This is a genomic window from Paracoccus rhizosphaerae (assembly GCF_026162645.1).
GTDB lineage: Bacteria > Pseudomonadota > Alphaproteobacteria > Rhodobacterales > Rhodobacteraceae > Paracoccus > Paracoccus rhizosphaerae.
The window spans coordinates 56,292-111,725 of record NZ_JAOTBE010000004.1 but is presented as its reverse complement, the minus strand read 5'-3'; the positions used below and the strand labels follow the sequence as shown (position 1 = coordinate 111,725).

The window sequence follows — 55,434 nt, the reverse complement described above, 5'->3', positions numbered from 1 at the left end:
AGGGCAAGCCGCTGTCGCTGGTGCCGCTGGAAAATGTCGGCCCGGGCCACGCGGTGGGCCTGATCGCACCATGGAGAGAGCCGCACACCCCGGTGCTGGAGGCGCTGCTGACCGAAGCGCGGCGCATGGTTCGATAGAGTTTTTCTATCGAACAACGGAACTGCGATATTGATTTGCGGATGGATTGGCTGTTGTGTGCGGAACCAGACTTTGAAAGGCCAGCCATGCACCATCACGCGCCAGCCCCGTCGGCGGAGGAAATCCGAGATGTCGTCCTGCCCCTGACAGGGCTGGAGGGGCCGCTTCTGCCGATGCTCCATGCCATCCAGGAGGTGTGGGGTCATGTGCCGCAGGCCGCCGTGCCGGTGCTGGCCGATGTGCTGAACCTGGGCCGGGCCGAGGTGCATGGCGTGATCAGCTTCTATCACGATTTCCGCGACCATCCCGCCGGGCGGCGCGTGCTGAAGATCTGCCGGGCCGAGGCCTGCCAGTCGGTCGGCGGTGCGGGCGTGGCGGCGGAGACGCTGGCGCGGCTGGGGGTGGACTGGCACGGCACGACGCCCGACGGCGGCGTGACGGTCGAGCCGGTCTATTGTCTGGGTCTCTGCGCCTGCGGGCCGGCGGCGATGCTGGACGGGCGGGTGATCGGCCGTGTCGATGCCGACCGCCTGACCGCCGAACTGGAGGCTGCGCGATGAAGATCTGGGTTCCCATGGACAGCGCCGCCAAGGCGCTTGGCGCCGATCAGGTGGCCGATGCGCTGGCGCGAGAGGCAAAGGCGCGGGGCTTGGACGTGCAGATCGTCCGCAATGGCACCCGCGGGATGATCTGGCTGGAGCCTCTGGTCGAGGTCGAGACGCCCGAGGGGCGGATGGCGTACGGCCCCCTGTCGCCCGCCGACGTCCCGGCGCTGCTGGATGGCCAGTTGAATGGGCTGGGGCCGGTCGAGGAACTGGACTGGATGCGCCGTCAGACGCGGCTGACATTCGCGCGCTGCGGCGTGATCGATCCGCTGGACCTTGACGACTATGCCGCTCATGGCGGCCTGGCCGGCCTGCGCCGCGCCATCGGCATGAGCCAGGCCGACATTGTGGCCGAGGTGACCGCCAGCGGGTTGCGCGGTCGCGGCGGCGCGGGCTTTCCGACCGGCATCAAGTGGAAGACCGTCAGCGATGCGGTCGCCGACCAGAAGTACATCGTCTGCAACGCCGATGAAGGCGACAGCGGCACCTTCGCGGACCGGATGATCATGGAGGGCGATCCCTTCACCCTGATCGAGGGCATGGCGATTGCCGGCCTGGGGGTCGGCGCGACGCGCGGCTATGTCTACCTGCGCAGCGAATACCCTGACGCGATCCGCGTGATGCAGGCCGCCGTCGTCATCGCCCGCCAGCGTGGCGTGCTGGGACATGACGTCCTGGGCAGCGGTCGCGCCTTCGACATGGAGATCCGCACGGGCGCCGGCGCCTATGTCTGCGGCGAGGAAACCAGTCTTCTGAACAGCCTGGAGGGCAAGCGCGGCACGGTCCGCGCCAAGCCGCCGCTGCCTGCGCTGGAGGGGTTCCTGGGCAAGCCCACGGTGGTCAACAACGTCATCAGCTTGGCGACCGTGCCGGTGATCTTCGAAAAGGGCGCGCAGCATTACGCGGACTTCGGCCTCGGCCGGTCGCGCGGGACGGTGACCCTGCAGATTGCCGGGAACGTGCGACACGGCGGGCTGTTCGAGACGGCCTTCGGCATGACCCTGGGAGAGGTCGTGAACGATATCGGCGGCGGCACGCTGTCCGGGCGTCCGGTCAAGGCGGTGCAGGTGGGCGGTCCGCTTGGGGCCTATATGCCTGTCAGCAAGTTCGACACCCCGATGGGATACGAGGAATTCGACCAGAAGGGCGGCCTTATCGGCCATGCCGGCCTTGTGGTTTTCGACGACACTGCCGATATGCTGCAGATGGCACGCTTCGCGATGGAGTTCTGCGCGGTGGAAAGCTGCGGCAAGTGCACGCCCTGCCGCATCGGCGCCGTGCGGGGGGTTGAGACCATCGACCGCATCGCGGCGGGTGACGCCGCCGCCGCCGATCTGCTGACGGACCTGTGCGAGACGATGAAGGACGGATCGCTCTGCGCGCTTGGCGGGTTCACGCCCTATCCGGTCATGTCCGCCCTGACGCAATTCCCAGATGATTTTGCCACCCATAAGGAGGCAGCGGAATGAAAGACTTCATCATCCCCCAGTTCGCGCCCGGCGCCGAACCCTTCGACGACCGCGACATGGGCACTCCCGCCCGCAGCGGCGCCCCGGTCAGCCTGACCATCGACGGGTTCGAGGTGACGGTGCCCGAAGGCACCTCGGTCATGCGCGCCGCCTTCGAGGCAGGCATCGAGGTTCCGAAGCTGTGCGCCAGCGACAACATGGAGGCCTTCGGCTCCTGTCGGCTGTGCGTGGTCGAGATCGAGGGCCGGCGCGGCACGCCCGCCAGTTGCACCACCCCGGTCACCGAAGGCATGGTGGTCCACACCCAGTCGTCCAAGGTGCGCAAGATCCGCAAGGGCGTGATGGAGCTGTATATCAGCGACCACCCGCTGGACTGCCTGACCTGCGCAGCCAACGGCGACTGTGAACTGCAGGACGCGGCGGGGCAGGTGGGCCTGCGCGATGTCCGCTATACCCCCGGCGACAACCATTTCGACCCCAAGGGCATCGGTGCGCGGTCCCAGTCCGAGGCGCGTCTGCGCGAGGGGCCGGGCAATCCGCAATACCTGCCCAAGGACGACAGCAACCCCTATTTCACTTATGATCCCAGCAAGTGCATCGTCTGTTCGCGCTGCGTGCGCGCCTGCGAGGAGGTGCAGGGGACATTCGCGCTCACCATCGAGGGGCGCGGCTTCGACAGCCGCGTCAGCGCCGGGGCCGGGTTCGACGACTTCCTGTCCAGCGACTGCGTCAGCTGCGGCGCCTGCGTGCAGGCCTGCCCGACGGCGACGCTGCAGGAAAAGTCGGTGGCCGAACTGGGCACACCCACGCGGTGCGTCATCACCACCTGCGCCTATTGCGGCGTCGGGTGCAGCTTCAAGGCCGAGATGAACGGCGACCAGCTGGTCCGCATGGTGCCCTGGAGGCACGGAAAGGCCAATCGCGGCCACAGCTGCGTCAAGGGCCGCTTCGCCTATGGCTATGCGTCCCACAAGGACCGCATCCTGAACCCGATGATCCGCGACACCATCGACGAGCCCTGGCGCGAGGTCAGCTGGGACGAGGCGCTGTCGTTTGCCGCCACGCGGATGAAGGCCATCCAGCAGAAGCATGGGCGGCGGTCGGTGGGCGTCATCACCTCCAGCCGCTGCACGAACGAGGAGACCTATCTGGTCCAGAAGCTGACCCGCGCGGTCTTCGGCAACAACAACACCGACACCTGCGCGCGCGTCTGCCATTCGCCCACCGGCTATGGCCTGGGCAAGACCTTCGGCACCTCGGCGGGCACTCAGGACTTCGATAGCGTCGAACATACCGATGTCGTCCTGATCATCGGCGCGAACCCCACGGACGGGCACCCGGTCTTCGCCAGCCGCCTGAAGAAGCGGCTGCGCCAGGGCGCAAAGCTGATCGTCGTCGATCCGCGCCGGACCGACATCGTCAGATCGGCCCATGTCGAGGCCGCCCATCACCTGCCGCTGCGTCCCGGCACGAATGTCGCCGTGGTCAGCGCGCTGGCCCATGTCATCGTGACCGAGGGCCTGATGGACGAGGCCTATATCCGCGAGGCCTGCGACTGGGACGAGTTCCAGCACTATGCCGAGTTCATCGGCGATCCCCGTCATTCGCCAGAGGCCGTCGAGGGCGTGACCGGCGTTCCGGCAGCCGAGCTGCGCGCGGCGGCGCGGCTGTTCGCGACGGGCGGCAATGGCGCGATCTATTACGGCCTGGGCGTGACCGAGCACAGCCAGGGATCTACCACCGTCATGGCCATCGCAAACCTTGCGATGCTCACCGGCAACATCGGCCGTCCCGGCGTGGGCGTGAACCCGCTGCGCGGCCAGAACAACGTGCAGGGCGCCTGCGACATGGGGTCCTTCCCGCACGAGCTTCCGGGATACCGCCACGTCAAGCTGCCTGATGTCCGCGCGATCTTCGAGAAGGCCTGGGGCGTCGAGATCGACCCCGAGCCGGGCCTGCGCATCCCGAACATGCTGGACGCCGCCGTGGAGGGCACGTTCAAGGGGCTCTACTGCCAGGGCGAAGACATCCTGCAGTCGGACCCCGACACGCATCACGTGGCGGCGGGTCTGAAGGCGATGGAATGCGTCATCGTCCACGACCTGTTCCTGAACGAGACCGCGAACTATGCCCACGTCTTCCTGCCGGGATCGTCCTTCCTTGAAAAGGACGGCACCTTCACCAACGCCGAACGTCGCATCAACCGCGTCCGCAAGGTGATGCAGCCCCGCAACGGATACGAGGACTGGGAGATCACGCAGATGCTGGCCAACGCGATGGGGGCCGGCTGGCGCTATACTCATCCCGCCCAGATCATGGAGGAGATCTCCTCGACCACGCCAAGCTTTACCGGCGTCAGCTATGAGCGGCTGGAAGAGCTGGGAAGCGTGCAGTGGCCCTGCGACGAGAATGCGCCGGAGGGTACGCCCATCATGCACGTGAACGGGTTCCAGGCCGGCCGTGGCCGCTTCATCATCACCGAGTACGTGGCGACCGAGGAACGGACCGGCCCGCGCTTCCCGCTGCTGCTGACGACCGGGCGCATCCTGTCGCAGTACAACGTGGGCGCGCAGACCCGTCGGACCGAGAACACCGTCTGGCACGAGGAGGACGTCCTCGAGATCCATCCTCACGACGCCGAGGTTCGGGGCGTGACGGAGGGCGACTGGGTGCGGCTGGCCAGCCGGACCGGAGAGACGACGCTGCGGGCGGTGCTTACCGACCGGGTGTCGCCGGGCGTGGTCTATACGACCTTCCACCATCCGGCGACGCAGGCCAACGTGGTGACGACCGACTTCTCGGACTGGGCGACGAACTGTCCGGAATACAAGGTCACCGCCGTTCAGGTCAGCCCGTCGAACGGGCCCTCGGACTGGCAGGAGCGTTACAACGAGCAGGCGGAGCGGTCGCGGCGGATCCTGTCGGCCGCGGAATAGCCGATGAGCCTGCCGCCGCCAGTCCAGTCCGTGGACGCCATGCACCACCGCACGGGCAGTCGCGTCGCCGTGAAGCGCGCGCTGCCCGAGGAAACGCCGGTGGCGATGGTCTATGCCGGATCGACCCAGGCCGTCATGATGGCGACGCCGTCGGATCTTCAGGATTTCGCGGTCGGATTTTCTCTGACCGAAGGGATCGTGACCGACCCGTCTCAGATCGAGCGGCTGGAGGTTCTGGACCACGCCAAGGGCGTTGAGGCGCAGATGTGGCTGAGCGAGGATCGCGCCGAGGCGCTGGCCGCGCGGCGGCGGTTCATGGCCGGGCCGGTCGGCTGCGGGCTCTGCGGGATCGACAGCCTGGACGAGGCGGTGCGTGCCCTGCCGGACCTGTCGACCGTGCGCCCTGCGCTGACGCCCGAGCGGGTCGCGCAAGCGGCCGAGGATCTGCGCGGCTGGCAGCCCCTGCACGACCGCACGCGGGCGGTCCATGCGGCGGGCTTTCTGCTGCCGGGGCAGGGGATCGTCCTCGCGCGCGAGGATGTCGGCCGCCACAACGCGCTGGACAAGCTGATCGGCGCGATAGCGCGGCAGGGGCTCGCCGCCCGCGATGGTGCCTTCGTCCTGACCAGCCGGGTCTCGGTCGAGATGGTACAGAAATGCGCCATGGCCGGGTCCGCCGTCCTGATCGCCGTCTCGGCACCCACCGCCCATGCCCTGCGGCTGGCCGAGGGTGCCGGCATCACGCTGGCCGCCTTCGCCCGCGGTGAGGGTTTCGATCTGTTCTGCCACCCCGAACGGCTGCGCGCCGAGGTATCCGATGTCGCCTGAAAAGATGGTCATGATGGCCAACCAGATTGCCACCTTCTTCGACAGCCAGCCCGGCGATGCGCCCGACAAGATCGCCGACCACCTGCGCGACTTTTGGGAACCGCGAATGCGGGCGCAGCTGCTGACCTATCTGGAAACCGGCGGCAAGGGGCTGAAGCCCTCGGCCGAGGAGGCCGCGCGCCGGCTCTGATGCAACCGAACGGCCGGTTCGGGGGTTGCCTGCGGGAAACGACAGGCAGGGCAGGCCTTTCATGCAGCAACAGAAATTCGATCTGGGCAGCGCCCGGGTCTGCGTCATCATGAATCGCGGTTCGGGCAAGAAGAAGCACCGCGCCATTGTCGACGAGTTGGAAAAGCGTCTGAAGCCCGCCTGCGGCAGCTTCGAGTTGCGCCAGAGCGTCAAGGGCAGCGACCTTCCGGGGCTGGCGCGCCAGGTTGCGAGCGAAGGCTTCGATCTGGTCGTCGCCGCGGGCGGTGACGGCACGCAGTCCGCGGTGGCTGGCGCGCTGGCCGGGACCAATGTCGTCATGGGCGTGCTGCCGGGCGGGACCTTCAACTATTTCGCCAGGGACCTGGGCGTCGGTGAGACCATCGAGGACGCGCTCGACACGCTTCTGGATGCGCGGGTCGACCGGGTCGACGTTGGCGACATGAACGACCTGATCTTCCTCAACAATGTCAGTCTGGGCGCCTATCCGCAGATCCTGAAGACGCGAGAGGGGATCTACAAGCGTTGGGGGCGGTCGCGGGTGGCGGCCTATTGGTCGGTGCTTGTGGCGCTGCGCCGGCTGCGCAGCCCGATGCGGCTGGTCGCGCGGGTCGATGGCCAGGAACGGCACTTCGAAAGCGCGCTGGTCTTCGTGGCCCGCAGCGCCTACCAGATGGACAGCTTCGGCCTTGAAGGGGCGGACGCCATCCGCGACGGCAAGTTCGCCGTCCTGATCGCCAAGGCCCTGCAGCCGCTGCCGCTGATGCGCTCGGCCCTGCGGCTGGCCTTCGGTCACAGCGCAAAGAACGACGATTTCGACCTGATCCTGTCCGACCACCTGCAGATCGAGACGCCCAAGCGGCGGCAGCTGGTGGCCCATGACGGCGAAAAGACCGTGCTGACCAGCCCGTTCCGTCTGCAGGTCCGCCACGGCGGTCTGCGCGTGCTTCTGCCGGCTGATGGGGTCAGCAAGACCGCCGACGTGAAGGACTGACCCGATGACAAGGCTTCTTCACCTGTCGGACCTGCATTTCGGCTTTCACCGCGAGGCCCTGGTCGAGCCGCTTCTGGCGCGTATCGCCGAGGCGCGGCCGGACATCGTGGTCGTGACGGGTGACATGACCCACCGCGCGCGCCGCGGCCAGATGGCGATGGCGCGGGCCTTCCTGGACCGGATCGAGGCGCCGATGCTGATGGTGCCGGGCAACCACGACATCCCCGCCTTCAACCCGCTGGCCCGGCTGCTCAGGCCCTTCGCGGCCTATCGCCGAAGCTTTGGCAGGCCGCTCGAGACGATGCGGCAGGCCCGCGACGTGCGGGTGCTGGGCATCAACAGCACCGACCCCTACAGCTGGCAGCGCGGCAAGTTCCGCAAGGGCGAGATCAGGCGGCTGATCAGGGGGCTGGACCTTGACGCCGTCAACGTCATCGCCCTGCATCATCCCTTGGAGCAGCTGCCGCAGATGGACAAGCAACCCGCCCGCCGCGCCGATGAAGCCATGTCCAGGCTGCAGGCCGCCGGCGTCCGCATCGCGTTGTCGGGGCACCTGCACCGCTTCAACGTCGACGCGCTGATTGATACCGGCAGGTGGCCCGGTGTGCTGCAACTGCAGGCCGGCACCGCGCTCTGCGCCCGGATCAGCGACGGACAGAACGAATACGCGGTCCTGGACATCGACGGCGACAGCCTACGGCTTGAACGCCACGTCGCCCCCATGTCCGCCGAAGGCTTTCTGGAGCCAGAGGTCGCTCGCTATCAGCGCATCGACGGCGCCTGGCAGCGCGCCTGACCGAGGAACCGCCAGCACCGGCAGGCTGTCGCGCGCTCCATCTCCGTGTGGTGTGCCGACATCTGCGGATTGACGAATAGGGTTCAGGGAACGATCGCCGCAGCCGCGAAGCAGGTCCGTCGCGTGGACGGCGCCCGGCGCCATGTGGCAAGGACCGCTGATGAAGCCAGCAACAACCCCTGATTCAGTCGGGACGTCTGGCGAACGGTCTTGCGCCATGCGCCACGGCTTTGTAGACGCGTTCCACTTCCGGATGCCGAGTCCGATTGCGGAGGACGAGGATGATCGCGCAGACAGCGGGACGCATCGGACGCGGGCCTGGCGCCTGTGCTCTCGGGTGCCGCACCGCGCTGCCTTGCTGGGAATGCCGTCGGAGGGAGGGGCAGGATGGCGCCGCGCGAACCTGATCACGTGACCATCGCCGCTGACAAGCTCTGCTTCGACGCCTCGGGGCGGAGGATCCTGTCAGACATCACTCTCCACAGCTCGGCCCGGCGGATCGGGGTCGTCGGGCGCAACGGCTCTGGCAAGAGCACGCTGGCGCGGCTCGTCGCGGGGCTGCTGCGCCCGAGCGGCGGCAGCCTGCGCGTCGCCGGGCACGACATGTTCCGCGACAGGAAGGCTGCGCTACGCACGGTGGGGGTGATGTTCCAGAACCCTGAGCATCAGATCATCTTCCCGACGGTGCGCGAAGAGATGGCCTTCGGGCTGCGGCAGATGGGCCAAGGCAAGGCGGATGCCGCCGCGACCGTGCTGCAGGTCCTGGACCGCTTCGGCAAGTCGCACTGGATCGATGCCGTGGTCGATCAGCTGTCGCACGGGCAGAAACATCTGCTCTGCATGATGTCGGTTCTGGCCATGAGGCCGCGCCTGCTGATCCTGGACGAACCCTTCGCCGGACTGGACATTCCGACGCGCCTGCAGCTGCGACGCCACCTGGCCCTGGCCGATGTGGCCGTGCTGCACGTGACCCATGACCCGGATGACCTGCAGGGTTATGATGAGGTGTTCTGGCTGGACCAGGGGCGGCTGAGGGCCGTCGGACCTGCCGACACGATGCTGAGTGAGTTTGCCGCGGACATGCGTCGCCAGGGGGCAGCCGATGATCTCTCTCGTCTCGCCGGTTAGGACCCGCGCCCACCGCTGGCCTGCGGGGGGCAAGCTGCTGGCCGTCTGCATCGCGACGACGCTGCTGTTTCCCGTCCAGGACATCGCGGTGCAGCTTGCGGCGGCTGCGGTGGTGGGGCTGCTTTATGCGCTGCCGGGGCGGGTGTTCCTGAAGGCGGGGCTGCGGTCGCTGAGGCCGCTTCTGCCCTTCGTGGTGATCCTTCTGCTCTGGCATGCCGTCACCCGCGACGTGGGGGACGGGGTCCGTATTGTCTTGCGCATGGTCACGCTGGTCGCGCTGGCGAACCTGGTCACGATGACGACGACCCTGGCCGAAATGATGGACGTGCTGCACCGTGTGCTGGGACCCCTGCGCCGCCTGGGCATGCGGACCGACCGGATCGAGATCGGGGTCGCGCTGGTCGTGCGCTTCACACCGGTGCTGGTCGCCAGGGCCTCGGCGCTGTCGCTGGCCTGGCGCGCGCGGTCCCTGCGCCGGCCCGGCTGGCGGTTGATGGTGCCACTTGTGCTTTCGGCTTTCGAAGAGGCCGATCACGTTGCCGACGCGCTCCGTGCGCGCAGTCTTCTGGAGTAGGATGGAAAACATGGAAAGAGGCGTTGCCCATGTGGCGCTGTTTGCCGCGCTGATCGCGGCCCTGGGGGTCGTGCCCCCGATCACCCTGGGGTTCGGCGTGCCGATCACGGCGCAGACGCTTGGCGTGATGCTGGCGGGTGCCGCCCTTGGCGCAAGGCGCGGCGCGGCGGCCGCGACGCTGTTCGTCGTCCTGGTCCTCATGGGCCTGCCGTTGCTGTCGGGCGGTCGCGGCGGGTTGGGCGTCCTGGCCGGGCCGACCGTCGGCTTCTTTCTGGGCATGATCCCGGCGGCAGCGGTTACCGGGTTCTGCGTCGAGCGTCTGCCGATCCGCAACGCCGGCCTCGCGGCTGGCCTTGGCGCCTTCATCGGCGGTGTCGTGGTACTTTACACCTTCGGGATCGTCGGCATGTCGGTCGTTCTGGAGCGGACGCTGTCCGAGGCGTTCGTCCTGTCGCTGGTCTTCGTCCCCGGCGACATCCTGAAGGCCGCCATCACTGGCTTGCTGGTCGCGGCACTTGCGAAGACGCGTCCCCAGGCGATCGCATGGAACCGCGCGCACCGGGGGTGAGTGGCGGTTCGGGCACCGGGCATTCGAGGACCTTGAGCCGGTTTCGTCACCCGTGACCCCGGCGGTCGGTGCCATAGGATGCAGACGCGCTGGTGGCGGCGCGTCTGTGGGCTTTTGTCGGTGCCGCTAGTTCACCATATAGCGCCCATCGATCCCGCCTACCAGGACGGCGCCACATGCCGAATCGCTCCCCGCTTCGGGTTCCGCTGTTCGGAAGTGATTCGGCAGATCCGGCAACAGGAACCTTCGTTTATAGCCTGAGTTGCGGGCCTCAAAAGGCCTTCCACCCGCGGTTGCGGCCGTGGCCGCATCGGCGTCGAAAACTGTAGGAAGGGCGGCCCAATCGGGCCGTGGGGGCTGGAAACAAGCGCGAACTGGGCTCACCATCAAGCCCATGGCTCAACCGGGCAGCCGGACATGGCTTAGTGTTCTTATTGAAAGTTTCCAAATTGACAGACATGTGGAATGGCGCGCCGATCGCGGATGGCAGCCGGTTCGATGCGATCGTCGTAGGCGCCGGAGCGGCCGGTGGAGTTGCGGCGGCACGGTTGTGCGAGGCGGGGCTCAACGTCGCGATATTCGAGGCCGGGTCGGCCGGAACCCCTCAGGTCAATCCCGTCACCAGATCGCTGACGGCCCTGGCCCGGTTCCTGGACAAGGTCGGCGCCGAGCGGCGGCTTCCTCCCAAGGTCGCGCGCCTGGGCGAACGTGTCTTCCGCCGGCTGGGGCGGGTCCGGCAGCCCGTCCAGTCGGGGCTGTTCGCCTGGGCGATGGCCCCCGACATCCTGGTCGACGACCGCGACTGTCCCTATGAGACCGAGCCGGGCACCAGGTTCAGCTGGTTCCGGTCGCGCCGCCCGGGCGGGCGCATGCTGGTTCCGGGACATGGCCGGCAGTATTACCGGCTTGCCGGGATGACGGCGCAGGACCGCAGCGGCAGCGGGATCGACTGGCCGTTCGGACTGAACGACCTCGATGACTGGTACGGCTGGGTCGAGGACAGGCTGCAGCTGAAGGGCGGGGCGCATCAGCCGTCCGGCGCGCGGGGCAGCAGGCTGGCCGAAACCCTGCAGCCCACGGGGTCCGAGCAGACCTTCATGGACATCATCCGCGCCCGGTGGCCCGAGGCAAGGCCAGTCCTCGGCACGTTCGCGCCGCCCTTGCCATGGCTGGACAAGGCCGCCGCCACCGGGCGCCTGACCTGCCAGGCGGATGCCGTCGTGCGGCGCGTCCTGAAGAACCCTGGCGGGGCCGCCGAGGGGGTCGAATGGATCGACAGCCGCACGGGCAGCGTCCGCCGCGCCCATGCGCCCATCGTGTTCCTCTGCGCCTCGGCGATCGAGAGCACGCGCCTTCTGATGCTGTCCCGCATGCCCTCCGCGGGTTCGGGAACGGGCACCGGCTCGCCTGCGCTTGGCCGCTACCTGATGGATCACGCGGTGATGAGCGGGCACGGCTTCTGCGCCAGGCTTGACGATGTCCTGCCCGAACAGTCCGAACCCGGCCGCTGCATCCACATCCCCCCGCACGAAACCTTGGGCGGCTCGATCGGGGTGCAAATCCATATCCACCCCAGGCCCGGCGGCGGGGCGCGTGTGGACATCGTCTCGTTCGCCGAGATGCTGCCGGACGAAGGGAACCGGGTCACCCTGTCACCGTCGCGGCGGGACCGGCACGGCATGCTGGTGCCGGTGATCCGCTTCCAGCATTCTGATCGGCAGCACGAGATGGCGCAGCGCCAAGCCGCGATCATCCGCGACCTCGCCCGTGACCTGGGCCTGTCGGGGCTGGTCGTGAACAACGAACTGTCGCCGGGCGGGACCAGCGTCCACGAATGCGGAACGGCCCGGATGGGGACGGACCCCGCCACCTCGGTCCTCGATCAGAACAACGAATGCTGGGACGTTCCGGGTCTTTTCGTGACGGACGCTGCCTCGTTCCCGCGGCAGCATGTCCACAACCCGACGCTGACCATCATGGCGCTGACCGCGCGCGCCGCCGCACTTGCGGCCGCGCGCCATGACGAGTCGACGGAACGTCCGGCGGACGCTGCCTGGGCGGCCGGCGATCAGCCCGCGCGGGCCAGCTTTCGGGCGATCAGGGCCATGAGCGGGGTGGGGTAACGCAGCCCCAGCGTCACGATGCAGGTCCTGTCCAGGATATCCAGCGTGCGGGCGCACATGTCGGGCGTATAGTTGATCTCGCGCTTGGCCCAGGCCCAGGGGTTCATCTTGGGGTGGAACGTGCGCTTCTGCAGGATCGGCTCCCAGTTGGTGTAGAGGTGCTTCGAGCTGTCGCGCAGCCGGTTGTGAACGCCGCGCCGGCCCGTCAGCTCGATTGCCTTCTCGCGCGTCGGCGCCAGGATCGACAGGCTGACGGCCGAACCGGGGTCGTTGTGCGGTGTGACGGTGAACTCGTCGCTTTGCGACAGGATATCGGCCAGAACGGCGCGCCGCTTCTGCATCCGGCGCAGCATCGGGACGACCTTGCGCAGCTGGACCCTCAGCATGGCGCCGTCGATCTCGGTCACCTTGAAGTTCATCCCCACGAACTCGGGCTCGTTCAGGCGGTCGCCGTGCTGGCGCACCAGCGAGCCCAGGTCGTGATAGCTTCGGGCGCGGATGAAATACCGCTCGTCGTTGGTCAGGACGGCGCCGCCTTCGCCGATGTTCATGTTCTTCATCTTGTTGAAGCTGAAGGTGCCCAGGTCGCCGATCGCCCCGCAGTGGCGGTCCTTGTAGGGCACGCCGACGGCCTGGCAGGAATCCTCGATGACGATCAGGCCATGTTCCTTGGCGATGGACATGATCGCGTCCATGTCGCAGGGCGCGTTGACCATGTGGACCGGGATGATCGCGCGGGTATAGGGCGTGATCTTCGCGCGGATGTCCTCGGGGTCGATGGTCAGGGTCTCGTTGATGTCGACAAGCACCGGAACGGCGCCGACCTGCACGGGCGCGGCGGCCGTCGCCATCCAGGTATAGGCCGGGACCAAGACCTCGTCGCCCGGACCGATGCCGGCCGCGGCCAGCGCCGCGACAAGAGCGCTGGAGCCAGAGTTGACGGCCAGCACATGGCTGGCCCCGACCGTCTGACCCAGTTCCTTTTCGAACCGGGAGGTCAGGTTCGCGCCCGGATCATAGCGCAACAGGTGACCGCTGGCGATCGCGCGTCCGGCCGCGATCCATTCTCTCAGGCCGACATCTGGCACGGTTTGCTCCTATGGCAGGTGGTACAGGACGGCGCGCGACCTGTGTCCGTTCTGGCACCCCGGAAGGGGCGTTGCAGCCAGCAGTAACCGCAAACTTGGCCGAGTAAAGCGCATTTCATGCGCCGCCCGCCGCTTCAGCAGTGGTGCAGCACCAGCGGACGGCCTCGATGTTCGCCGATCTGGATGGGCGTGTCGTAAAGGTCCGACAGCAGGTCTTCCGTCAGGACCGATCCTGCAGGTCCCTGCGCCACGACGCGGCCATTCTTCATCGCGATCACGTGATCGGCCCAGGCCGCGGCATAGTTGATCTCGTGCACGACCATGCCGACGCTGCGGCCGCCATCCACCATTGCTCGAAGCCTGCGCATCAGGGCGCGGGCGTGGGCCATGTCGAGGTTGTTCAACGGCTCGTCCAGCAGCAGCCAGTCGGTGTCTTGGGCGACCGCCATGGCGATATGCGCGCGCTGCGCCTGGCCGCCCGACACCTCGTCGAGGAAGCGCCCGGCCAGCGGTGTCAGTGCGAACGCGTCCAGCGCCTCTGTCACCTTGGCGCGGTCGACGGAGCCGGGGCGGCCCTTGTGGTGCGGCCAGCGGCCGAAGGCCACCAGCTCGGACAGGCGCAGGCGGCTGGCAATTGCGGTCTGCTGCCCCAGGATCGCCATGACCCTGGCCAGCCTGTCCGTAGGAGTCGTCGCCACGTCGTGGCCCGCCACGGTAATGCGCCCGGCCTGCAGCGGCTCCAGCCGGCCAACCAGCCGTAGCAGCGTGGACTTGCCAGCGCCGTTCGGACCAATCAGCGCGGTCAACTTGCCCTGCGGCAGCCGGGTCGAGATGTCGTGCAGGATCGGCGCGCCGCCGATCCGGTGGCTGACGCCGTCGATCTGAATCATCTGATGCGCCCCTTCAGCAGCAGGAACAGGAAGAACAGGCCGCCCGCGAACTCGACGACGACCGACAGTGTTGCGGCCTGGCTCAGCAGCCGCTCGAACAGCCACTGACCGCCGACCAGCAGGATGGCGCCAGAGAGGCCGGCGGCGGGCAGCAGCAGGGCGTGGCGCGACGTGCGCATCAGCCCGTGCGCCAGGCCCGCCAGGATCAGGCCGAAGAACGCCACCGGCCCCACCAGCGCGGTCGAAACCGACACCAGCACCGCCACCAGCGTCAGCACAGCCAGCACCGCTGCCCGATGTCGTAGCCCCAAGGACACCGCCGGGTCGCGCCCCAGGGCCAGCACGTCCAGAATCGCCGACATGCGCCATGCCGCTGCAACGGCCAGCGCGGTCGCCGCGACCGCCCATGGCAGAAGCGTCACGTCCACGCGGTTGAAGCTGGCGAAGCTGACCGACTGGACGACGGCGAATTCGTTCGGGTCCAGCACCCGCCCCAGGAACCCCGACACCGACCGGAAGAGGACGCCCAGGATCACCCCGGTCAGGATCATCTTCGGCAGATCCCGCGCCCCCTTCAGCAGCAGCGTGCCGAACAGCAGGGCGGCCAGCGCCGTCATGGCCGCGACCTCGGCCGTGAACTTGGCGGCGGGGGGCAGTCCCACGAAGCCTGCGCCGCCCAGGGCGACGACTAGCCCGCTCTGCAACAGGACATAGAGCGCATCGAACCCCATGATCGACGGCGTCAGCACCCGGTTCGCCGCCACCGTCTGGAACAGGATCGTGGAGACGCCGCCGGCCACCGCCACGGTGACCAGTGCCGCCAGCTTCGCGCCGCGCAGGCCCAGCAGGAAGCTGCGGTTGCCCTGGCCCAGCCCCTGGAACATCCACAGCGCCGCGACCGCCGCCAGCAGCAGCGCCATGCCGCCCAGCATTGCCGCATCGCGCGACAGTCGCGGCCGAGGGTCAAGGCCGGCGCCGGCGAAGCCGCTATCCATGCGCGGGCCTGCGGTGCAGCAGCCACAGGAACAGGACAGCGCCCAGGATGCCCAGGATCAGCCCGGCAGGAACCTCATAGGGGCGGATCACCAGCCGGCCCGCCAGATCGCAGGCCAGGACCAGAACCGCCCCCGCCAGCGCCACCACCGGCAGCGAGGTCCGCAGGTTGTCACCCATGATCCGCGCGACCAGGTTCGGCACCACAAGGCCCACGAAGGGGATCATGCCAACGGTCGTCACGACCATCGCCGTCACGATCGACACCACCGCCAGCCCCAGTCGCATGACCGCCGCGGTCGACAGGCCCAGCCCCGTCGCGACCCCGTCGCCCAGCCCCAGGATCGCGAAACGGTCGGCCGAGAACCACGCCAGCGCCGCCGCGATGCCTGCGAACCACAACAGCTCGTACCGGCCCGAGATGACGCCCGAGAACTCTCCGCTCATCAGCCAGGTGCCGACATATTGCATCAGGTCGCTCTGCCAGCCGACGAAGGTGACGACCGAACCCAGAACACCCGACAGGACCAGCCCGGCGATGGGGACCAGCATCACCTCGCGCACGGGCAGGCGGCGGACAACGGCCAGGAACAGCGCCGTGGTCGCCATCGCCGCCGCGCTGGCCGCGATCATGCGCAGCCACAGTGGGCTTGCCGGCCAAAGGATCGTGACCGCCAAGAGGCCCAGGGCGGCGCCCTCGGCGGTGCCGGACGTGTCCGGGCCGACAAAGCGGTTCCTGACCAGCGCCTGGATCAGCACGCCCGCCACCGACAGCGCCGCCCCGGTCAGCACGACGGCCACCGTCCGCGGCAGCCGCGATTCCAGCACGACCAGCATGGCCCGGTGATCGCTCAGGATCGTGCGCAGATCGACCTGCGCCGCGCCGACGCTCACGCTGACCAGCATTAGCGCCAGAAGCGCCGCACCGAGGACGGGCAGCGGGCGCATCAGCTGGACGAGGCGTCCGTGAAGGCCTGCGTCAACCGGTCGATGGTGCCGGTCAGCGACGTGAACCCGCCGGCCGAGATATAGGTCGAGGCCGGGTCCAGCATGATCACCTGGCCCTGCTGCCAGGCGGTGGTGCCGGCGACCAGATCGGATTTCAGCGTCTCGGCCGCAGCCTGACCCTCGGCCCCGATCGCGGCGGTGCGGTCCAGGACCAGAAGCCAGTCGGGATCGGCCTCTGCGATGAATTCGTGGCTGATCGCCTGCCCGTGGCTGGCGTCGTCAAGGCCGGGCACGGCCTCGGCCAAGCCGGTCGTCTCGAAGATCCAGCCAAAACGCGAACCCTTGCCATAGGTCGACATCTTCGGCCCATTGGTCATCACGACCAGCGCCGTGTCGTCAGGATCGACCGCCGCGCGCAGCGCCGCAAGCTTGTCGTCCAGCGTCTCGGACAGCCGCGCGGCCTCGGCGTCTTTCGCGAACAGCTTGCCATAGGCATCGATCCGCGCGCGGGCGTCGCCGACCAGATCGGTCCCGATGGTCATGTCGATGGCGGGGGCCACCTGCTTGACAGCCTGAAGCTGCGCCGACGACCGCCCGCCCACGATCACCAGATCCGGCGCCAGCCCCGCCAGCGCCTCGAGGTCCGGCTCGAAGAGCGTGCCGACGGCCGCAGCGCCCGGCGCGGCATCCTGCAGCGCGGGCACGAGGATGCGGTCAATCGTGCCGGTGGGCGTCACGCCAAGCGCGGCCAGCGTGTCAAGCGCCGCCATGTCGTAGACCGCCACCGACTGCGGATCGGCCGGAAGCGCGACCTCGCCCTGCGCGGTCTCGATCACCACCTGATCGGCAAGCGCCGCAGAGGCCGGAAGGGCCGCCAGAAGACCGGCCAGCACGATGTCACGCATGTTTCTCTCCTTCGGATCATCCGTCGGGCGCCGTTGCACCCTGTGCAGTCCGGCTCTTAGCGGACCGACAATCCGAGGACAATAATTCCCATGCTTTTTTGTCGGGAAAAAAGTCGGCGGTGGGCGTGATTGGCGGAACGGCACATGCGAAAGGGGCAGGCCCTAGGCCTGCCCCTGTAGTTCGCATCGATGGTCGCAGATCAGTTCTTTGGCGACGTTTCTTCGGCCGGCGTGTCGACGGGACCCTCGGTCGGACCGTCGGCCTCGGTCGCCGTGTCCGCCTGGCTTCCGGAGGCGGAGTCCGTGTTGCTCTGGTCCTCGGGAGCGGTGCCCATGTCGCTCTGGCCGCCGGACGTGGCGTCCATGCTGCCTTGGGTCTGCGCATCCTCCATCGGCTCGCCGTTCGGGCCATAAAGGACGACGTCGGCCCCCTCGCGCAGGCTGGTGCGCAGCTCGGTCATCTGCTGCTGGCGAAGGTGCTGCTCGATCTGCGGGCGCACCTCCTCAAGCGGCGGGAAGTCCTCGCCGCCCTGGGCCTTGGCCTCGTCATAGTATTGCTGCACGGCCTCGTCGGTGACGGCGTCAGCGGTTTCGCGCTCCAGCCAGACCTGGACCATGGCGTTGGACTGGGCGTCCTGCATGGTCTGTTCGACCAGCTGCGTCACCTCGGGGTCCTCGGCCAGGTTCTGGCTCTGCGCCTCCTGCAGGATCAGCTCTCGCAGGATCAGCTGTTCAAGCGCCAGCGGGATCAGCATCTGCGGCGGCTGCGCCTGCACCTGCGGGGGCAGCTGGGCGATGGCGGCCACCACGTCCTCGCCACGGATATCGGTGCCGCCGACGGTGGCCACGACCTGATCTGGGGCAGGGGCGGCCATCGGATCGCCGGCGGTCGTGCCGTCAGGGGCGGCCTGCGGGGCCATATCGGCGGACTGGCTGCTGTCCCCGGTCGTCTGGCCGCTGTCGGCGGTCTGCGCGAAGGCCGGCGCGGCAGCGATGGGCAGGGCAAGGGCCGCGGCCAGCGCGACGCTGTGCAGGTTGCGGTTCGTCATGAACATGTCGATCTCCTTTCCAGGGTCCTGGTCCGGATAACGGATGCCGCGGCGGTCTGTTCCCCGCGCGGCACCTCTCATCCGGTCACGAATGGGCTAGCGGCGGTCACGGCGCCCGCAAAGCATCCTGTCCCGGCAGGCGGAACGGCAGCGCCGGCGCCGCGTTGACCCGCGAACGAATGCAGGTGGATCATGACGGAAGGAAGAACCCGCGCGCTCAGCGACGTTCTCGATCAAATCGAAAGCTCGGCCCATGGAGAGAGCATCGCGGTCCAGGAGGTCGTGGACAAGCTGGGGCGCAAATCCTTTGCATCGCTGATGCTGACCTTCTCTCTCATCTCGACATCGCCGGCCAGCGCCATTCCGGGCGTGACAGCCATGGTCGCGCTGATTGTCTTCGCCTTGGCCGTGCAGATGGCCGTCGGACGCAAGAGCGTCTGGCTTCCCGGCTTCGTCATGCACCGGCAGCTGTCGACGCAGAAGCTGTGCAAGGGCATCGGCTGGCTGCGCAAGCCCGTCCATTTCGTCGAGCGCTTCCTGCGCCCCAGGCTGCAGTTCCTGCTGCACCGGCCATGGTTCTTCCTGCCGCTGCTGCTGGTCCTTGGGCTGACGCTGTTCATGCCGTTCATGGAGGTGATCCCGACCTCGGGCTCCATCGCGTCGGCGGTCATCGCGCTGTTCGCGGCGGGCCTGCTGACGCGGGACGGGGGGCTGGTGCTGGCCGCCATGCTGCTGTTGTCGGCGATCCCGGTGGCGGTATGGTACTTCGGCTTCAGCGGCTGAGTTCAGCGGGACAGCCGGGCCGGCGGCAGCGAGGCGTAATATGCCGCCAGCGCGTCGATATCTGCATCCTCCAGATCTTCGGCGGCTTCCCGCATCAGTTCGGACACCGGGCCGCCCCCGCGATGGCCGTCGCGCCAGGCCTTCAACTGGCTGCGCAGATAGGGCTCGTGCTGACCGGACAGCGACGGGAACTCGTCCCGCAGCTTGTCGGGCCAGGGCCCGTGGCAGGACCGGCAGGCCGGCACGTCGTCCCCCTCCTGCGCCTCGGCAAGAAGCTGACCCCGCGCGACCAGCGCCGGGTCGAGGTCTTGCGCGGCCGCCGGTCCAAGCGGTTGCGCGGCATAGTGCTCGGCCAGCGGGTCCAGAGCCTCCGGCGGCACCTCGGTCACCGCGTGCTGCATGATGCCGCTGTGGCGAAGGTCGCCCAGGAACGCCTCGAGCGACATGTCGAGATACGGCCGGTCCAGGATATCCAGCCGGGGAACCTGCGGGTTCGGCGCATGGCCGTCCAAGCCGTGGCAGCTTGCGCAATAGGACAACCCTGCCAGTTCGGCCTGGGGCTGTGCGGTCAGGTCCTCATAGGCGGCCTCCGACATCTGCGAGACGCGGTCCAGAAAGGCCACGACCGCCCAGACCTCGTCCTCGCGCGGGGCGGGCCATTGGGGCATTCCGCTCATCTTGACGCCGTGATAGACGATCCAGCCCAGCTCGTTCGGTTTCCAGTCCGCGACGGCGTCGGTGATGTGGGGCGGGTGGGGCACCATCGCCCGCATCGTCTGCGTGGCGGTCTCTCCGGGGCTGGCGTGGCAGTGGCGGCAGCTGGCGTCATAGTGGCGCGCGCCCAAGGCGGCCATCTGGTCGGTCAGCGGCGGCACCTCGGCCATCGGCCGCGCGCGCAGCTGGACCGAGTTCCGAAACGTCGTGTGCAGCACCCAGGACACACCGGGCAGGTGCCCGTGCCGCGCCGACACGTCATAGAGGCCGCCGAAGACCACCGCCGCAGCACCCGCTAGCCCAAGCCCCGCCACCGCCAGCAGCGTCCGGATCACCGTCTTCATGCCCGAACCTCCTGTCCGCCGTCATGCAGGGCGCGGCCCACCAGCCACAGGCCCGCCACCAGATAGACGGGCGTGCCGATGCCCAGCATGATCAGCCCGCCCAGCTGCTGCGACCCCACGTCCTGTCCGCAGATCGCATAGATCGGCCGCGGCGACAGCACGATCAGCGCCCCCAGCAGCGTCATGTGCATGGATGTCAGCAGCATCGCCCCGGCGCCCGCCAGCGGCCGCGCCGCCAGTGCACCCGCCCAGACCGCCAGTCCGGCACCCAGGAAGGCCGCCTGCTCCAGCGCGAACCAGCCCGGCCCCTGGACGGTCCGGTCCTGCAGGCCGGGCAGGTGGAAGGACCAGACGACGACGAATTCGACCACCATCCCGGCCAGCGCCGGGATCGCCAGCCGCCCCGCCAGCCCCGGCAGGGCCAGCACGATCAGCGGCGCGGCGATGGCGACCAGCGCCATGTGGCGGACCATGTGGGCGGGGAAGGGCCCCGTCCAGCGGTCCCAGGGCAGCAGCCAGGCCGCCGCCAGCACGGCGATTGCGGCGGATGCGGGCGCCCACCTCATCTGCACGTCGCCGCGAAGACCAGCGGCAGCGAGGTGAAGATCACGCCCACGAAGGACACGATGGACAGAAGGAATGCCGCATGGCCCAGGAATTCGTGGCGATCCTCGCCCACGCCCATCTCGTGTTCATAGTCGTAGTCGTCCAGCAGATCCCATTGCTGCCAGGACCGCCAGCCCAGCCAGGCGATGATCGCCAGGGCCAGCACCGTGGCCAGCCCCAACGCGATGCGCAGCGGCGCCATCTGGCCGATGGGGCCGGGCCATTTCACGCACCAGACGGCCGCCGCGCCATAGCACAGCACGAAATGGCCCGCCCATGTCAGCGGCGCCGCGGTGATCCGCACCAGGCTGCTGCTTTCCTCGGCGAACTGCCGGGCGTCGGATGTCTGCTTGTCGTGGCTCATGTCATCAACCTCGGGGCGATGGCGATCATGGCGCCCGTCACAAGGACCGTCAGGCAAAGGAAGTGCCAGAACAGCAGGCTGTTCCACAGCGGCGCATCGTGGCGGCGGGTGATCTTGCCGAAGGCAAGGCCCGCGAGGCAGTATCCCTGCAGGACGACCCCTGCGATCAGGTGGACGATCACCCAGATGACCAGCGCCCACATCATCGCGGGATAGACATGTTCGGTGGGATCCATGTCCGTCGTCCACAGCGCCAGGAACAGCACAGCCCCGCCAGCGCAGGCCGCCAGCATCGCGGCCGCCAGCGCCGCCATCGCGCCGCGGCCGGCGTCGCGGCGCGCCCAGGCGGTCAGCGCCCAGCTGCCCGCCACCAGCCCCGTGCCCGCCGCCACCAGCCCGCCATTCGCGAACTGCGCCCCGTCAGGCGGGAACTGCGCGCTGGCGGTCCAATAGAAGAAGACCGCGAAGACGAGGCTGGAGAACGCCGTCGCGTCGGCCAGCATAGTGATCCAGACCGCCCACCAGCCCACCGCATCCGGCCCCGAGACATAGAGCGGCAGCCGCAGGCCCAAGCCTGCGTCCTTGCTGTCCTTTTCTGGGATGACGGCGGTCGAGGTCCAGTTCCAGTAGATGATGCAGGCCACCGCAAGCACCGCGCTGACGATGGCCGGCGGATACCAGTGGAAGGTCGGGAAGATGAACGCCCCGCCGGTGAAGATCGCGGCCCAGATGGTGATCCAGGCCGGGCCGGTTACGCGCTGGACGTGCAGGGGATGGGCGTCGATGACGCTGGTGACCAGGGTCTCTCGCTTGCCCTCTTCGGCGTCTGGCAGGTAATAGCGGCCGGCGTCGATCCTCTCCTGCATCTTCGATTGCTGCCAGAGGGGATAGCGGGTGTCCACGTAAGGGATCGAGCGGATGCCCCAGGCCTCTCCGGGGACGTTGTGGGTCCATTCCAGCGTGCCCGCATCCCAGGGGTTGCGCGGCGGGTCGGGCTGCTTGCCCTTGGGCCGCAGCAGGTCATAGACGAAGACCAGGATGCCCGCCGCCATCACGAACGCCCCGACGGTCGAGATCATGTTCAGCCAGTTCCACCCCAGATCGCCCGGATAGGTGAAGACCCGGCGCGGCATGCCCTGCATCCCCGTCAGGTGCATCGGCAGGAAGGTCACGTTGAACCCGGTGAACATCAGCCAGAAGGCCCATTTCCCCAGACGCTCGGACAGCTGCTTCTTGGCGATGATGGGATAGAAGTAATAGATGCCGCCGATGACCGGGAACAGCATCCCGCCGAAGATGGTGTAGTGCAGGTGCGCCACGATGAAATAGGTGTCGTGGACCTGCCAGTCGAAGGGCACGATGGCGACCATGACGCCGGTCAGCCCGCCCGCGACAAAGATCGCCAGCGCCCCCGCGATCCACAGCATCGGGTGGATCATCCTGACACGCCCGACCATCAGCGTCGCGACGAAGGCGAAGATCTGGATGCCGGTGGGCAGAACCACGGCCTCTGACGCGGCGGAAAAGAATCCCAGGCTGATCGCGGGTAGGCCCGTCGCGAACATGTGGTGCACCCACAGCCCAAAACTGAGGAAACCCGTTCCCACCGCCGACAGCACGATCCAAGAATAGCCGACGATGGGGCGGCGCGCCGCCGTGGGCACGATCATCGCGGTGACGGCGATCGAGGGCAGGAAGATGATATAGACCTCGGGGTGGCCGAAGATCCAGAAGAGGTGCTGCCACAGCATCGGGTCGCCGCCGCGTTCCGGGTCGAAGAAGGGCCAGTCGAAGCTGCGCTGCATCTCGAACAGGAAGTCGCCGGCGATCAGGGGCGGGAAGGCAAAGACGATCATCCCCCCCACGACCAGCACGTACCAGGCGTAAAGCGGCATGATGTTGACGCGCATCCCCGGCGGGCGGCATTTCAGGACGCCCACGATCAGTTCCACAGCCGCCGCGATGCTGGCCACTTCGATGAAGGACAGGCCCAGCAGCCAGATGTCGGCGCCGATGCCGCCGTATTCCGTGGCCAGCGGCGGATACATGAACCATCCCGCATCGGGCGCCGCATCGAACAGAAGCGACCCCATGACGAAGATGCCGCCGATCACGAAGCACCAGAAGCCGTAGGCCGACAGCCGCGGGAACGGCATGTCCCGCGCACCCAGCAGCGACGGCAGGATCAGGATCGAGATCGCCTCGAAGATCGGCACCGCGAAGAGGAACATCATCGCCGAGCCGTGCATCGTGAAGAACTGGTTGTAGCGGCTGGCATCCAGGAAGTCGTTTTCCGGCACCGCCAGCTGCACCCGCATCAGCAGCGCCAGGATCCCCGCCAGCAGCATGAAGAACGTGGCTGTCAGGCAGTACCAGACGCCGACCTCGGTGTTGTTGACGGCGGACCAGTAGGTCCAGCCGGGCGGCTGCGCCCAAACCTTGCGCAGCCGGTCGGCCTGCGCCTTGGCAACCTCGGCGGGGACCGGCTGTGCCAGCATCTCCTCGGTCGGCGGATAGGTGCCGCGGTCGGCGTCGCTTGTCATTCCAGCCCCATCAGATAGGCCGCCAGGGCCGTCATGTCGGTGTCGTTCAGGTGGTCATAGGCTGGCATCTCGGCCCCCGGCTTGACCGCCTCGGGGTTCGAGATCCAGGCGCGGAGCGCGTCGGCCGTCATCGGCAGGATGCCCGCGGCCAGCGCGGTGCGGCTGCCCAGATGCGTCAGGTCGGGCCCCACCCGCCCGGCGGCGGGGGTGCCGCGGATGGTGTGGCAGGCGCCGCAACCTTCGCGCAGGAAGACGGCGCGGCCGGGGGCCGACAGGTCGGCCGGTTGCGCCTGGTCGGCCAGCCAGTCCGCAAAGGCATCGGGCTCCATGACGACCGCCGGGATCGCCATCAGCGCATGCGACAGGCCGCAGAATTCGGCGCATTGGCCGCGGAAGGTGCCGGTCTGCGACGGGGCCAGCGTCATGCGGGTGATGCGGCCGGGGAACATGTCGGTCTTGCCGCCGAGCGCCGGGATCCAGAAGCTGTGGATCACCTCGCCCGCCGTCAGTAGCAGTTCGCTGCGCTGGTCCACGGGCAGGCGCAGCTCGTTGGCGGAAACGACGGGGGCGTCGGCGCCGTCCGGCCAGTATTCGACGCGCCACCACCACCGCTCGGCCGTGATGCTGACGCGCAGGCCGTCGTCGGGCGCACGCTGATGCCCCATCATCGGCAAGCTGTAGATCAACAGCGTCGACAGCACCACCAGCGGAAACAGGATGCCGCCGCCGATGATGACCGCCTCGGCCAGGCGCCGGGACATCTTGCCGACGTGGATGCGGGTCACATAGAGGAACAGCCCGTTCAGCGCGAACCAGATCACGACCGCGCCAGCCAGCATCACCCAGAAGAGGTTCAGCGTCGCCAGCGCGTCGATCCCGGCGGGCGAGAACATCGACTGCGTCCCCTCGCACCCGGCGAGGGCCATGATCGGCCCGAGGCGGATCGCCCGCCAGACCAGGGGTGGTCGCCGCATATGTCCCGTCACTTCCGCGTTTGTTATGGCCCGGTTCCTTCAACTTCCCGTGTGCCGTTTTGTTCCCCAGGGCGTGTCGGTGGTCGGGCCTCAGCCAGATGCGGATCGGCGGGAACCCGCGCCGTGACAGGCGGTTACGTCACCAAGCCGTAACATGCCCGCGTGGCATTCAGGACAGGGACCCTGATGATCCAGCAGACTCCGTATTGCGGTCCCGCGCCGGCACCCACTCAGATCTGGACGGCATGGAACCCGGACCCCGTGCTTCTGGCGGCGCTGGCGCTGGCCGGCTGTGCGCTTTGGTTCGCGACGGAGCGTCGGGGCGCTGCGGCCGTGGCACTGACTGCGTTGGCGGTGGCGTTCGTGTCGCCGCTCTGCGCGCTGACGGTGGCGCTGTTCGCGGCGCGGTCGGTCCATCACCTGCTGCTGATCACGGTGGCGGCGCCCGCACTGGCGCTGGCCTGTCCGATCCTGGCGCGCGTGCCCGCCAGCCTGTCGCTGGGGGCGGTCACGGCTGCCATGGTCGCGTGGCACCTGCCGGCGGTCTATGCGGCGATCTGGGCGTCGGACGGCCTTTACTGGGCGATGCAGGCGGCGATGCTGCTGCCGGCCTGGGCGTTCTGGTCGGCCATCCTGACGCGCGACATGACGGCCGAGGACGCGATGCGCCGCGCGCTTCTGGTGGGCGGCCTGGCCGGGATCATGGGGCTGATCGGGGCGCTGCTGACCTTCGCGCCCGGAGTTCTTTACCTGCAGCACATCGGCGGCGCGGCGGCCTGGGGCCTGGGCGCGCTGGCCGACCAGCAGCTGGCGGGTCTTCTGATGTGGGTGCCGGGTTTCCTGCCGCTGGCGGCGCTGGCCGCGGTCGTGCTGCGGCGCGGCTGGCAGGCCGGGTTCGCGGCATGATCGTCGCCCTGCTCAAGTATCTGCACCTGGCGGCGATGCTCTGCTGGTGCGCGTCGCTAATCGCGCTGCCGCTGCTTCTCAGCCTCTATGGCGGGGCATGGCGGCGCGACCGCGGCAGCGAGAAGCTGCAGGCCCGCTATGCCGAATTCCGCCTGATCACACATTACGGCTATGTCGCCTTTGCGACGCCTGCGGCGGTCGTTGCCATTGCGGCGGGCACCGGGCTGATCTTCGCCGCCGACGTGTTCGACCTGTGGTTCGTGGCCAAGCTGGCGCTGGTGTCCGGGATGGCGCTGGTTCACGCCTGGATCGGGCATTTCATCCTGATCTCGGCCGAACACAGGGGCATGCACAACCTGCCGTCGCCGCTGATCCCGCTGGCGCTGGCGATCCCGCTGATGGTGGGCGTGCTGTGGCTGGTGCTGGCCAAGCCCGATTTGGGCGGGCTGACCGACTGGATGCCGCGCTTCATGCTGTCGCCGCGCGGGACGTGGGGTCAGGCATGACCGCCCTTGTCCCTGCGTTGCGCGCCGATGTGATAGTCGAAGACCAGCTTGCCGCCGTGCCAGCCGGTGATCCCCGTCATCCCCGCCGCCAAGGCCGAGATCATCGCGCCCCAAGGCAGTACCGCCCCCACCGGGTCGTCGAGCCGGAAGCCCCAGTTGAGGCCAAGCACCGACAGCAGCATCACCGCCAGGATGAAATGCGTCCAGCTGGCGCTGCGGATGCGGATGCCGGGGGCCATCAGCAGTTCGACCGTACCGGTGACGCCGGCCAGGACGCCCATGCCGAAGGCCACGCCGGACCCCCACAGCGCGACCCGCGGCCAGAAGTCGTCGCCGGTGAACCAGTACATCGCATCCGCCCCGAAGACGGAGAACGCCAGCGCGATCGGAAAGGCCACCATCATCGCATGCAGCGGATGCCCGGCGATGGCGATCTTGGTTTCGGTGTCGCTGAAGGCGACATGCTCCTCGATCGGGTCGCTAAGGCGGCGGCGCTGCCTCCAGGAATACTTCTTGCGCATCAGGGGTCCCCACTGCCCAGGTTCTGCCCTAACAAGCCCGCCGCTTTGCTGGCGGTTCCGCTGCTGGCCGCCTGCGAAGGGCCGCTGAGCACGCTGACACCCGCCGGACCCGCCGCGGTCGAGATCGCGCGCCTGTGGTGGGCAATGCTGATCGGGTCGGGTCTGATCACCCTTCTGGTCATGGCAATGCTGTGGCGCGCGTTGCGCCGCCAGTCGCAAGGGCGCCCCCGTCTCGCAGCCGAGCGTCGCTGGATCTTCGGCTGGGGCCTGGGCTTTTCGCTGGCGGTGCTGACGGTGCTTCTGGGCTTCGGCATCTGGATCGGCGAACGCATGATCGCGCGCGACGACGACACCCCTCTGGTCGAGGCGCATGCCGGCCAGTGGGCGTGGGAGTTCGTGCAGCCGGGTCCGGGTGGTCAGCCGGTGACGACGCAGGGGGTCCTTTACGTTCCGGCGGGGCGGCCCTTCGACGTGGCGATCACCTCGTCCGACGTGATCCACAGCTTCTGGGTGCCGCGCCTTGGCGGCAAGATGGACGCGATCCCCGGCCACCGGAACGTGCATCGCCTGATGGCCGCCGCGCCCGGCACCTATGAGGGGCTGTGTGCGGAATTCTGCGGGCTGGGCCACAGCTTCATGAACTTCGAGGTTGTCGCCTATGACCCGGCGGGGCCGTTGCCCGATTTCGCCGATGCCGAGGAGGGCCGTGAATGACCAAAGGGCCCCGGATCGACACCCGCAACGACGCCATCGACACCGATGCCGGCATCGCGGCCAACCCGCCGCGACGCGCCCTGCCGTTGCACCGCGAACTGGACGAGGTCTGGCGCGACCTGCCGGGCTGGCGGGGGTTCTTCACCTCGGTCAACCACGGCACGATCGGCAAGCGCTTCATGGCGACGGCGTTCGTCTTCTTCGCCATCGGCGGCGTCCTGGCCATGATGATCCGCGCGCAGCTGGCGACGCGCGACGGCGCGTTCCTGGACACCGAGCTGTATAACCAGATCTTCACGATGCACGGCAGCATCATGATGTTCCTGTTTGCGATCCCGCTGCTGGAGGGGCTGGCGCTTTGGCTTCTGCCCAAGATTTTGGGCGCACGCGACATGGCCTATCCCCGCCTCAGCGCGCTGGGGTATTTCTGCTATCTGTTCGGCGGCATCGTCATCGTGCTGTCGCTGCTGTTCGGGGTGGCGCCGAATGGCGGCTGGTTCATGTACGTGCCGCTGACCAGCAAGACCTATACGCCCGGCATCAATGCCGATGTCTGGCTGCTGGGCGTGACCTTCGTCGAGATCAGCGCCATGGCGGCCGCGATCGAGATCACCGTGACCATCCTGCGCTGCCGCGCCGCGCACATGCCGCTGACGCGCATGCCGCTGATGGGGTGGTACCTGCTGGGTACCGCCGTGATGATGCTGGTGGGCTTTCCGCCGCTGATCCTGGGGTCGATCCTGCTGGAGGTCGAGCGCGCCTTCGACTGGCCGTTCTTCGATGTCGCCCGCGGGGGATCGCCGCTTCTGTGGCAGCACCTTTTCTGGCTGTTCGGCCACCCCGAGGTCTATATCATCTTCCTGCCCGCCGCGGGGGCGCTATCCACCATCATCCCGATCCTGTCGCGGACTACGATCCTGGGCTATGGCGCGCTGGTAGCGGCGGTGATCGGGCTGGTCTTCCTGTCCTTCGGGCTGTGGGTCCACCACATGTTCACCGTGGGCATCCCGCACATGGCGCTGTCGTTCTTCTCGGCCGCGTCGGCGCTGGTGGCGGTGCCGACGGCGGTGCAGATCTTCGCCTGGATCGGCACCATGTGGGAGGGACGGGTCCAGTTCCGTCTGCCGATGCTCTATATCATAGGGTTTTTCGCGACCTTTGTGATGGGCGGGCTGACCGGCGTGATGCTGGCTATGGTGCCTTTCAACTGGCAGGCGCATGACACGCACTTCGTGGTGGCGCACCTGCATTACGTTCTGGTCGGCGGCTTCGTCTTCCCGATGCTGGCGGCCATCGCCTACTGGATGCCGCTGATCTGCGGGCGTTGGCGGGTGCGCGGCCTGGGCGAGGCCGCGTTCTGGCTGATCTTCATCGGCTTTCACGGCACCTTCTTCATCATGCACCTGACCGGACTTCTGGGCATGCGCCGCCGCATCGCGGTCTATCCCGAAAATGCCGAGTTCGAGTGGCTGAACCTGGTCTCCTCGGGGTTCGGGATGATCCAGGCGGCGGGCTTTGCGCTGTTTGCCTTTGACGTCATCATGCAGTGGATGTTCGGGCGGCGCAGCTGGCGCAACCCGTGGCAAGCGCCGACGCTGGAATGGGCGATGCCGCTGCCGGCGCCATCCTACAACTTCGCCTCTCTGCCGGGACCGCGCCAGCCCGATGCCGGCGCCCTGCTGCCGCTGGCGCGGGGCGAAGGGCTGCTGGCCGGCGCGCCACGCGGCTGGCGCGAGACGCTGGTCGTCGAACCCGGCAGCGGCAGACCGCAGCATATCGCCGTGCTGGCCACCAATACCGCGCTGCCGGTGGCGACCGCCGGAGCGATCGGCAGCTTCTTCGCCATGATGCTGGCCGGGCTTTACTGGCTGGCGCCGCTGGGGATCGTGGCGACGCTGGTCGTCGTCTGGCGCTGGGGCGCGATCATGGGGACTGACCGCGACCATCCCCTGGTCGAGGTCGCGCCCGGCCTGTCGCTGCCGCTGCATTGGCAGGTGCGTCAGACCTTGGGCCTGACCGGGACGATGGTCCTGCTGGTGGCGGACGCGACGCTCTACGGGTCGCTGCTGTTCGGTGTCGGGTTCCTGACCGTCGTGGCGCCGGGCTGGCCGGCGCCCGAAAGCGGTATCGGGACGTGGTGGATGCTTCTTCCGGCGCTGGCCGCGCTGGCGCTGATGGCCGCCGGTGTCGTCGCGGCGCGGCTGGCCGAGACGCGCCGGACGCGCGCGGGTGGCAGGCTGTGGACGCGGCTTGGATTGGCCTGTTCGGCGTTGGCGCTGGCGCTGCTGGGCGTGCTGGGCTGGGGGCTGGACGATCCCACGCGCCACGCCCGCGACGCGCTGCGCGGGGCCGTCCTGGGCTTCGCAGTTGTGCATGGCGTGATCGCGGTGATGCTGGCGCTGCGGGCCGATGTCGATGCGCGGCAGGGCCGCATCGGGGCCGACAGGCGGGGCGCGGTTCCGGCGTGGCAACTGTTACAGACCTTCTGGCTGGGCACCAGCGCCGCATCGGTCGCGGTCGTCGCCGCGCAGGAGGTGCTGGCATGACCTGGCTGGCGCGCGCTCTTGCGGGGCCGATGCTGTGGGGGGCGCTGTTCTCGGCCGTCTATGCGCTGCACGGGGCAGGGTGCAACCTGGGCTGGACGCAGGTGTCGCTGGGGCCGGTGGACCTGCATCGCGGGGCGATGTGGGCCGTCTGGGCGGCGGGGCTGGCGGTGCATGTCCTGCTGGTCGTGACGATGCCGGCGGGGCAGGGGCGGGCACGCCGGATCATTGTCGCCGGCAGCTTGATCGGCCTTGTGGCCAGCGCCTTCACGCTGTTTCCGGTGATCGCGACCTCGACCTGCTTCTGACTGCCCGATTGAGCGGCCGGGCCGGGCCGTGCTAGGCGCTGGACGTTCCGTGCCAGCGAAAGGTCCTGCATGTCCACCTCTGCCGCCCCGATCCTGTCATGACCCCCGCCGCCCGCATCGCCGCCGCCATCGGTGTCCTGGACGAAATCCTGACCGGAAGCCCCGCCGAACAGGCGCTGCTGCGCTGGTCGCGGGCCAGCCGCTTCGCCGGGTCCGGCGACCGAGCGGCGCTGCGCGACCTTGTCTTCGGGGCGTTGCGGCGGCGCGACAGCTATGCCGCGCTTGGCGGTGCGCTGACCGGGCGCGGCCTGATGATCGGCCATGCCCGCGCCGAGGACCTGCCCCTGGACGACATCTTCAGCGGTCAGGGTCACGGCCCCGCCCCCCTGACCCCGGCCGAGACCGCGCACCGGGCAAGCGACCTTCCCGACGATCTGCCGGACTGGCTGCGCCCGGACTGGCAGGCCGCCCTGGGTCCGCTGGCGGCAGAGGTTGCGGCGGCGATGACGGACCGCGCGCCGGTCTGGCTGCGGGTGAACCTGGCGCGGACCGATCCGCCCGCCGCCATCGCCGCGCTGGCCGCCGAGGGTATCGGGACCGAACCGTCCGAGCTGCTGCCCTCGGCGCTGCGGGTAACGGCGAACGAACGCACGGTCGCACGCTCCGCCGCCTATCGCGACGGCCTGGTCGAGCTTCAGGACCTGTCGCCGCAGCTGGCGTGCGCCCGCCTGCCCCTGTCGCCGCGGATGTCGGTCCTGGATTTCTGCGCGGGCGGCGGCGGCAAGACGTTGGCCATCGGTGCGCGCCAGCCGGATGCACGGCTGACGGCGCATGACGCATCGGTCGCGCGCATGGCTGATCTTCCGGCGCGGGCGGCGCGGGCGGGGCTGCGGGTCACGGTCGCGGACCGGCCGAAGGGCAGCTTCGATCTGGTCGTGGCGGATGTGCCCTGTTCGGGGTCGGGAACCTGGCGACGCACGCCGGATGCCAAGTGGCGGCTGGATCGTCGGCGCCTGGACGATCTTGTCGCGCTGCAGGCGCAGATCCTGGACCGGGTCGCGCCGCTTGTCGCGCAAGGTGGGTGGCTGGCCTACATGACCTGCTCGGTCCTGACGGCCGAGAACGGCCGGCAGGTGTCGGACTTCCTGGCCCGGCGGCAGGGGTTCCGGCTGGTCGAGGATCGCCTGTGGACGCCGTTGAGCGGTGGCGACGGTTTTTTCCTGGCAATCCTCGGCCGCGAATGAAGAGGCTGATTAACGCTAAATTAAAGGGTGCCGCGCTAGGTGCTGGTCCGTCGAACGGCAGAAGGACGATTCGCATGGCGCATCTGGACGAACAGGCGGGGCTTCCGCGCGGGGCACTGGCGGCGCTGCCGGTGCTGCTGGCGCCAATGGTGCTGGGGGCGGCGGTGCTGGCCCTGCGGCCCGGCGCCCCGACCGGCGTGGCCGCGGTCGTCGTCGCGACGATCGCGGTCGCGTGGTACCTGCTGGGCGGTGCGGTCTCGGCCGCGCATCTGGCGCGCGGGATCGCCGCCCGCCGCGCGCTCCGCGCGATCCGCGGAGAGGTCGCCGTGGCGCCCGAGCCGGTCTGGATCTGCGATGCCGACGGGTTGGTCCTGTTCCAGAACGCGCCCGCGCAGCGGTCTTTCGACGACATGACGGGACGCCAGATCCTGATGCTGCTGGCGCGGTTTCGCGCCGATGCGCAGGGGCAGCTGGCCGATCTGTCGGCAAAGGCCATGCGGCTCGGCCATGCCGAAATCGAGCTGCCCGGGGATGAGCGTCTGTCGCTCAGCTGTTCGCCGGATGCGCCGCTGCAGGTCTGGGCGCTGCACCGGGCGGGGTTTGATGAGGGGCATGTGGCGCCCGACGGCGACATGCCGCAGGACGATTTCGACGCCATCCCCGTGGCGCTGCTGCGCCTGACGGCGGATGGGCGCATCTGCCAGACGAACCTTGCCGCACGCGAGTTGATGGAGGGGCTGCTGGCCGATGATGGCGCGGACCAGAACCTGGCAGAGCTGCTGGACGGGCCTGGCCGCCCGCTGGCGGATTGGCTGGCTGACCTGTGCGCCGGGCGCGCCGTCAACCTGACCGAGATGCTGCGCCTGCGCCACCCCGACACCCGCACCAACGCCATGAAGGACCGTCACATCCAGCTGTCGGTCGCGCGCGATCCCGCAGATCCGGGTCGGCTGATTGCGGTCATGTCGGATGCCAGCGCACTAAAGACGCTCGAGGCGCAGTTCGTGCAGAGCCAGAAGATGCAGGCGATCGGCCAGCTGGCCGGCGGCGTGGCGCATGATTTCAACAACCTTCTGACGGCGATCAGCGGCCATTGCGACCTGCTGATGCTGCGTCGCGACAAGGGCGACCCGGACTTTGCCGACCTGGACCAGATCAGCCAGAACGCCAACCGGGCGGCGGCGCTGGTCGGCCAGCTGCTGGCGTTCTCGCGCAAGCAGACCCTGCGGCTCGAAACGCTGGACCTGCGCGACACGCTGGCCGACCTGACCCATCTTCTGAACCGCCTGGTGGGCGAACGCGTCGGCCTGACGATCACCTACGACCCGGCGCTGCGCGCCATCCGCGCCGACAAGCGCCAGCTGGAGCAGGTCATCATGAACCTTGTCGTCAATGCCCGCGATGCCATGCCCCAGGGCGGAGACATCAGCGTCAGGACGGAAAACGTCCAGCTGAGCGCGCCGCTTTCGCGGGACCGGGTGACGCTGCCCAAGGGCGACTATGTCTGCATCCGCGTGACGGACAGGGGCTGCGGGATCTCTCCAGAGCATCTGGACAAGATATTCGAGCCGTTCTTCACCACGAAGCGCACGGGCGAGGGCACGGGGCTGGGCCTGTCCACCGCCTATGGCATCGTGAAGCAGACCGGTGGCTTCATCTTCTGCGACAGCGCGATCGGCGAGGGGACGACCTTCTCGCTCTATTTTCCGGCGCATGCGCGGCCGGCGGCGACGGTGACTGCGCTGCCGCAGGCCGCGCCGCGACCCGCATCGCAGCTGCAGGGCAACTCTCGCGCCACCGTCCTTCTGGTCGAGGACGAGGCGCCGGTCCGCGCCTTCGCCTCGCGGGCGCTGAAGCTGAAGGGGTTCGACGTCCTCGAGGCGAGCAGCGGAGAGGACGCGCTGGAGGTTCTGGACACGTGCGGGCGGACCATCGACATCTTCGTGACGGACGTGGTCATGCCTGGCCTCGACGGCCCGGCCTGGGTGCAGCAGGCGAAGGAGCGTCATCCGGCGGCAGCGGTGATCTTCATGTCTGGCTATACCGAGGACATCTTTGTCGAGGGGCGGACGCCGGTGGCCGGTGCCGCGTTCCTGGCTAAGCCTTTCACGCTGACCGAGTTGACGCAGCTTGTCGAAGGGCAGCTTGCGGCCGGCTCCGGCGGCCGAAGGCACTGACAGGCATCGCCTCAGCCGAGGGCGGGAGGCGGGCGGGTGCGCTTATCGGACACCCGCCTGATTTCCGTGTCGCAGGGGAGAGGCACCCGCACCGGGCAGGCTGCACCAGATCGGATGAAGCGACCTCGACGGGAAGACTGGCTAAAGTTCTGCCGGCGGTATCCCGGGCAGGGATTGGTGGCTCCGGCCTGATCCGCCGAGACGACTGACAGCATTTCTGGCAGGCTGTTTGGCGTTGAAATCGATGGCGTCGGCGCGTATAGAGCGTGCAGTCAATCGGGCGACATGGTCAGAACAGACCGCTGCAGACGGGTCGGGCGCTTTGCCGCGACCCTTTGTCGTTGCCAGTATGGACGCCATAAAGACCGGCGGAGCCAACCGTCAGGCCGGAAAACCGATACAAAGGAAACTGAACACGCATGTGCGCTAAAGCGACCATGGAGGAATTCGAGGCCCTCCTGAACGAAAGCCTCGAAATCGACACGCCGGACGAAGGTTCGGTGGTCAAGGGCCGGGTCATTGCCATCGAGGCGGGCCAGGCCATCATCGACGTCGGCTACAAGATGGAAGGCCGGGTCGATCTGAAGGAATTCGCGAACCCCGGCGAAGAGTCGAGCCTGTCGGTCGGCGACGAGGTCGAGGTTTATCTGGACCGCGTCGAGAACGCCCGCGGTGAAGCCAGCATCAGCCGCGAGAAGGCCCGCCGCGAGGAAGCCTGGGACCGTCTGGAGAAAGCCTATGGTGCCGAGGAGCGCGTCGAGGGCGCCATTTTCGGTCGCGTCAAGGGCGGCTTCACGGTCGACCTGGGCGGCGCCGTCGCCTTCCTGCCGGGTTCGCAGGTCGATGTGCGCCCCGTGCGCGACGCCGGCCCGCTGATGGGTCTGAAGCAGCCGTTCCAGATCCTGAAGATGGACCGCCGCCGCGGCAACATCGTCGTGTCGCGCCGTGCCATCCTGGAAGAGAGCCGCGCCGAGCAGCGCGCCGAGGTCATCGCCAACCTGACCGAAGGTCAGACGGTCGATGGCGTGGTCAAGAATATCACCGAATACGGCGCCTTCGTCGATCTGGGCGGTGTTGACGGCCTGCTGCACGTCACCGACATGGCCTGGCGCCGCGTCAACCACCCGTCCGAGATCCTGTCGATCGGCGAGACCGTCAAGGTCCAGGTCATCAAGATCAACAAGGACAGCCACCGCATCAGCCTGGGCATGAAGCAGCTGCAGGCCGATCCGTGGGATACGGTCGCCGACAAGTTCCCGATCGGCTCGGTCCATCAGGGCCGCGTGACCAACATCACCGATTACGGCGCGTTCGTCGAGTTGGAAGCCGGTGTCGAGGGTCTGGTCCACGTCTCGGAAATGAGCTGGACCAAGAAGAACGTCCATCCGGGCAAGATCGTCTCAACCAGCCAGGAAGTCGACGTGATGGTCCTGGAGATCGACGAGGCGAAGCGTCGCGTGTCGCTGGGCCTGAAGCAGACCATGCGCAACCCGTGGGAGGTCTTTGCCGAGACCCATCCGTCGGGCACCGTCATCGAGGGCGAGGTGAAGAACATCACCGAGTTCGGTCTGTTCGTGGGCCTCGAGGGCGACATCGACGGCATGGTCCACCTGTCCGACATCAGCTGGGACACGCGTGGCGAGGATGCGATCCAGGACTTCCGCAAGGGCGACGTCGTCAAGGCGGTCGTTCAGGACGTGGACGTCGAGAAGGAGCGCATCTCGCTTTCGATCAAGGCGCTGGAAAACGAGCACATGGCCGAAGCCGTTGACGGCGTGAAGCGTGGCTCGATCGTCACCGCCGAGATCACCGCGATCGAGGATGGCGGCATCGAGGTCGAGTACAACGGCGTGAAGTCCTTCATCCGCCGCAGCGACCTGGCCCGCGACCGCCAGGACCAGCGCCCCGAGCGTTTCCAGGTCGGCGACAAGGTCGATGCGCGCGTGACCAACATCGACACCAAGACCCGCCGTCTGGGCCTGTCGATCAAGGCGCGCGAGATCGCGGAAGAAAAGGAAGCCATCGACCAGTACGGCAGCTCGGATTCGGGCGCGTCGCTGGGCGACATCCTGGGCGCCGCGCTGAGCCGCAACAACTGATCCAGTCTAAGGACTGATCTTTCGCCCGCCCCGGTCCGTCCGGGGCGGGCTTTTTGTTGCCGGCGGTCCGGCGGAACGCGGCAAGCGACTTGCGCGGACATGGCAAAGCTGGCAACGCTGTGAAACCAGTGACTTCTTCCGCGCGTTGACAGGCCTGAAAAGCGGCAATCCGGGGTTCGTCCATCCCGCGCGGCAGCAACGACTCGTCCAGTTGGGGGAAAGCATGATCCGATCGGAATTGATCCAGATGATTTCAGACGAGAACCCCCATCTTTTCAGGCGAGACGTCGAGAGGATCGTGAACACCGTCTTCGAGGAGGTCATCGACGCGATGGCGCGCGGCGACCGGGTCGAATTGCGCGGCTTCGGCGCCTTCTCGGTCAAGAAGCGCGATTCCCGGACCGGCCGCAATCCCCGCACCGGCGAGGCGGTCGATGTCGAGGAGAAGCACGTTCCATTCTTCAAGACCGGCAAGCTGCTGCGCGACAGGTTGAACGGCGAGGCGTGACCGTCGTAGAACACGTTTGTGATAACAGGGCGGCCCCCGCGGCGGTGACCGCAACCATACGAAGGAAGTGACCATGCGCTTTATCCGGTTGATCTTTATCGCGCTTCTGGCGCTGATCCTGGTGGGAGTGGCCCTGGCCAACCGCGAGATGGTCACGCTTTCGCTGTTCCCGGCCGGCTTCGGGCAGTTCCTGGGTGGCACATGGTCGCTGGCCGTGCCGCTATTCGTCGTCATCTTCGGCGCCTTTGCCCTTGGCATGCTGGCGGGGCTGCTGTGGGAATGGATGCGCGAGGCGAACTATCGCCGCGAGGCACGGCTGCGCCATGACGAGGTGGCGCGTCTTGAAAGCGAGATGGGGCATCTGCGCGAGCGTCATGCTGCGCCCCGCGACGATGTCCTGGCCATTCTGGACGAGCCGTCGAATCGCCGCCCCGCGGCCGCCCGTGTTCCCTCGCACGCGGGGACAACGCCAGCACAGCTGCCCGCGGCGCGCTGAGCGGTGGCCGACGTCAAGATCTGCGGCCTGAAGGATCCGGCACATGTTGCGGCCGCCGTCGAGGCGGGCGCGCGCTATTTGGGCTTTGTGTTCTTCGACAGGTCTCCGCGTTCGGTGACGCCGGAGGAGGCGGCGGCGCTGGTCGCCCATGTCCCCGTGGGCGTGGCCAGCGTGGGGCTGTTCGTCGACCCCGATGACGAATTGCTGCGGCGGGTGCTGGAGGTTGTGCCGCTGGACGTGATCCAGCTGCACGGAAAAGAGAGCCCCGACCGGGTTGCCGAGATCAAGGCGCTGACCGGGCTGCCGGTCATGAAGGCCGTGGGCATCCGCGAGGCGTCTGACCTGGCGCAGCTGACGGATTATGGGCTGGTCGCGGACATGCTGCTGGTCGATGCAAAGGCCGCCGAGGGCGCCGCCCTGCCGGGGGGCAACGGGCTGGCGTTCGACTGGCAGCTTCTGGTCGGGCGACGGTTTCTTCGGCCCTGGATGCTGGCGGGCGGCCTGACGCCCGAGAACGTGGCCGAGGCCGTCCGGCTGACCGGAGCGCGCGTTGTTGATGTGAGCTCGGGCGTTGAATCGGCGCCGGGCGTCAAGGATGTTGCGCGGATCGGCGCGTTCGTCAGGGCGCTTCAGAACTAAATCGGTTGTTATCGCCGGGTGTTGCGCAGCGTTCGCGGGGGGTGTTGCATCTGGTAAGTTATTGGCGAGTAGGCATTATCTTGAACCCGTTCACAACCAGAACGTTAGTGATTGACTTAGAGAACGGCCTGAAGTAGAACGTTTGCATGCTGGGAGAAATGGGCAAGCGGCCGGGGGGCAACCCTAGGTCGCTTTTTTGTTTCTCGGCTCGTGCGGACAGGTCACGAGGCGGGGCAGATTGCATGAACGATATGAACTGGGGCGGGGCAGGCGATCCCGAAGGACCCTTCGTGCCCGGAAACCATCCTGCGGGGGCTGGCGTCCGGGTGCCCGAGATTGCCGAGGGCGAGGACGAGATCGATGTCCTGCGCTGGCTGTTCTGGGACTATGTGAAGGACCTTCGGGGGCACCAGGCCGAGCTTGAGGCGGTCAAGGCGGCGGAGATCGATCCCGCCAAGCTGAAGAAGGCCATGGAGACGGCGAAGACGGTCCGCGAGGCCGTCCAGCTGCTGATGGCGGAAAGGATCAAGGTTGACAAACTTCGCAAGGACATCGCGGGCGGGGTCGGAGGAGGCAGCCTCGACCTTGATGCCGCACGAGACGAGATCGGGCGCCGCCTGGCTTGCCTCCGCCGGGCCGGAGGAGGTTGAGGAGTTCCTGGGCGGGCTGTCGGAGAACGCACTGATGAGCCTGCCCTGGCTGTTCGAGTTCTGGGCGCTGCCCCACCAGTTGCCCCCGGAGGGCGACTGGAAGTCGTGGGTGATCATGGGCGGGCGCGGCGCGGGCAAGACACGCGCCGGGTCCGAATGGGTGCGGCGGATGGTCGAGGGGCCGACCGCCGCCGCACCCGGCCGGTGTCATCGCGTGGCCCTGGTCGGAGAGACCTTTGATCAGGTGCGAGAGGTGATGGTGTTCGGCGAGAGCGGCATCCTGGCCTGTTCGCCGCCAGACCGGCGTCCCGTCTGGGAGGCTGGGCGGCGGCGGCTGGTCTGGGCCAACGGCGCCACCGCCACGGTCTATTCGGCGCACGAGCCCGAGGCGCTGCGGGGGCCGCAGTTCGACGCGGCCTGGGTGGACGAGCTGGCGAAGTGGAAGAAGGCCGAGGATGTCTGGGACATGCTGCAGTTCGCGCTGCGGCTTGGCGAGCATCCGCAGCAGGTGGTGACAACGACGCCCCGGAACGTGGGCGTCCTGAAGCGCATCCTGAGCAACGCCAGCACGGTGGTGACGCATGCGCCCACGGATGCAAACCGCGCCTATCTGGCCGAAAGCTTCCTTGCCGAGGTCGAGAGCCGCTATGGCGGGACGCGGCTGGGGCGGCAGGAGCTGGACGGCGTGCTGCTGGACGACATCGAGGGCGCGCTGTGGACGACGGCGATGCTGGAGACGGCGCGGGTGGCGCAGGTGCCGAAGCTGGACCGGGTCGTGGTGGCGGTCGACCCCTCGGTCACCGGGGGCGCGGGCAGCGACGAATGCGGCATCATCGTGGCGGGCGTGGTCACGCAGGGCGAGCCGAAGGATTGGCGGGCCTATGTGCTGGAGGATGCCAGCGTGCGTGGCGGCCCGACAGACTGGGCGCGCGCGGCGATTGCCGCGATGGACCGGCACGGGGCCGAGAAGCTGGTGGCCGAGGTGAACCAGGGCGGCGATCTTGTGGAAAGCGTTGTCCGGCAGATCGATCCGCTGGTGCCCTTCAGGGCGCTGCGGGCGTCGCGGGGCAAGGGGCTGCGGGCCGAGCCGGTGGCGGCGCTCTATGAGCAGGGGCGGGTGAAGCACCTGCGGGGGGCGCTTGGGGCGCTTGAGGACCAGATGTGCCAGATGACGGTGCGCGGCTTCGAGGGGCGCGGTAGTCCGGACCGGCTGGATGCGCTGGTGTGGGCGGTCCACGAGCTGATGATCGAGCCGGCGGCGGGCTGGCGGCGGCCGCAGATGCGGGTGCTGTAGGGCCGATTGGAAAAGATGGAATGAACGAAGGGCCGTCCCGCCGGGGCGGCCCTTTTTGCATCACCGAGGCATGGAGGCGAACATGGCGTTTCGATTGTTCACGCGGGAGGGCAAGAACGCTCCTGCACCGGAGAGGAAGGCCAGCGCGACCGGTCGGGTGGTGGCGCTGGCCTCGGGGTCGGGGCGGGCGATCTGGTCGGCGCGTGATACCGGCAGTCTGACGCGGGGCGGCTTTATGGGCAATCCCGTCGGTTTTCGCAGCGTGAAGCTGATCGCCGAGGCTGCCGCGGCCGTGCCCCTGGTCTGCGCGAACCGGGATCGCCGCTATGAGGTGCATCCGCTGCTGGACCTGCTGCGCCGGCCCAATCCGGGTCAGGGGCGGGCCGAGCTGTTCGAGGCGCTGTTCGGGCAGATCCTGCTGTCGGGCGACGGCTATCTGGAGGCGGTCGGGCTGGATGCCTCGGGCTTGCCCGAGGAGTTGCACGTGCTGCGCTCGGACCGGATGAGCGTGGTGCCGGGCGCGGACGGCTGGCCGGTCGCTTTCGAATATGCGGTGGGCGGGCGCAAGCACCGCTTCGACATGACGGGCAGCCCTGACCCCATCTGCCACGTGAAGGCGTTCCATCCGCAGGATGATCATTATGGCTTGTCGCCGATGCAGGCGGCGGCGGTGGCGCTGGACGTGCACAACAGCGCCAGCGCTTGGTCGAAGGCGTTGCTGGACAACGCTGCGCGGCCGAGCGGGGCGATCATCTACAAGGGTGTCGACGGGCAGGGGGTGCTGAGCCCTGAGCAGTACGACCGCCTGGTGGGCGAGATCGAGATGAACCACCAGGGTGCGCGCAATGCCGGGCGGCCGATGCTGCTGGAAGGCGGCCTGGATTGGCGTCCGATGGGGTTCAGCCCGAGCGACATGGAGTTTCACGAAACGAAGCTGTCGGCGGCGCGGGAGATCGCGCTGGCCTTCGGCGTGCCGCCGATGTTGCTGGGAATACCGGGTGATGCGACCTATGCGAACTATGCCGAGGCGCACCGGGCGTTCTATCGCCTGACGGTGCTGCCCTTGGCCACGCGGGTGGCGGCGTCGATCGCGTGGTGGCTGTCCGAACACCTGGGCGCCGAGGTCGAGCTGCGGCCCGACCCAGACCAGGTGCCGGCGCTGGCCGAGGAGCGCAACCAGCAGTGGGCGCGGGTCGCGGGGGCGAGCTTCCTCACGGATGCCGAGAAGCGCGCGCTGCTGGGATTGCCGCCGCTGGACGGGGCCTGAGCCGTGGAGGGGTCGCGTTTCGTCAAGGACGGGCTGTGGCACGACCAGCGGTTCGACGCGCAGGAGCGGATCATGGCGCTGCAGTTCGGCCAGGTGGAGAAGCGCCTGGAGCGGATCGAGGCCATGGTCGAAGGGCTGGAACGGCGGCTGTGGATGACGGTCTATGGCGTGGTCGCCGTGATCCTGACCCAGGCCGTCCAGGGAATTCTGGAGTTTGCGCCGAAAGGAGGCTGAAGGATGGTTCCGGGGCTTGAGGTGAAGTTTGCGGGTGGGGCGCCCGTCCTGTCCGAGGGGCAGGTGATCGAGGGCTATGCCAGCCTGTTCGGGCTGACCGATCAAGGGGGCGACGCCGTGATGCCCGGCGCGTTCGCCGCGTCGCTGGCGCGGCTGGCGGCCAAGAGGGACAAGGTGCGGATGCTGTGGCAGCACGATCCCACCCGCCCCATCGGCGTCTGGGACGAGATCCGCGAGGACGAGCAGGGCCTGTGGGTCAAGGGGCGGCTTCTGCCCGAGGTGGCGCAGGCCCGCGAGGCGGCGGCGCTGATCCAGGCCGGCGCGATCGACGGGCTGTCGATCGGCTATCGCACGATCCGCGCCGAGCGCGACCAGAAGGGCCGCCGCATCCTGACCGAGGTCGAGCTGTGGGAGGTGTCGCTGGTCACCTTCCCAATGCTGCCCGAGGCAAAGGTGGGCCGCAAGGACGCGGACGATCTGCGTGAGGTAGCGGCCCTGTTCAGGCAGGCTGCCTGCGCCCTGCGGGGCGAATGAGTTTCCGGGCCGCGACTGCCGCGGTCCGCCAGAGGTTCGGACCCGGATGCGGTCCGGCAACAGGGGCGCGGCCCCGATCATCGCGACGAGGAGAAGACCATGACCGAGGTGAAGGCTGCGGGCGGCGGGGACATGTCCGCCGACCTGAAGGGGGCCATGATGGGGTTCGTGAGCGAACTCCGGGGCTTTCGTGAAGACATCCAGACCAAGCTCAATGCACAGGAAGAGCGCATGACCATGATCGACCGCAAGACCGCCATCCGGGGCCGCGCCCCTCTGTCCGCCACGGCCGAGGTCGAGGTTCCGCACCAAAAGGCATTCAACGCCTATCTGCGCAGCGGCGACGACGACGGCCTGCGCGGCCTGGTCATCGAGGAGAAGGGGCTGACCGTCGCCAGCGACGGCGGCTTCCTGGCGGCGCCGAAGGTGGTCGAGACCGTGCAGGCCGTGCTGCGGTCCGGTTCGTCGCTGCGGGCGCTGGCGAATGTCGTCACCATCGAGAGCGCGTCCTACGAGGTTCTGGTCGACAAGGGTGACATGGGCGCCGGCTGGGCCACCGAGGCCGCGGCAGCCGAGACCGGTGCCGGCGGCATCGAGCGCATCACCATCCCTGTCCACGAACTGTCGGCCATGCCGAAGGCCAGCCAGCGCCTGCTGGACGACGCGGCATTCGACGTGGAGGGCTGGCTGGCCGAACGGATCGCCGACAAGTTCGCCCGCTCGGAAGCGGCGGCGTTCATCAGCGGCGACGGCGTCGACAAGCCGCGGGGCATCCTGTCCTATGCCGCCATGCCGGACGCCACTGCGGCCGACGGCCAGATCGGCTTCCTGACCACCGGCGCGCTGGGTGGCTTCAACGACGCGAATCCCGCCGACAGCCTGATCGACCTCATCTACGCGCTGGCGGCCGAGTACCGGGCGAACGCGTCGTTCGTCATGAACTCAAAGACCGCGGCGCGGGTGCACAAGATGAAGGACGCCGATGGGCGCTTCCTGTGGTCGGATGCGCTGAGCGTGGGCCAGGTGCCGCAGCTGCTGGGCTATCCGGTCCTGATCAGCGAGGACATGCCCGATGTCGCCCCCGAGGCGCTGGCGGTGGCTTTCGGCGATTTCCGCGCCGCCTATACCATCGTCGAACGTCCTGACCTGCGCGTGCTGCGCGACCCGTTCAGCGCCAAGCCCCACGTCCTTTTCTACGCCACCAAGCGCGTCGGCGGCGGCGTGACCGATTTCCGCGCGGTCAAGCTGCTGAAGTTCGCCTGATCCCCCGCGGGATCATGTGAGGGGAAGGGGGCGCGTACGGGCGTCGGCCGTTCCGGTAGAGCAACTGTCCGCGCGCGCTGATGGCTGGCGTGCGGACGCGCCCCCTTCGATCCCTTTGGCCGAGACAGCTGGGCAGGGCCATCGGCCCTGCCCTTGGTGGAACATGCGGACAGGCAGGACGGGAGGTTCGCGAGATGATGCTGATAGAGGAAACGGCGCCTGCGGCGGAGGCGCTGCCGGTGGCCGCCCTGCGCGCGCACCTGCGCCTGGCCCAGGGCTTCGACGGGCCGGATGACGCAGCCGAGACGACGGCGCTGGCTGGCTTTCTGCGCGCGGCCATCGCCACCATCGAAGGACGCACCGGCAAGGTGCTGCTGACGCGGCGGTTCCGGATGCAGCTGGACGACTGGCGTGATCGGCTGGGCCAGTCCCTGCCGCTGGCGCCCGTGCACTCGGTCGAGCGGATCGAGATCGATGACGGCGCCGGGACCGTGGCGGTGCTGCCGGCGGAAAGCTGGCGCCTGCTGCCCGACACGCAACGGCCGATCATCCTGCCCGCAGGCGTCATCCTGCCCAACGTCCCGCGCCTGGGTTTCGTCACCGTGACATTCACCGCCGGGTTTGGAAGCAGCTGGTCGGACGTCCCTGCGGACCTGGCGCAGGCGGTGATCCTGTTGGCTGCCCGGTACTACGACGACCGGGGGGGCGAAAGCGCCCGCCATGCGCTGCCCTTCGGTGTCAGTGCGCTGATCGAGAAATGGCGGGCGGTCCGCACCCTTGCCGGCCGCGGCAGTCGGGAGTGGCGCTGATGCCTGTCGCGATGAACACGCGCCTGGCGCTGGAAGCGCCGGAGAGGATCGCCGACGGGCTGAGCGGCTATCGCACCGACTGGCGGCAACTGGGCTGGCTGTGGGTGCGGATGGACGCTCGCTCGGGGCGAGAGCAGGGAACGGGCGCAGGCATGGTCAGCGTGGTCCAGTGGCGCATCACGACACGCGCGGCGCCCGTCGGTGATCCGCGCCGGCCCCGCCCCGGGCAGCGGTTTCGCTTGGGCGAGCGCCTATTCAACATCGAGGCCGTTGCCGAGAGCGACGCCGGCGGGCGCCTTGTCGACTGCTTTGCCCGCGAGGAGGATCTGACATGAGCTATGGTGCGGGCGTTGCCCTGCAAGCGGCGATCTATCAGCACCTGCGCGCCGACGCGTCGCTGAACCAGTTGGTCGGCGATGCGATCTTCGACGCCATGCCCGTCGATGCGCCAAGCGGCGTCTTCGTCTCGCTTGGTGCCGAGGAGGTGCGCGATGCCAGCGACGCAACCGCGCGCGGGTCGCGTCATGACTTCGTGGTGTCGGTGATGGCCGGCTCCGACGGCGGCGCGGGTTTCGGCGCGATCAAGGCGGCTGCGGTCGCCGTGACCGACGCGCTGGAGCAAGGCAGCCTCGAGCTGTCCCGCGGCCATCTGGCAGGAATTTGGTTTCTGCGCGCCACGGCGCGGCGGATGAAAAGCGGCTCGGCCCGTCAGGTCGACCTGACATTCCGCGCACGCATCGACCTGGGTTGAGGAGACTGGACAAATGGCAGTTCAAAACGGACGTGACTTGCTGATCAAGATGGACATGCTGGGCGACGGTACGTTCGAGACCGTGGCCGGCTTGCGCGCCACGCGCCTGTCCTTCAATGCCGAGACGGTGGACGTCACGAGCCTGGAAAGCGACGGCGGCTGGCGGGAGCTGCTGGGCGGGGCCGGGGTGCGCAGCGCGCAGGTCTCGGGCTCGGGCGTGTTCCGCGACGCATCGACCGACGGCAGGGCGCGGCAGGCGTTCTTCGACGGCGAGATCCCGCGGTTTCAGGTGATCATCCCCGACTTCGGCACGGTCGAGGGCCCGTTCCAGATTACTGGTCTGGAATATGCGGGCAGCTTCGACGGCGAGGCGACCTATGAAATCTCGTTGGCGTCGGCTGGACTGCTGACCTTCGTGGCTCTCTGATGACCAATCCTATGCGGGGGGAGGTTGCCCTGGCCCTTGACGGTCAGCCGCATGTCGCGCGGCTGACGCTTGGGGCGCTCGCCGAGCTGGAGGCGGAACTGGGCGCGACCGGGCTTTCGGGCCTGGTCGCGCGGATCGACGAGGGGGCGTTCGGCAGTCGAGACATCCTCATGGTGATCGTTGCGGGCCTGCGGGGCGGCGGCTGGCGCGGCTCGGCCGAGAACCTGGTGTCGGTGCAGATCGACGGGGGGCCGCTGGAGGCCGCAAGGGTGGCGGCACGGCTTCTGGCGCTGGCGTTCCGGGTGCCGGAATGATCTCGGGCAGCGGCTTGGACTGGGCGGGCATGATGCGCGCGGGGCTGCGCGAGCTGCGGCTGCACCCGGACCAGTTCTGGGCGCTGACGCCGGCTGAACTGGCGCTGATGCTGGGCATCGGAACGCTTGCGCCCCGGATGACCCGGTCGCGGCTTGCGGACCTGGCGGCACGATATCCGGATGCCTCCGGTTCGTCGGGCGGAATGGCAACAGCGCAGAAAGGAGATGAGGGCGATGGCGACGTATGAGAGCGCGAGCTCTGTTCTGGACAGGCTGGACGAGGATCTGGGGCAGAGCGCCCGGATGACAAGCGAGTTCCACGGCGAATTGGCGCGGCTGCGCCAGTCGATGATGTTCACCACGCGCGAGGTCGGAACGTTGTCCTCGGGGCTGGAGCGCGGACTGGGGCGTGCGCTGGACGGGTTGGTGCTGGATGGCGGCAAGCTGTCGGATGCGCTGAAGACCGTGGGCCGCTCCCTAGCGGACACGGTCTATGGCATCGCGATGAAGCCGGTCGAGAGTGCCCTGGCCGGATCGATCGCCAGCGGAATCGGCGGGATGCTTGGCGGTGGCCTGACGCCCTTCGCCAAGGGCGGTGCCTTTGCGAATGGAAGGGCGGTTGCCGGCGATGTCGTCTCGGGTCCTGCGACCTTTCCGATGCGCGGCGGCCAGGGGCTGATGGGTGAAGCCGGACCCGAGGCCATCATGCCGCTTCGGCGCGGGCCGGATGGCAAATTAGGTGTCGCGGCGGCCGGGGGCGGCGGCTCAGTCAATGTCACCTTCAACATCCAGACGCCGGATGTGGCGGGCTTCCAGAGGAGCCAGTCGCAGATCGCGGCGCAGATGTCGCGCGTGCTGGCGCGCGGCGAACGCAACAGCTGAAGGGGGGCATCATGGCCTTTCACGAGGTGCGGTTTCCCGCCAACCTGTCATTCGGTGCGATCGGCGGTCCGGAGCGCCGTACCGAGATCGTCGCCCTGGCCAGCGGCTTTGAGGAGCGGAACACGCCGTGGGCCCATGCACGCAGACGCTTCGATGCAGGCATGGGACTGCGGTCCTTGGATGATCTGGCCACCGTCATCGCCTTCTTCGAGGCGCGTGCAGGTCAGTTGCACGGCTTCCGCTGGAAGGACTGGTCGGATTTCAAGAGCTGCCTGCCGTCCGGGACGCCGCGGTTCGACGACCAGGTCATCGCGACGGCGGACGGCCGCGAGCGGACCTTCCGCCTGACGAAGGCCTACCGCTCTGGCGAGGCAACTTATCATCGTCCCATCACGAAGCCCGTGACAGGGTCGGTGCGGGCTGGCATCGGCGGGAACGAGGTTTTCCTAGGGACACATTACGCGGTCGATCACCGCACCGGGACGATCACGTTCAACGAGGCGCCGGAGAACGGCGCCGACATCACGGCGGGTTTCGAATTCGACCTGCCGGTGCGCTTCGATACGGATCGGATCGCGGTCTCGGTGGCGACTTTTCAGGCAGGGCAGGTGCCGGACATTCCGGTCGTGGAGGTCAGGGTATGACGACGATGATCGCTCGGGCCTGGTCGATCCGCCGCGCTGACGGCATGAGGCTGGGCTTTACCGACCATGACGAGGTGCTGGAGTTTGACGGGATCGAGTTCCGACCCGATCGGGGACTGACGGCCAGGGCGCTGGTTCAGGCAACCGGCCTGTCGGTGGATAACTCGGAGGCGGTCGGCGCGCTTAGCGACGATGCCATTACCGAGCGCGACCTGATGGCGGGACGTTGGGACGAGGCAGAATTGTGCATGTGGGAGGTGGACTGGTCCGATTCCCAGGCGCGGAAGCTGGTGTTCCGGGGCCATCTTGGCGACGTGTCGCGTGCCAATGGTGCCTTCCGTGCCGAACTGCGCGGATTGTCCGAGCGGCTGAACGCCCCACAGGGGCGTGTCTACCATCCCCGCTGCCACGCACGGCTTGGCGACGCCGCTTGCAAGGTCGATCTGACGGGGTCGGATCTGTCGCTTGAACATCGGGTGGAGGGGCTTGAGGACGGCCGCATCTTCAGCTTTGCGTCGGTTTCGGCATTTGCGGCGAACTGGTTCGAAAGCGGCCGCCTGCAGGTCCTGTCCGGCGCGGCAGAGGGGCTGCAGGGCACGATCAAGAACGACACCGCGCAAATCGGCGGCCGTCGGGTGATCGAGCTGTGGTCGGCACTTGGTATCTCTCCGATGCCGGGGGACATGGTCAGGCTGACCGCAGGATGTGACAAGTCCGCTACGTCCTGCCGCCTGAAGTTCGCCAACTTCATCAACTTCCGCGGCTTCCCGCATCTGCCGTCCGAGGACTGGCTGCTGGCGCCGAAGGCAGGTCGCCGTGGCTGAACCCCTGTGCCCTGTCGTCGAGGCGGCACGCGGATGGCTGGGAACACCCTATGTCCACCAGAGCAGCGTCAAGGGTTGCGGTGCGGACTGCCTGGGCCTGATCCGAGGGGTCTGGCGAGAAGTCCACGGCGCCGAACCAGAAACTCCGCCAGCCTACACCGCGGACTGGGCGGAGTGCGGCAACGACGAGGTCCTGCTGCTCGCGGCGATGCGTCATCTGGTTCCTGTCGAGCCGCATGCGGGCCTAATCCAAGGGCAGGTCCTGCTGTTCCGGATGCGGCAAGGCGCCATTGCCAAGCATCTGGGCATCCTGTCGGAGGCCGGGGCCGAGCCGAGGTTCCTGCACGCCTACACCTATCACGGTGTCATCGAAAGCCCGCTGACCACGCCTTGGCAATCAAGGATCGTGGCCCGCTTTAGCTTTCCCTGACTTTATCCAAAGGAGGCCCGAATGGCCACGATTGTCCTCTCTGCCGTGGGTGCTTCGCTGGGGTCCGGGCTTGGCGGCGCCATGCTTGGGATGTCTGGCGCTATGCTTGGACGCGCCGCCGGCGCCGTCGTCGGGCGTGCGGTCGATCAGCGCCTGCTGGGCGGCGGTGCGAAAGCCGTCGAGACGGGGCGCATCGACCGTCTGCGTATTCAGGCCGCTGGCGAAGGCGCGGCGGTGCCGCGCATCTGGGGACAGATCCGCGTACCCGGGCACGTCATCTGGGCCTCGCCCCTGGAAGAGATCCGGCGCACCGAGGGCGCCGGCGGCGGCAAGGGTTCGCCGAAGCCGCAGGTGACCCAGATCAGTTATCGCCTTTCGGTCGCCTTGGCGCTTTGCGAAGGCGTCGCCCTGGGGGTTGGGCGCGTTTGGGCGGATGGCGAGGAGATTGCCGCAGAAGACTTGAACATGCGCGTCTATCCAGGCGATGACGAGCAGATGCCCGACCCCATCATCTCGGCGCACGAGGGCGACGACGCTCCGGCCTATCGCGGCATCGCCTACGTCGTGCTGGAGAACCTGAGCCTCGAGCGGTGGGGCAACCGCATGCCGCAACTGAGCTTCGAAGTGACCTGCCCCGCCCGCGACGGGAGCGGGCTCTCGCGCGATGTCAGGGCCGTCGCGCTGATCCCCGGAACGGGGGAGTATTCGCTGGCGACGACGCCGGTCAATCATGACGACGACTTGGGGCAGGGTCGCAGCTTCAACCGCAACACGCCGATGGGAGGCACGGACTTTTCGGCCTCGCTGGACATCCTAGGGCGAGAGCTGCCGAGTGTCGGGTCGGTCAGCCTGGTGGTGTCGTGGTTCGGCAGCGACTTGAGGATCGGCGAATGCCGAGTCAAGCCGAAGGTCGAGTTCGCGGAAGCCGACGGCGCCGAGATGCCCTGGCGGGCTGGCGGCATCAGCCGCGCCGAGGCCGAGGAGGTAGCGCGCAAGGACGGGCGGCCGATCTATGGCGGGACGCCCTCGGATCGCTCGGTCGTCGAGGGGCTGCGGGCACTGGCGCAATCAGGGCGCAAGGCGGTTTTCTATCCCTTCATCCTGATGGAGCAGATCGCGGGCAATGGGCTGCCTGATCCTTACGGCGCAGCCGAGCAGCCCATCATGCCGTGGCGCGGCCGGATCACGACTGGCATTGCGCCAGGTCGCATCGGATCGTCTGACGGTACGGCAGCGGCCGTGCAGGAGGTCGACCGCTTCTTTGGCCACGCCGCGCCCAATGACTTTCAGCGTGACGGCGACCTGATCAGCTATGTCGGACCTGATGAATGGTCATATCGCCGGTTCATTCTGCACTACGCTCATCTCTGCGCGGCGGCCGGTGGGGTCGACGCGTTCCTGATCGGTTCCGAGATGGTGTCGATGACGCGGATCCGGGGGCCTGAAAACAGCTATCCTGCGGTGGTGGCGTTGCGCCAGCTGGCGGCGGACGTCCGCATGATCTTGGGGGCGAAGGTCAAGATCGGTTACGCCGCCGACTGGTCGGAGTATTTTGGCCACCATTCCGGCGGCGGAGAACTGTTCTTCAACCTCGATCCGCTCTGGGCGGACGCGAACATCGACTTCATCGGCATCGACAACTATATGCCGCTGTCCGACTGGCGCGATGGTGACGATCACCTGGATGCCCATTGGGGGCGGATCGACAACATCGATTACCTGCGGGCGAACGTGTCGGGCGGTGAGGGCTATGACTGGTACTATGCAAGCGACGCCGACCGCGATGCGCAGATCAGGACGCCGATCACTGACGGCGCCTATGACGAGGCGTGGGTCTGGCGCTATAAGGACTTGAAGGGCTGGTGGCAGAACCTGCACTATGACCGGCCGAACGGCATCCGCCAGCGCGAGGCGACGGCCTGGGTTCCCGGGATGAAGCCGATCTGGTTCACCGAGCTTGGCTGCGCGGCGCTAGACAAGGCCACGAACCAGCCCAACAAGTTCCTGGACGCCATGAGCAGTGAGAGCATGTTGCCGCACTTTTCGAACGGCACTCGCAACGATGCCATCCAAGCGGCCTATGTCGAGGCGACGATGGCGCATTGGCGGGACCCGGACAACAACCCGGACAACGGGGGCGGGATGCGGATGCTGGACTTGAATCGTGCTCATGTCTGGTGCTGGGATGCGCGTCCCTATCCCGCCTTCCCTGGCAGGGACGATCTCTGGTCGGACGGGCCTGCGTGGGAGCGGGGGCATTGGCTGAACGGCCGGGCCGCTTCCGTCACACTGCGGTCCGTCGTCAAGGACATCTGCCGGACGGCCGGCGTTGAGGCAGTCGACGTTTCGGGGATCTCGGGCATCGTGCGCGGCTATGTCCTGCAAGGCAGCGAGTCAGCGCGTGCCGCGTTGCAGCCGCTGATGCTGGCGCATGGGTTCGACGCGGTCGAGCGGGAGGGCGAGCTGAAGTTCATCGCCCGCGACGGGCTGAGCCGGACGTCGATCGGACCCGAGGATCTAGCTCTCGCAGGCGAGGTCACGGGCTTCGAAAGCGTGCGACAGGTCGACGCCGCGAATGTCGGGCGCCTGCGGCTGAGCCACGTGGCGGCGGGCGGCGACTACGGCGTCGCCACGGCAGAGGCGAACCTTGCCGAAGATGCGCGGCTGGCGGTGTCGGAAAGCGAGTTCGCGATGGTCCTGACGCGGCCCGAAGGCCGTACCATTGCGGACAGATGGATCGCCGAAGCCGAACTGGCCCGCAACACCGCCAGGTTCGCCCTGCCGCCGTCGCGATCCGATCTGGGGCCGGGGGATGTTATCGTGACCGAGTTGCCGGGCCAGGAACGGCGGCGCTGGCGGATCGACCGCGTGGAACGCGCGGGTGCCATCACCGTGGACGCGGTGCGCATCGACCCTGGCCTCTACAGCCCGCGGCTGAGCCATCACGACCAGGGTGGCATCCAGCGTTACGAGCCGCCGATGCCGGTCTTCCCGGTGTTCATGGACCTGCCGCTGCTGCGCGGCGACGAGGTAGCCCATGCGCCCTATCTTGCGGTGTCGGCGCATCCGTGGCCGGGAACCGTCGCAGCCTATGCCTCGGCAGAGGCCGAGGGAGGGTTCGATCTGAACGTCATGGCCGAACGGCGATCCGTGGTCGGCCGCACGGTCACGCCGCTTGCGCGTGCGCGTCCGGGCGCCGTTGACCGGGGGGCGCCGCTGCGCCTGCGCGTGATCGGTGATCAGTTGCGCTCGGTCACCGAGCGTGCGTTGCTGTCCGGCGCCAACGCGCTGGCGATCGGCGACGGCAGCATCGACAACTGGGAAGTCATCCAGTTCGGCAAAGCCGAACTTGTCGCGCCGCATCTGTGGGAGATCAGCCAGAGGCTTCGCGGACAGGCCGGAACCGACGCCCTGATGCCCGACATCTGGCCGGCGGGCAGTCTGGTGGTTCTGCTGGACGGCGCGCCGCGTCAGGTCGATCTGCCGCCCTCGGCACGCGGACAGGAACGGTTCTGGCGCATCGGCCCTGCCCTGCGGGCGCCGGACGATGGCAGCTATCGCAGCCGCGTGACGGTCGCCCGCGGTATCGGCCTGCGTCCGTATGCACCTTGTCACCTGCGCCTGCAGGGCAGGGGCGTCACCTGGATCCGACGCAGCCGGATCGATGGTGACGGCTGGGACGGCCCCGACGTCCCGTTGGGAGAAGAAGGTGAGATGTATCTGCTTCGCCTGACACAGAACGACCGCGCTCTGGTCGAGGTGCAATGCGGCACCCCGGCCTGGACTATCCCCGACGCGCTGTGGGCAGGACTGCAGCCCGGCGCCGTCACCGTCGAGGTGGCGCAACTGTCGCAGACCTTCGGGCGCGGCCCTTTTGCAAGGAGAACCTTTGATGTCCAGTGAAACGTCCCGCCTGCAGATGTCGCTGCTGCAGCCAGCGCAGGCGCAGAAGCACGTCACCGTCAACGAGGCGCTGATGCGGCTGGACGGGATGGTGAACCTGGTGCTCGAGAGCATCTCGACCGCGCTACCGCCCGAGGCGGTTCTGGACGGGCAGTGCTGGGGGGTTCCCTCTGCGGCACAAGGCATCTGGGCGGGGCATGGCGGCCGCATCGCGGTAGGAAGCAACGGCGGATGGATCTTCCTTCCGCCGGCCCGTGGCATGCGCGCCTTTGTGGCCGACCGGGGCCTGGAGGCGATCCATGACGGCACGACATGGTCTGTCGGCGCGCTGAGCATGGGCGCCTCGGGCTCGGGAATGATCGCAGGCATCGGCGAGGGCGAGGTTGCGTTGGGTTCGGGGTCGAGTGCGATTACGGATCTCGTCATCCCGAGCGGCGCCTTAGTGATCGGAGCCACGGCCCGCGTTGTCGACGCCATCACGGGCACCCTGACCGGCTGGAGGCTTGGCACGATGGGCGCGACCGACCGCTTCGGAAAGGGGCTGGGCAAGCAGCGCGAATCCTGGGCGCGGGGGATGCTCGGGACGCCGATGGCCTATTATCAGGCCGAGCCGCTGATCGTGACCGCCGAGGGTGGCACCTTCACCTCGGGGCGGATCCGACTTGCCGTCCACTGGCTGGAGCTTCGGCTGCCGGCGTGAACTTCGGGCTGCCCGGGTTTCCTCATCCTTCCATGTAGGCTATGAGGGTGAAAGGATGTCCGGGCAGGCCCATGATGAACATGCAGCATATCAAGAAGTCTTCCCTTTCGCTGGATCGCGACGCGATCTGGGCGCAGTTGCGTGACGAGGCCCGAGATGCGGTGGCGGGTGAACCGCTGCTGGGGGCGCTGGTCCATGCCGGGTTGCTGCACCACCAGAGCCTGGAAGCCGCTTTAGCATACCGTTTCTCGCTGAAGCTCGCCTCCGGCGAGATGAGCGAGCAGATCCTGCGCGAGATCGCGGATCAGGCCTATGCGGCGGCCCCCGAACTTGGAGATGCGGCGCGCGCCGACCTGATGGCCGTCTACGACCGTGATCCGGCGACGCATCGGCTGATCCAGCCCATCCTGTTCTTCAAGGGCTTCCAAGCCCTGCAGGCGTATCGGATGGCGCATTGGCTGTGGCAGCAGGATCGCCGCGACATGGCCTATTTCGTGCAGATGCGCTGTTCCGAATGCTTCGGGGTCGATATTCATCCTGCCGCGACGATCGGTACGGGCGTCATGATCGACCATGCGCACTCGATCGTCATCGGCGAGACTGCCACTGTCGGAAACGACGTGTCGATGCTGCACTCGGTGACGCTTGGCGGGACCGGCAAGGAGGACGGCGACCGTCACCCGAAGATCGGCGACGGCGTCCTGATCGGGGCTGGTGCGAAGGTGCTGGGCAACATCCGTGTCGGTCATCATTCGCGCATTGCAGCCGGATCGGTCGTCCTGCACGAGGTGCCGTCCTGCAAGACGGTCGCAGGTGTGCCGGCGCGGGTCATCGGCGATGCAGGATGCACCGATCCATCGCTGACGATGAACCAGCTGCTGGGGATTGAGGACTACACCTAGATCCACTTTCCGGCGCCGCTGCCGATCAATTCCGGCAGCGTGATCCTCGCCTGCTCCAGCCGCTCGTCCAGCTGCTGCGCAAGCCGCGGCGCCAGCGAGAGGCCTTGATAGATCATGGCCGAGTAGATCTGCACCGCAGTCGCGCCCGCCCGCAGCTTTTCCCAGACGTCGTCCACGAACGAGATACCCCCCACGCCGATCAGCGGAACCTTGCCCTGCAGGTCGCGGTGCAAGAGCGCCAGGACGCGCGTCGAGCGCTGGAAGAGAGGTCGGCCTGACAGGCCGCCGGTCTGGGTCGCATGCGGGCCGGTAATGCCTTCCCGCGACAAGGTGGTGTTCGTGGCGATGATGCCGTCGAGCAACAGGTTCCGGGCGACAGCTGCGATCTGCGACAGTTCGGCATCCGTCAGGTCGGGCGCGATCTTCACGAAGACCGGGATCCGGCGCGACAATGCATCCCGTGACGCGATGACCCGCCCCAAAAGGGCCGAGAGCGCATCTGCTCCCTGAAGGTCACGGAGCTTTTCGGTATTCGGGGACGAAACGTTTACCGTCACGAAATCCGCAGAAACTCCGGCCGTTTCGAGGACGCTTACGAAGTCTTCGGCACGATCAACGCTGTCCTTGTTCGCGCCAAGATTCAGGCCGACAGGAATGCCCTTCGGACGGGCAGCCAGGCGTTGCCCGATCTTGTCGGCGCCCTCATTGTTGAAGCCGAACCGGTTGATGATTGCCTGCTGATCGCGCAGTCGAAAAAGCCGCGGCTTTTCGTTGCCGGGCTGCGGCCGCGGCGTTGCGGCGCCGACTTCGATAAAGCCGAAGCCACCGCGCATAAGCGGTGCGACGACGCGCGCGTTCTTGTCGTACCCTGCGGCCAGTCCGATCGGGTTCGGCAGGTCCATTCCCGCCAGTCTGGTTCGCAGCCGAGCCGACGTCACCGATGTCCCGTGAACCGGGGCTAGTCCCAGTTCCAGCGCGCGGATCGACAGGTCGTGCGCACGCTCGGGGTCGAGGCGATGGAGCGCGGCAAGTCCCAATTTCTCGACAAGTGTCATTCGAGTGATCCTGTGACGTGACCGCCTGCGGTCAGTTGGACAAGACGCGACCACTGCACGTCCGAGAGCCGAAGCCTCCGATAGAGGTGCGGGAACAGAGCGCCGCCTCGTGAGGGCTCCCACCGCAGATCGTCGGCCAAGTCGTCTGCCCGACAGGCCAGCAGCACAAGGTCGTCCTCACCGGCGAAGTGCTTGGCCAGCGTGACCTGCACCTGCGCCGCGGTCGAGAAGTGGACGAAGCCGTCCGCCACGTCGACCGGAGCGCCGGCGCTGCTGCCTTCCGCCTGAAGATCGGCCCATTCCGGCGTGCGGAGTATCTTGTAGATCATCATTGCGGCATTTGCCTTGTCAGGGGCGGTGCGGTCAAGATGCGGCTGTGTTGACCGGTGGCTTCGGCTGCGCCAAGCTGTCCCGGCCAAGACATGGCCGAAAGGGACCCAGCATGATCAGACGCCTTCTTGCCGCCGCCTCTGCCATCGCGCTTCTCGCCGGAACGGCACAGGCCGAGACGGTTCTGCACATCCTCCACACGAACGACATGCACAGCCGGATCGAGCCGATCAACGGCTCGGACAGCACCTGCAGTGCGGAGGAGGAGGGGGCCGGGGAATGCTTCGGCGGTGTCGCCCGCCTTGCCGCGAAGATCAGCGAACTGCGTGAGCAGATCCCCGATGACGAGGGACTTCTGGTTCTGGATGCGGGGGACCAGTATCAGGGGTCGTTGTTCTACACCACCTACAAGGGCAAGGAGGTCGTCGAGTTCATGCACGCCATCGGCTATGATGCGATGGCAGTTGGCAACCATGAATTCGACGACGGCCCAGAAGGTCTGGCGGTTCTTGCGGACGGCGTCGACTTTCCTGTCCTGTCCGGAAATATCGACGTTTCGCAGTCTAACGTGCTGGCGGGCAAGGTTTCCAAGCATGTCGTGCTGGACGTCGGCGGGCAGAAGGTCGGCGTCGTGTCGGCGTTGGCCACTGATACGCCCGAAACCTCGTCCCCCGGAGAGAGCGTCGTGTTCCAGGACGATGCCGACAGCCTTGCGGCCTCTGTCGAGGAACTGCAGGCAGAGGGGGTCGACAAGATCATCGCCCTGACCCATGTCGGCTATGGCCGCGACCGCGAACTTGCCGCAGAGGTTGCCGGTCTGGACGCGATCGTCGGAGGCCATTCCCATACCCTTTTAGGTGACATGGAAGGTGCAAGCGGCGCTTATCCGACGATGGTGCAGGGACCAGAGGGTGCTGACGTGCCGGTCGCGCAGGCCTATGCCTATGGAAAGTACCTAGGCCACCTGACGCTGACCTTCGACGATCAGGGGA

General features: G+C 67.8%; 58 protein-coding genes (2 of these 58 running past the window's edge). 44 read left to right on the top strand and 14 right to left on the bottom strand.

Features of this window, described 5'->3' with window-relative positions; genetic code table 11:
- From OC184_RS03350 to OC184_RS03295, 12 genes are all read left to right on the top strand, one after another.
- Positions 1–137, top strand: the 3' end of a protein-coding gene (locus tag OC184_RS03350) for a LysR family transcriptional regulator (protein WP_265505776.1). It extends 745 nt beyond the left edge of the window; 137 of the gene's 882 nt are visible here — the last part of the coding sequence; its start codon lies beyond the left edge, outside the window; its stop codon occupies positions 135–137.
- Between the two features lie 87 nt (positions 138–224).
- On the top strand, positions 225–698 hold the full coding sequence (locus OC184_RS03345; protein WP_265505775.1) for a formate dehydrogenase subunit gamma: 474 nt from the start codon (positions 225–227) through the stop codon (positions 696–698).
- Positions 695–2,212: a formate dehydrogenase beta subunit gene (locus tag OC184_RS03340; protein ID WP_265505774.1), complete on the top strand. Its 1,518-nt coding sequence runs from the start codon at positions 695–697 to the stop codon at positions 2,210–2,212. Before OC184_RS03345 ends, OC184_RS03340 begins: the two co-directional genes overlap by 4 nt.
- Positions 2,209–5,148 carry a formate dehydrogenase subunit alpha gene (gene fdhF / locus OC184_RS03335; RefSeq protein WP_265505773.1) on the top strand — a complete coding sequence of 980 codons (2,940 nt, stop codon included), beginning with the start codon at positions 2,209–2,211 and terminating at the stop codon, positions 5,146–5,148. Before OC184_RS03340 ends, fdhF begins: the two co-directional genes overlap by 4 nt.
- 3 nt (positions 5,149–5,151) lie before the next feature.
- Positions 5,152–5,976, top strand: a complete 825-nt coding sequence (gene fdhD / locus OC184_RS03330) for a formate dehydrogenase accessory sulfurtransferase FdhD (protein ID WP_378926612.1) — start codon at positions 5,152–5,154, stop codon at positions 5,974–5,976.
- A complete protein-coding gene (locus OC184_RS03325) occupies positions 5,966–6,166 on the top strand; it encodes a formate dehydrogenase subunit delta (RefSeq protein ID WP_265505772.1) in 201 nt (66 codons plus the stop codon). The genes fdhD and OC184_RS03325 overlap by 11 nt, the downstream gene beginning before the upstream one ends.
- Positions 6,167–6,227: 61 nt before the next feature.
- Entirely contained in the window at positions 6,228–7,178 is a 951-nt protein-coding gene (locus tag OC184_RS03320) for a diacylglycerol/lipid kinase family protein (RefSeq protein WP_265505771.1), read from the top strand.
- Between the two features lie 4 nt (positions 7,179–7,182).
- Positions 7,183–7,974 (top strand): metallophosphoesterase family protein, encoded by a 792-nt coding sequence (locus tag OC184_RS03315; RefSeq protein WP_265505770.1) that lies wholly within the window; start codon positions 7,183–7,185, stop codon positions 7,972–7,974.
- A gap of 387 nt (positions 7,975–8,361) precedes the next feature.
- Positions 8,362–9,102 (top strand): energy-coupling factor ABC transporter ATP-binding protein, encoded by a 741-nt coding sequence (locus OC184_RS03310; protein WP_265505769.1) that lies wholly within the window; start codon positions 8,362–8,364, stop codon positions 9,100–9,102.
- Complete coding sequence (locus tag OC184_RS03305) at positions 9,077–9,676, top strand: energy-coupling factor transporter transmembrane component T family protein (RefSeq protein ID WP_265505768.1); 600 nt, start codon at positions 9,077–9,079, stop codon at positions 9,674–9,676. Before OC184_RS03310 ends, OC184_RS03305 begins: the two co-directional genes overlap by 26 nt.
- Positions 9,677–9,686: 10 nt before the next feature.
- Complete coding sequence (locus OC184_RS03300) at positions 9,687–10,244, top strand: biotin transporter BioY (RefSeq protein WP_265505767.1); 558 nt, start codon at positions 9,687–9,689, stop codon at positions 10,242–10,244.
- A 458-nt stretch (positions 10,245–10,702) separates the two neighbouring features.
- On the top strand, positions 10,703–12,367 hold the full coding sequence (locus tag OC184_RS03295; RefSeq protein ID WP_265505796.1) for a GMC oxidoreductase: 1,665 nt from the start codon (positions 10,703–10,705) through the stop codon (positions 12,365–12,367).
- Here the strand turns inward: OC184_RS03295 and OC184_RS03290 are convergent.
- From OC184_RS03290 to OC184_RS03265, 6 genes are all read right to left on the bottom strand, one after another.
- Complete coding sequence (locus OC184_RS03290; RefSeq protein ID WP_265505766.1) at positions 12,313–13,455, bottom strand: DegT/DnrJ/EryC1/StrS family aminotransferase; 1,143 nt, start codon at positions 13,453–13,455, stop codon at positions 12,313–12,315. The genes OC184_RS03295 and OC184_RS03290 overlap by 55 nt on opposite strands.
- Positions 13,456–13,589: 134 nt before the next feature.
- The gene (locus tag OC184_RS03285) at positions 13,590–14,345 is read right to left on the bottom strand and encodes an iron ABC transporter ATP-binding protein (protein ID WP_265505765.1); all 756 of its coding nucleotides are present in this window, start codon (positions 14,343–14,345) and stop codon (positions 13,590–13,592) included.
- The gene (locus OC184_RS03280) at positions 14,342–15,265 is read right to left on the bottom strand and encodes an iron chelate uptake ABC transporter family permease subunit (protein WP_265505795.1); all 924 of its coding nucleotides are present in this window, start codon (positions 15,263–15,265) and stop codon (positions 14,342–14,344) included. Before OC184_RS03280 ends, OC184_RS03285 begins: the two co-directional genes overlap by 4 nt.
- A 67-nt stretch (positions 15,266–15,332) precedes the next feature.
- Positions 15,333–16,286 (bottom strand): ABC transporter permease, encoded by a 954-nt coding sequence (locus OC184_RS03275; protein WP_265505764.1) that lies wholly within the window; start codon positions 16,284–16,286, stop codon positions 15,333–15,335.
- Positions 16,286–17,191, bottom strand: a complete 906-nt coding sequence (locus OC184_RS03270; RefSeq protein ID WP_265505763.1) for a siderophore ABC transporter substrate-binding protein — start codon at positions 17,189–17,191, stop codon at positions 16,286–16,288. Before OC184_RS03270 ends, OC184_RS03275 begins: the two co-directional genes overlap by 1 nt.
- Positions 17,192–17,391: 200 nt before the next feature.
- Complete coding sequence (locus OC184_RS03265) at positions 17,392–18,246, bottom strand: hypothetical protein (protein WP_265505762.1); 855 nt, start codon at positions 18,244–18,246, stop codon at positions 17,392–17,394.
- Between the two features lie 186 nt (positions 18,247–18,432).
- Here OC184_RS03265 and OC184_RS03260 point away from each other — a divergent pair, with 186 nt between their 5' ends.
- Complete coding sequence (locus tag OC184_RS03260; protein ID WP_265505761.1) at positions 18,433–19,023, top strand: exopolysaccharide biosynthesis protein; 591 nt, start codon at positions 18,433–18,435, stop codon at positions 19,021–19,023.
- A gap of 2 nt (positions 19,024–19,025) precedes the next feature.
- Here OC184_RS03260 and OC184_RS03255 read toward each other — a convergent pair whose 3' ends face one another.
- From OC184_RS03255 to OC184_RS03235, 5 genes are read right to left on the bottom strand one after another with little or no spacing between them, the layout of a single operon-like run.
- Positions 19,026–20,081, bottom strand: coding sequence for a c-type cytochrome (locus OC184_RS03255; protein WP_265505760.1), 1,056 nt, complete (start codon positions 20,079–20,081; stop codon positions 19,026–19,028).
- A complete protein-coding gene (locus OC184_RS03250) occupies positions 20,078–20,647 on the bottom strand; it encodes a cytochrome c oxidase assembly protein (protein WP_265505759.1) in 570 nt (189 codons plus the stop codon). Before OC184_RS03250 ends, OC184_RS03255 begins: the two co-directional genes overlap by 4 nt.
- Complete coding sequence (locus OC184_RS03245; RefSeq protein ID WP_265505758.1) at positions 20,644–21,051, bottom strand: Asp23/Gls24 family envelope stress response protein; 408 nt, start codon at positions 21,049–21,051, stop codon at positions 20,644–20,646. Before OC184_RS03245 ends, OC184_RS03250 begins: the two co-directional genes overlap by 4 nt.
- Entirely contained in the window at positions 21,048–23,594 is a 2,547-nt protein-coding gene (gene ctaD / locus OC184_RS03240; RefSeq protein WP_265505757.1) for a cytochrome c oxidase subunit I, read from the bottom strand. Before ctaD ends, OC184_RS03245 begins: the two co-directional genes overlap by 4 nt.
- The gene (locus OC184_RS03235; protein WP_265505756.1) at positions 23,591–24,568 is read right to left on the bottom strand and encodes a cytochrome c oxidase subunit II; all 978 of its coding nucleotides are present in this window, start codon (positions 24,566–24,568) and stop codon (positions 23,591–23,593) included. Before OC184_RS03235 ends, ctaD begins: the two co-directional genes overlap by 4 nt.
- A gap of 186 nt (positions 24,569–24,754) precedes the next feature.
- Here OC184_RS03235 and OC184_RS03230 point away from each other — a divergent pair, with 186 nt between their 5' ends.
- Both OC184_RS03230 and OC184_RS03225 read left to right on the top strand, forming a co-directional pair.
- Positions 24,755–25,474: a cytochrome c oxidase assembly protein gene (locus OC184_RS03230; protein ID WP_265505755.1), complete on the top strand. Its 720-nt coding sequence runs from the start codon at positions 24,755–24,757 to the stop codon at positions 25,472–25,474.
- Positions 25,471–25,980, top strand: a complete 510-nt coding sequence (locus tag OC184_RS03225) for a CopD family protein (RefSeq protein ID WP_265505754.1) — start codon at positions 25,471–25,473, stop codon at positions 25,978–25,980. The genes OC184_RS03230 and OC184_RS03225 overlap by 4 nt, the downstream gene beginning before the upstream one ends.
- Here OC184_RS03225 and OC184_RS03220 read toward each other — a convergent pair.
- Positions 25,971–26,501 (bottom strand): DUF2231 domain-containing protein, encoded by a 531-nt coding sequence (locus tag OC184_RS03220; protein ID WP_265505753.1) that lies wholly within the window; start codon positions 26,499–26,501, stop codon positions 25,971–25,973. The two genes, OC184_RS03225 and OC184_RS03220, sit on opposite strands and share 10 nt — an antisense overlap.
- 45 nt (positions 26,502–26,546) lie before the next feature.
- Between OC184_RS03220 and OC184_RS03215 the strand changes: the two genes are divergently transcribed.
- The 28 genes from OC184_RS03215 to cysE all read left to right on the top strand — a co-directional run bounded on the left by OC184_RS03215 (position 26,547) and on the right by cysE (position 53,057).
- Positions 26,547–27,215, top strand: coding sequence for a cytochrome c oxidase subunit II (locus OC184_RS03215; RefSeq protein WP_265505752.1), 669 nt, complete (start codon positions 26,547–26,549; stop codon positions 27,213–27,215).
- Complete coding sequence (locus OC184_RS03210) at positions 27,212–29,761, top strand: cytochrome c oxidase subunit I (RefSeq protein WP_265505751.1); 2,550 nt, start codon at positions 27,212–27,214, stop codon at positions 29,759–29,761. The genes OC184_RS03215 and OC184_RS03210 overlap by 4 nt, the downstream gene beginning before the upstream one ends.
- Positions 29,758–30,066: a hypothetical protein gene (locus tag OC184_RS03205; RefSeq protein WP_265505750.1), complete on the top strand. Its 309-nt coding sequence runs from the start codon at positions 29,758–29,760 to the stop codon at positions 30,064–30,066. The genes OC184_RS03210 and OC184_RS03205 overlap by 4 nt, the downstream gene beginning before the upstream one ends.
- A gap of 98 nt (positions 30,067–30,164) precedes the next feature.
- Entirely contained in the window at positions 30,165–31,310 is a 1,146-nt protein-coding gene (locus OC184_RS03200) for an RsmB/NOP family class I SAM-dependent RNA methyltransferase (RefSeq protein WP_265505749.1), read from the top strand.
- 74 nt (positions 31,311–31,384) lie between these two features.
- A complete protein-coding gene (locus OC184_RS03195; protein WP_265505748.1) occupies positions 31,385–33,487 on the top strand; it encodes an ATP-binding protein in 2,103 nt (700 codons plus the stop codon).
- Positions 33,488–33,906: 419 nt separating this feature from the next.
- Positions 33,907–35,586 (top strand): 30S ribosomal protein S1, encoded by a 1,680-nt coding sequence (gene rpsA, locus OC184_RS03190; RefSeq protein ID WP_265505747.1) that lies wholly within the window; start codon positions 33,907–33,909, stop codon positions 35,584–35,586.
- Positions 35,587–35,809: 223 nt separating this feature from the next.
- Entirely contained in the window at positions 35,810–36,094 is a 285-nt protein-coding gene (gene ihfB / locus OC184_RS03185) for an integration host factor subunit beta (RefSeq protein ID WP_265505746.1), read from the top strand.
- A 73-nt stretch (positions 36,095–36,167) separates the two neighbouring features.
- On the top strand, positions 36,168–36,590 hold the full coding sequence (locus OC184_RS03180; protein WP_265505745.1) for a LapA family protein: 423 nt from the start codon (positions 36,168–36,170) through the stop codon (positions 36,588–36,590).
- A gap of 3 nt (positions 36,591–36,593) precedes the next feature.
- Positions 36,594–37,229 carry a phosphoribosylanthranilate isomerase gene (locus OC184_RS03175; protein WP_265505744.1) on the top strand — a complete coding sequence of 212 codons (636 nt, stop codon included), beginning with the start codon at positions 36,594–36,596 and terminating at the stop codon, positions 37,227–37,229.
- Between the two features lie 242 nt (positions 37,230–37,471).
- Entirely contained in the window at positions 37,472–37,879 is a 408-nt protein-coding gene (locus OC184_RS03170) for a permease (RefSeq protein ID WP_265505743.1), read from the top strand.
- Entirely contained in the window at positions 37,818–39,173 is a 1,356-nt protein-coding gene (locus OC184_RS03165) for a DNA-packaging protein (RefSeq protein ID WP_265505742.1), read from the top strand. The genes OC184_RS03170 and OC184_RS03165 overlap by 62 nt, the downstream gene beginning before the upstream one ends.
- A gap of 82 nt (positions 39,174–39,255) precedes the next feature.
- Positions 39,256–40,440 carry a phage portal protein gene (locus OC184_RS03160; protein WP_265505741.1) on the top strand — a complete coding sequence of 395 codons (1,185 nt, stop codon included), beginning with the start codon at positions 39,256–39,258 and terminating at the stop codon, positions 40,438–40,440.
- Positions 40,441–40,443: 3 nt separating this feature from the next.
- Positions 40,444–40,674: a GTA head formation protein, RCAP_rcc01685 family gene (locus tag OC184_RS03155; RefSeq protein ID WP_265500833.1), complete on the top strand. Its 231-nt coding sequence runs from the start codon at positions 40,444–40,446 to the stop codon at positions 40,672–40,674.
- Between the two features lie 3 nt (positions 40,675–40,677).
- Positions 40,678–41,208: an HK97 family phage prohead protease gene (locus OC184_RS03150; RefSeq protein WP_265505740.1), complete on the top strand. Its 531-nt coding sequence runs from the start codon at positions 40,678–40,680 to the stop codon at positions 41,206–41,208.
- Between the two features lie 99 nt (positions 41,209–41,307).
- Positions 41,308–42,471, top strand: coding sequence for a phage major capsid protein (locus OC184_RS03145; RefSeq protein WP_265505739.1), 1,164 nt, complete (start codon positions 41,308–41,310; stop codon positions 42,469–42,471).
- Positions 42,472–42,665: 194 nt separating this feature from the next.
- Positions 42,666–43,280, top strand: a complete 615-nt coding sequence (locus OC184_RS03140; RefSeq protein ID WP_265505738.1) for a head-tail connector protein — start codon at positions 42,666–42,668, stop codon at positions 43,278–43,280.
- Positions 43,280–43,615, top strand: coding sequence for a head-tail adaptor protein (locus OC184_RS03135; protein WP_265505737.1), 336 nt, complete (start codon positions 43,280–43,282; stop codon positions 43,613–43,615). The genes OC184_RS03140 and OC184_RS03135 overlap by 1 nt, the downstream gene beginning before the upstream one ends.
- The gene (locus OC184_RS03130; RefSeq protein ID WP_265505736.1) at positions 43,612–44,031 is read left to right on the top strand and encodes a DUF3168 domain-containing protein; all 420 of its coding nucleotides are present in this window, start codon (positions 43,612–43,614) and stop codon (positions 44,029–44,031) included. The genes OC184_RS03135 and OC184_RS03130 overlap by 4 nt, the downstream gene beginning before the upstream one ends.
- Before the next feature lie 13 nt (positions 44,032–44,044).
- On the top strand, positions 44,045–44,458 hold the full coding sequence (locus tag OC184_RS03125; protein ID WP_265505735.1) for a phage major tail protein, TP901-1 family: 414 nt from the start codon (positions 44,045–44,047) through the stop codon (positions 44,456–44,458).
- Positions 44,458–44,772, top strand: a complete 315-nt coding sequence (locus OC184_RS03120; RefSeq protein ID WP_265505734.1) for a gene transfer agent family protein — start codon at positions 44,458–44,460, stop codon at positions 44,770–44,772. The genes OC184_RS03125 and OC184_RS03120 overlap by 1 nt, the downstream gene beginning before the upstream one ends.
- Positions 44,769–45,020 carry a rcc01693 family protein gene (locus OC184_RS03115; RefSeq protein WP_265505733.1) on the top strand — a complete coding sequence of 84 codons (252 nt, stop codon included), beginning with the start codon at positions 44,769–44,771 and terminating at the stop codon, positions 45,018–45,020. The genes OC184_RS03120 and OC184_RS03115 overlap by 4 nt, the downstream gene beginning before the upstream one ends.
- Positions 45,007–45,654, top strand: coding sequence for a phage tail tape measure protein (locus tag OC184_RS03110; protein WP_265505732.1), 648 nt, complete (start codon positions 45,007–45,009; stop codon positions 45,652–45,654). The genes OC184_RS03115 and OC184_RS03110 overlap by 14 nt, the downstream gene beginning before the upstream one ends.
- 11 nt (positions 45,655–45,665) lie before the next feature.
- Entirely contained in the window at positions 45,666–46,298 is a 633-nt protein-coding gene (locus OC184_RS03105; RefSeq protein WP_265505731.1) for a DUF2460 domain-containing protein, read from the top strand.
- Positions 46,295–47,122 carry a DUF2163 domain-containing protein gene (locus OC184_RS03100; protein WP_265505730.1) on the top strand — a complete coding sequence of 276 codons (828 nt, stop codon included), beginning with the start codon at positions 46,295–46,297 and terminating at the stop codon, positions 47,120–47,122. The genes OC184_RS03105 and OC184_RS03100 overlap by 4 nt, the downstream gene beginning before the upstream one ends.
- Positions 47,115–47,552, top strand: a complete 438-nt coding sequence (locus tag OC184_RS03095; protein WP_265505729.1) for an NlpC/P60 family protein — start codon at positions 47,115–47,117, stop codon at positions 47,550–47,552. The genes OC184_RS03100 and OC184_RS03095 overlap by 8 nt, the downstream gene beginning before the upstream one ends.
- 21 nt (positions 47,553–47,573) lie before the next feature.
- A complete protein-coding gene (locus OC184_RS03090; RefSeq protein WP_265505728.1) occupies positions 47,574–51,455 on the top strand; it encodes a baseplate multidomain protein megatron in 3,882 nt (1,293 codons plus the stop codon).
- A complete protein-coding gene (locus OC184_RS03085; RefSeq protein ID WP_265505727.1) occupies positions 51,445–52,155 on the top strand; it encodes a DUF2793 domain-containing protein in 711 nt (236 codons plus the stop codon). The genes OC184_RS03090 and OC184_RS03085 overlap by 11 nt, the downstream gene beginning before the upstream one ends.
- Positions 52,156–52,229: 74 nt before the next feature.
- A complete protein-coding gene (gene cysE, locus OC184_RS03080) occupies positions 52,230–53,057 on the top strand; it encodes a serine O-acetyltransferase (RefSeq protein WP_378927035.1) in 828 nt (275 codons plus the stop codon).
- Here cysE and OC184_RS03075 read toward each other — a convergent pair.
- Both OC184_RS03075 and OC184_RS03070 read right to left on the bottom strand, forming a co-directional pair.
- Entirely contained in the window at positions 53,054–54,112 is a 1,059-nt protein-coding gene (locus tag OC184_RS03075; RefSeq protein ID WP_265505725.1) for a quinone-dependent dihydroorotate dehydrogenase, read from the bottom strand. The genes cysE and OC184_RS03075 overlap by 4 nt on opposite strands.
- Complete coding sequence (locus OC184_RS03070; protein ID WP_265505724.1) at positions 54,109–54,444, bottom strand: DUF952 domain-containing protein; 336 nt, start codon at positions 54,442–54,444, stop codon at positions 54,109–54,111. The genes OC184_RS03075 and OC184_RS03070 overlap by 4 nt, the downstream gene beginning before the upstream one ends.
- Positions 54,445–54,554: 110 nt before the next feature.
- On the opposite strand from OC184_RS03070, the gene OC184_RS03065 reads away from it, so the two are divergent.
- Positions 54,555–55,434, top strand: the 5' portion of a protein-coding gene (locus tag OC184_RS03065) for a bifunctional metallophosphatase/5'-nucleotidase (protein WP_265505723.1). Its footprint extends 719 nt past the window's final position; only the first 880 of its 1,599 coding nucleotides appear in the window; its start codon is at positions 54,555–54,557; the stop codon falls past the right edge of the window.

What these genes read in the sequence shown, in the direction of transcription:
- OC184_RS03345 (WP_265505775.1), top strand. Translation starts at nt 225, where the DNA reads ATGCACCATCACGCGCCAGCCCCGTCGGCGGAGGAAATCCGAGATGTC.
- OC184_RS03340 (WP_265505774.1), top strand. Translation starts at nt 695, where the DNA reads ATGAAGATCTGGGTTCCCATGGACAGCGCCGCCAAGGCGCTTGGCGCC.
- fdhF (WP_265505773.1), top strand. Translation starts at nt 2,209, where the DNA reads ATGAAAGACTTCATCATCCCCCAGTTCGCGCCCGGCGCCGAACCCTTC.
- fdhD (WP_378926612.1), top strand. Translation starts at nt 5,152, where the DNA reads ATGAGCCTGCCGCCGCCAGTCCAGTCCGTGGACGCCATGCACCACCGC.
- OC184_RS03325 (WP_265505772.1), top strand. Translation starts at nt 5,966, where the DNA reads ATGTCGCCTGAAAAGATGGTCATGATGGCCAACCAGATTGCCACCTTC.
- OC184_RS03320 (WP_265505771.1), top strand. Translation starts at nt 6,228, where the DNA reads ATGCAGCAACAGAAATTCGATCTGGGCAGCGCCCGGGTCTGCGTCATC.
- OC184_RS03315 (WP_265505770.1), top strand. Translation starts at nt 7,183, where the DNA reads ATGACAAGGCTTCTTCACCTGTCGGACCTGCATTTCGGCTTTCACCGC.
- OC184_RS03310 (WP_265505769.1), top strand. Translation starts at nt 8,362, where the DNA reads ATGGCGCCGCGCGAACCTGATCACGTGACCATCGCCGCTGACAAGCTC.
- OC184_RS03305 (WP_265505768.1), top strand. Translation starts at nt 9,077, where the DNA reads ATGATCTCTCTCGTCTCGCCGGTTAGGACCCGCGCCCACCGCTGGCCT.
- OC184_RS03300 (WP_265505767.1), top strand. Translation starts at nt 9,687, where the DNA reads ATGGAAAGAGGCGTTGCCCATGTGGCGCTGTTTGCCGCGCTGATCGCG.
- OC184_RS03295 (WP_265505796.1), top strand. Translation starts at nt 10,703, where the DNA reads ATGTGGAATGGCGCGCCGATCGCGGATGGCAGCCGGTTCGATGCGATC.
- OC184_RS03285 (WP_265505765.1), bottom strand. Translation starts at nt 14,345, where the DNA reads ATGATTCAGATCGACGGCGTCAGCCACCGGATCGGCGGCGCGCCGATC.
- OC184_RS03280 (WP_265505795.1), bottom strand. Translation starts at nt 15,265, where the DNA reads ATGGCGCTGCTGCTGGCGGCGGTCGCGGCGCTGTGGATGTTCCAGGGG.
- OC184_RS03275 (WP_265505764.1), bottom strand. Translation starts at nt 16,286, where the DNA reads ATGCGCCCGCTGCCCGTCCTCGGTGCGGCGCTTCTGGCGCTAATGCTG.
- OC184_RS03270 (WP_265505763.1), bottom strand. Translation starts at nt 17,191, where the DNA reads ATGCGTGACATCGTGCTGGCCGGTCTTCTGGCGGCCCTTCCGGCCTCT.
- OC184_RS03265 (WP_265505762.1), bottom strand. Translation starts at nt 18,246, where the DNA reads ATGTTCATGACGAACCGCAACCTGCACAGCGTCGCGCTGGCCGCGGCC.
- OC184_RS03260 (WP_265505761.1), top strand. Translation starts at nt 18,433, where the DNA reads ATGACGGAAGGAAGAACCCGCGCGCTCAGCGACGTTCTCGATCAAATC.
- OC184_RS03255 (WP_265505760.1), bottom strand. Translation starts at nt 20,081, where the DNA reads ATGAAGACGGTGATCCGGACGCTGCTGGCGGTGGCGGGGCTTGGGCTA.
- OC184_RS03250 (WP_265505759.1), bottom strand. Translation starts at nt 20,647, where the DNA reads ATGAGGTGGGCGCCCGCATCCGCCGCAATCGCCGTGCTGGCGGCGGCC.
- OC184_RS03245 (WP_265505758.1), bottom strand. Translation starts at nt 21,051, where the DNA reads ATGAGCCACGACAAGCAGACATCCGACGCCCGGCAGTTCGCCGAGGAA.
- ctaD (WP_265505757.1), bottom strand. Translation starts at nt 23,594, where the DNA reads ATGACAAGCGACGCCGACCGCGGCACCTATCCGCCGACCGAGGAGATG.
- OC184_RS03235 (WP_265505756.1), bottom strand. Translation starts at nt 24,568, where the DNA reads ATGCGGCGACCACCCCTGGTCTGGCGGGCGATCCGCCTCGGGCCGATC.
- OC184_RS03230 (WP_265505755.1), top strand. Translation starts at nt 24,755, where the DNA reads ATGATCCAGCAGACTCCGTATTGCGGTCCCGCGCCGGCACCCACTCAG.
- OC184_RS03225 (WP_265505754.1), top strand. Translation starts at nt 25,471, where the DNA reads ATGATCGTCGCCCTGCTCAAGTATCTGCACCTGGCGGCGATGCTCTGC.
- OC184_RS03220 (WP_265505753.1), bottom strand. Translation starts at nt 26,501, where the DNA reads ATGCGCAAGAAGTATTCCTGGAGGCAGCGCCGCCGCCTTAGCGACCCG.
- OC184_RS03210 (WP_265505751.1), top strand. Translation starts at nt 27,212, where the DNA reads ATGACCAAAGGGCCCCGGATCGACACCCGCAACGACGCCATCGACACC.
- OC184_RS03205 (WP_265505750.1), top strand. Translation starts at nt 29,758, where the DNA reads ATGACCTGGCTGGCGCGCGCTCTTGCGGGGCCGATGCTGTGGGGGGCG.
- OC184_RS03200 (WP_265505749.1), top strand. Translation starts at nt 30,165, where the DNA reads ATGACCCCCGCCGCCCGCATCGCCGCCGCCATCGGTGTCCTGGACGAA.
- OC184_RS03195 (WP_265505748.1), top strand. Translation starts at nt 31,385, where the DNA reads ATGGCGCATCTGGACGAACAGGCGGGGCTTCCGCGCGGGGCACTGGCG.
- rpsA (WP_265505747.1), top strand. Translation starts at nt 33,907, where the DNA reads ATGTGCGCTAAAGCGACCATGGAGGAATTCGAGGCCCTCCTGAACGAA.
- ihfB (WP_265505746.1), top strand. Translation starts at nt 35,810, where the DNA reads ATGATCCGATCGGAATTGATCCAGATGATTTCAGACGAGAACCCCCAT.
- OC184_RS03180 (WP_265505745.1), top strand. Translation starts at nt 36,168, where the DNA reads ATGCGCTTTATCCGGTTGATCTTTATCGCGCTTCTGGCGCTGATCCTG.
- OC184_RS03170 (WP_265505743.1), top strand. Translation starts at nt 37,472, where the DNA reads ATGAACGATATGAACTGGGGCGGGGCAGGCGATCCCGAAGGACCCTTC.
- OC184_RS03165 (WP_265505742.1), top strand. Translation starts at nt 37,818, where the DNA reads ATGCCGCACGAGACGAGATCGGGCGCCGCCTGGCTTGCCTCCGCCGGG.
- OC184_RS03160 (WP_265505741.1), top strand. Translation starts at nt 39,256, where the DNA reads ATGGCGTTTCGATTGTTCACGCGGGAGGGCAAGAACGCTCCTGCACCG.
- OC184_RS03150 (WP_265505740.1), top strand. Translation starts at nt 40,678, where the DNA reads ATGGTTCCGGGGCTTGAGGTGAAGTTTGCGGGTGGGGCGCCCGTCCTG.
- OC184_RS03145 (WP_265505739.1), top strand. Translation starts at nt 41,308, where the DNA reads ATGACCGAGGTGAAGGCTGCGGGCGGCGGGGACATGTCCGCCGACCTG.
- OC184_RS03140 (WP_265505738.1), top strand. Translation starts at nt 42,666, where the DNA reads ATGATGCTGATAGAGGAAACGGCGCCTGCGGCGGAGGCGCTGCCGGTG.
- OC184_RS03135 (WP_265505737.1), top strand. Translation starts at nt 43,280, where the DNA reads ATGCCTGTCGCGATGAACACGCGCCTGGCGCTGGAAGCGCCGGAGAGG.
- OC184_RS03130 (WP_265505736.1), top strand. Translation starts at nt 43,612, where the DNA reads ATGAGCTATGGTGCGGGCGTTGCCCTGCAAGCGGCGATCTATCAGCAC.
- OC184_RS03125 (WP_265505735.1), top strand. Translation starts at nt 44,045, where the DNA reads ATGGCAGTTCAAAACGGACGTGACTTGCTGATCAAGATGGACATGCTG.
- OC184_RS03120 (WP_265505734.1), top strand. Translation starts at nt 44,458, where the DNA reads ATGACCAATCCTATGCGGGGGGAGGTTGCCCTGGCCCTTGACGGTCAG.
- OC184_RS03115 (WP_265505733.1), top strand. Translation starts at nt 44,769, where the DNA reads ATGATCTCGGGCAGCGGCTTGGACTGGGCGGGCATGATGCGCGCGGGG.
- OC184_RS03110 (WP_265505732.1), top strand. Translation starts at nt 45,007, where the DNA reads ATGGCGACGTATGAGAGCGCGAGCTCTGTTCTGGACAGGCTGGACGAG.
- OC184_RS03105 (WP_265505731.1), top strand. Translation starts at nt 45,666, where the DNA reads ATGGCCTTTCACGAGGTGCGGTTTCCCGCCAACCTGTCATTCGGTGCG.
- OC184_RS03100 (WP_265505730.1), top strand. Translation starts at nt 46,295, where the DNA reads ATGACGACGATGATCGCTCGGGCCTGGTCGATCCGCCGCGCTGACGGC.
- OC184_RS03090 (WP_265505728.1), top strand. Translation starts at nt 47,574, where the DNA reads ATGGCCACGATTGTCCTCTCTGCCGTGGGTGCTTCGCTGGGGTCCGGG.
- OC184_RS03085 (WP_265505727.1), top strand. Translation starts at nt 51,445, where the DNA reads ATGTCCAGTGAAACGTCCCGCCTGCAGATGTCGCTGCTGCAGCCAGCG.
- cysE (WP_378927035.1), top strand. Translation starts at nt 52,230, where the DNA reads ATGAACATGCAGCATATCAAGAAGTCTTCCCTTTCGCTGGATCGCGAC.
- OC184_RS03075 (WP_265505725.1), bottom strand. Translation starts at nt 54,112, where the DNA reads ATGACACTTGTCGAGAAATTGGGACTTGCCGCGCTCCATCGCCTCGAC.
- OC184_RS03070 (WP_265505724.1), bottom strand. Translation starts at nt 54,444, where the DNA reads ATGATGATCTACAAGATACTCCGCACGCCGGAATGGGCCGATCTTCAG.